The sequence below is a fragment of the Metabacillus sp. cB07 genome, from assembly GCF_016839225.1.
Taxonomy (GTDB): Bacteria; Bacillota; Bacilli; order Bacillales; family Bacillaceae; genus Bacillus_P; species Bacillus_P indicus.
In genome coordinates, this window is record NZ_CP069296.1 from 57,672 (window position 1) to 115,342 (window position 57,671).

General features: G+C 46.8%; 46 protein-coding genes, 11 tRNA genes and 6 rRNA genes (2 of these 63 cut by a window edge). All 63 read left to right on the forward strand.

Translation table 11 applies throughout. The features are described from left to right. Window positions 1–100, forward strand: partial view of a 16S rRNA (adenine(1518)-N(6)/adenine(1519)-N(6))-dimethyltransferase RsmA gene (rsmA, locus tag JOJ89_RS00295; protein ID WP_203289317.1) — the final stretch only. 782 nt of this gene lie to the left of the window's left edge; 100 of the gene's 882 nt are visible here — the last part of the coding sequence; its start codon lies beyond the left edge, outside the window; the stop codon is at window positions 98–100. Window positions 101–330: 230 nt separating this feature from the next. Then, complete coding sequence (yabG, locus tag JOJ89_RS00300; RefSeq protein WP_029286045.1) at window positions 331–1,221, forward strand: sporulation peptidase YabG; 891 nt, start codon at window positions 331–333, stop codon at window positions 1,219–1,221. A 230-nt stretch (window positions 1,222–1,451) separates the two neighbouring features. Then, window positions 1,452–1,721 carry a biofilm formation stimulator Veg gene (gene veg, locus JOJ89_RS00305; RefSeq protein WP_029286047.1) on the forward strand — a complete coding sequence of 90 codons (270 nt, stop codon included), beginning with the start codon at window positions 1,452–1,454 and terminating at the stop codon, window positions 1,719–1,721. Window positions 1,722–1,904: 183 nt separating this feature from the next. Continuing rightward, complete coding sequence (locus tag JOJ89_RS00310) at window positions 1,905–2,090, forward strand: small, acid-soluble spore protein, alpha/beta type (RefSeq protein WP_029286049.1); 186 nt, start codon at window positions 1,905–1,907, stop codon at window positions 2,088–2,090. A gap of 169 nt (window positions 2,091–2,259) precedes the next feature. Continuing rightward, window positions 2,260–3,129 (forward strand): 4-(cytidine 5'-diphospho)-2-C-methyl-D-erythritol kinase, encoded by an 870-nt coding sequence (gene ispE, locus JOJ89_RS00315; protein WP_029566235.1) that lies wholly within the window; start codon window positions 2,260–2,262, stop codon window positions 3,127–3,129. Window positions 3,130–3,184: 55 nt separating this feature from the next. Next, window positions 3,185–4,009, forward strand: coding sequence for a pur operon repressor (gene purR, locus JOJ89_RS00320; protein ID WP_203289318.1), 825 nt, complete (start codon window positions 3,185–3,187; stop codon window positions 4,007–4,009). Between the two features lie 240 nt (window positions 4,010–4,249). Further along, window positions 4,250–4,624, forward strand: a complete 375-nt coding sequence (locus JOJ89_RS00325) for a RidA family protein (protein WP_203289319.1) — start codon at window positions 4,250–4,252, stop codon at window positions 4,622–4,624. Between the two features lie 191 nt (window positions 4,625–4,815). Next, window positions 4,816–5,106 carry a septation regulator SpoVG gene (gene spoVG / locus JOJ89_RS00330; protein WP_029286057.1) on the forward strand — a complete coding sequence of 97 codons (291 nt, stop codon included), beginning with the start codon at window positions 4,816–4,818 and terminating at the stop codon, window positions 5,104–5,106. A 217-nt stretch (window positions 5,107–5,323) separates the two neighbouring features. Next, window positions 5,324–6,679, forward strand: coding sequence for a bifunctional UDP-N-acetylglucosamine diphosphorylase/glucosamine-1-phosphate N-acetyltransferase GlmU (glmU, locus tag JOJ89_RS00335; protein ID WP_029286059.1), 1,356 nt, complete (start codon window positions 5,324–5,326; stop codon window positions 6,677–6,679). Between the two features lie 91 nt (window positions 6,680–6,770). Continuing rightward, entirely contained in the window at window positions 6,771–7,724 is a 954-nt protein-coding gene (locus JOJ89_RS00340) for a ribose-phosphate diphosphokinase (protein WP_029286061.1), read from the forward strand. 936 nt (window positions 7,725–8,660) lie between these two features. Then, window positions 8,661–9,311 (forward strand): 50S ribosomal protein L25/general stress protein Ctc, encoded by a 651-nt coding sequence (locus JOJ89_RS00345; protein WP_203289320.1) that lies wholly within the window; start codon window positions 8,661–8,663, stop codon window positions 9,309–9,311. 192 nt (window positions 9,312–9,503) lie between these two features. Further along, the gene (gene pth / locus JOJ89_RS00350) at window positions 9,504–10,061 is read left to right on the forward strand and encodes an aminoacyl-tRNA hydrolase (RefSeq protein ID WP_029286065.1); all 558 of its coding nucleotides are present in this window, start codon (window positions 9,504–9,506) and stop codon (window positions 10,059–10,061) included. A gap of 63 nt (window positions 10,062–10,124) precedes the next feature. Further along, complete coding sequence (gene fin / locus JOJ89_RS00355; RefSeq protein WP_029286067.1) at window positions 10,125–10,355, forward strand: anti-sigma-F factor Fin; 231 nt, start codon at window positions 10,125–10,127, stop codon at window positions 10,353–10,355. A gap of 138 nt (window positions 10,356–10,493) precedes the next feature. After that, the gene (gene mfd, locus JOJ89_RS00360; RefSeq protein ID WP_029286069.1) at window positions 10,494–14,030 is read left to right on the forward strand and encodes a transcription-repair coupling factor; all 3,537 of its coding nucleotides are present in this window, start codon (window positions 10,494–10,496) and stop codon (window positions 14,028–14,030) included. A gap of 188 nt (window positions 14,031–14,218) precedes the next feature. Then, window positions 14,219–14,755 (forward strand): stage V sporulation protein T, encoded by a 537-nt coding sequence (gene spoVT, locus JOJ89_RS00365; protein WP_029286071.1) that lies wholly within the window; start codon window positions 14,219–14,221, stop codon window positions 14,753–14,755. Window positions 14,756–14,915: 160 nt separating this feature from the next. Next, entirely contained in the window at window positions 14,916–16,508 is a 1,593-nt protein-coding gene (locus tag JOJ89_RS00370) for a putative polysaccharide biosynthesis protein (protein WP_203289321.1), read from the forward strand. A 20-nt stretch (window positions 16,509–16,528) separates the two neighbouring features. Next, entirely contained in the window at window positions 16,529–17,992 is a 1,464-nt protein-coding gene (yabN, locus tag JOJ89_RS00375; protein WP_203289322.1) for a bifunctional methyltransferase/pyrophosphohydrolase YabN, read from the forward strand. Between the two features lie 18 nt (window positions 17,993–18,010). Further along, window positions 18,011–18,274 carry an RNA-binding S4 domain-containing protein gene (locus tag JOJ89_RS00380; RefSeq protein WP_029286077.1) on the forward strand — a complete coding sequence of 88 codons (264 nt, stop codon included), beginning with the start codon at window positions 18,011–18,013 and terminating at the stop codon, window positions 18,272–18,274. A gap of 82 nt (window positions 18,275–18,356) precedes the next feature. Next, window positions 18,357–18,662 (forward strand): sporulation protein YabP, encoded by a 306-nt coding sequence (gene yabP, locus JOJ89_RS00385; RefSeq protein WP_029286079.1) that lies wholly within the window; start codon window positions 18,357–18,359, stop codon window positions 18,660–18,662. Beyond that, on the forward strand, window positions 18,659–19,288 hold the full coding sequence (gene yabQ, locus JOJ89_RS00390) for a spore cortex biosynthesis protein YabQ (RefSeq protein WP_029286081.1): 630 nt from the start codon (window positions 18,659–18,661) through the stop codon (window positions 19,286–19,288). The genes yabP and yabQ overlap by 4 nt, the downstream gene beginning before the upstream one ends. 12 nt (window positions 19,289–19,300) lie before the next feature. After that, window positions 19,301–19,681, forward strand: a complete 381-nt coding sequence (locus JOJ89_RS00395) for a septum formation initiator family protein (RefSeq protein WP_029286083.1) — start codon at window positions 19,301–19,303, stop codon at window positions 19,679–19,681. A gap of 81 nt (window positions 19,682–19,762) precedes the next feature. Beyond that, window positions 19,763–20,215, forward strand: a complete 453-nt coding sequence (locus JOJ89_RS00400) for a S1 domain-containing RNA-binding protein (protein WP_029286085.1) — start codon at window positions 19,763–19,765, stop codon at window positions 20,213–20,215. A gap of 170 nt (window positions 20,216–20,385) precedes the next feature. After that, window positions 20,386–20,462, forward strand: a tRNA-Met gene (locus JOJ89_RS00405). Between the two features lie 9 nt (window positions 20,463–20,471). Then, window positions 20,472–20,543 (forward strand) — tRNA-Glu (locus JOJ89_RS00410). A gap of 266 nt (window positions 20,544–20,809) precedes the next feature. Further along, window positions 20,810–23,290 carry a stage II sporulation protein E gene (spoIIE, locus tag JOJ89_RS00415; RefSeq protein WP_029286087.1) on the forward strand — a complete coding sequence of 827 codons (2,481 nt, stop codon included), beginning with the start codon at window positions 20,810–20,812 and terminating at the stop codon, window positions 23,288–23,290. 103 nt (window positions 23,291–23,393) lie between these two features. Next, a complete protein-coding gene (locus JOJ89_RS00420; RefSeq protein WP_203289323.1) occupies window positions 23,394–24,131 on the forward strand; it encodes a VWA domain-containing protein in 738 nt (245 codons plus the stop codon). Then, entirely contained in the window at window positions 24,097–25,179 is a 1,083-nt protein-coding gene (locus tag JOJ89_RS00425) for a protein kinase domain-containing protein (protein WP_203289324.1), read from the forward strand. The genes JOJ89_RS00420 and JOJ89_RS00425 overlap by 35 nt, the downstream gene beginning before the upstream one ends. A 108-nt stretch (window positions 25,180–25,287) precedes the next feature. Next, the gene (gene tilS / locus JOJ89_RS00430) at window positions 25,288–26,676 is read left to right on the forward strand and encodes a tRNA lysidine(34) synthetase TilS (protein WP_203289325.1); all 1,389 of its coding nucleotides are present in this window, start codon (window positions 25,288–25,290) and stop codon (window positions 26,674–26,676) included. Between the two features lie 21 nt (window positions 26,677–26,697). Further along, window positions 26,698–27,240 (forward strand): hypoxanthine phosphoribosyltransferase, encoded by a 543-nt coding sequence (hpt, locus tag JOJ89_RS00435; RefSeq protein ID WP_029286095.1) that lies wholly within the window; start codon window positions 26,698–26,700, stop codon window positions 27,238–27,240. Between the two features lie 103 nt (window positions 27,241–27,343). Next, complete coding sequence (ftsH, locus tag JOJ89_RS00440; protein WP_203289326.1) at window positions 27,344–29,275, forward strand: ATP-dependent zinc metalloprotease FtsH; 1,932 nt, start codon at window positions 27,344–27,346, stop codon at window positions 29,273–29,275. Window positions 29,276–29,489: 214 nt separating this feature from the next. Continuing rightward, window positions 29,490–30,257 (forward strand): type III pantothenate kinase, encoded by a 768-nt coding sequence (locus JOJ89_RS00445; RefSeq protein WP_029286099.1) that lies wholly within the window; start codon window positions 29,490–29,492, stop codon window positions 30,255–30,257. Window positions 30,258–30,275: 18 nt separating this feature from the next. After that, a complete protein-coding gene (gene hslO / locus JOJ89_RS00450) occupies window positions 30,276–31,151 on the forward strand; it encodes an Hsp33 family molecular chaperone HslO (protein WP_203289327.1) in 876 nt (291 codons plus the stop codon). A gap of 23 nt (window positions 31,152–31,174) precedes the next feature. Beyond that, window positions 31,175–32,083, forward strand: a complete 909-nt coding sequence (locus tag JOJ89_RS00455) for a peptidyl-prolyl cis-trans isomerase (RefSeq protein WP_203289328.1) — start codon at window positions 31,175–31,177, stop codon at window positions 32,081–32,083. Between the two features lie 119 nt (window positions 32,084–32,202). Further along, window positions 32,203–33,126 (forward strand): cysteine synthase A, encoded by a 924-nt coding sequence (gene cysK / locus JOJ89_RS00460; RefSeq protein WP_029286105.1) that lies wholly within the window; start codon window positions 32,203–32,205, stop codon window positions 33,124–33,126. A 112-nt stretch (window positions 33,127–33,238) separates the two neighbouring features. Then, window positions 33,239–34,657, forward strand: a complete 1,419-nt coding sequence (gene trpE, locus JOJ89_RS00465) for an anthranilate synthase component I (RefSeq protein WP_203289329.1) — start codon at window positions 33,239–33,241, stop codon at window positions 34,655–34,657. Window positions 34,658–34,668: 11 nt separating this feature from the next. After that, window positions 34,669–35,253, forward strand: coding sequence for an aminodeoxychorismate/anthranilate synthase component II (gene pabA / locus JOJ89_RS00470; protein ID WP_029286109.1), 585 nt, complete (start codon window positions 34,669–34,671; stop codon window positions 35,251–35,253). Beyond that, the gene (gene pabC, locus JOJ89_RS00475; RefSeq protein ID WP_203289330.1) at window positions 35,253–36,113 is read left to right on the forward strand and encodes an aminodeoxychorismate lyase; all 861 of its coding nucleotides are present in this window, start codon (window positions 35,253–35,255) and stop codon (window positions 36,111–36,113) included. The genes pabA and pabC overlap by 1 nt, the downstream gene beginning before the upstream one ends. A gap of 14 nt (window positions 36,114–36,127) precedes the next feature. Further along, window positions 36,128–36,985 carry a dihydropteroate synthase gene (gene folP, locus JOJ89_RS00480; RefSeq protein ID WP_029566251.1) on the forward strand — a complete coding sequence of 286 codons (858 nt, stop codon included), beginning with the start codon at window positions 36,128–36,130 and terminating at the stop codon, window positions 36,983–36,985. After that, window positions 36,978–37,340 (forward strand): dihydroneopterin aldolase, encoded by a 363-nt coding sequence (gene folB / locus JOJ89_RS00485; RefSeq protein ID WP_029566252.1) that lies wholly within the window; start codon window positions 36,978–36,980, stop codon window positions 37,338–37,340. The genes folP and folB overlap by 8 nt, the downstream gene beginning before the upstream one ends. Then, complete coding sequence (folK, locus tag JOJ89_RS00490) at window positions 37,337–37,864, forward strand: 2-amino-4-hydroxy-6-hydroxymethyldihydropteridine diphosphokinase (protein ID WP_029286116.1); 528 nt, start codon at window positions 37,337–37,339, stop codon at window positions 37,862–37,864. The genes folB and folK overlap by 4 nt, the downstream gene beginning before the upstream one ends. Beyond that, window positions 37,813–38,022, forward strand: a complete 210-nt coding sequence (locus JOJ89_RS00495; protein WP_029286118.1) for a helix-turn-helix domain-containing protein — start codon at window positions 37,813–37,815, stop codon at window positions 38,020–38,022. The genes folK and JOJ89_RS00495 overlap by 52 nt, the downstream gene beginning before the upstream one ends. Before the next feature lie 22 nt (window positions 38,023–38,044). Next, a complete protein-coding gene (gene dusB, locus JOJ89_RS00500) occupies window positions 38,045–39,046 on the forward strand; it encodes a tRNA dihydrouridine synthase DusB (RefSeq protein WP_029286120.1) in 1,002 nt (333 codons plus the stop codon). A gap of 109 nt (window positions 39,047–39,155) precedes the next feature. Then, on the forward strand, window positions 39,156–40,655 hold the full coding sequence (lysS, locus tag JOJ89_RS00505) for a lysine--tRNA ligase (protein WP_029286122.1): 1,500 nt from the start codon (window positions 39,156–39,158) through the stop codon (window positions 40,653–40,655). 288 nt (window positions 40,656–40,943) lie between these two features. Beyond that, a 16S ribosomal RNA gene (locus JOJ89_RS00510) occupies window positions 40,944–42,481 on the forward strand. Window positions 42,482–42,683: 202 nt separating this feature from the next. Next, a 23S ribosomal RNA gene (locus JOJ89_RS00515) occupies window positions 42,684–45,615 on the forward strand. Between the two features lie 90 nt (window positions 45,616–45,705). Beyond that, a 5S ribosomal RNA gene (gene rrf / locus JOJ89_RS00520) occupies window positions 45,706–45,821 on the forward strand. A 32-nt stretch (window positions 45,822–45,853) separates the two neighbouring features. Then, window positions 45,854–45,929, forward strand: a tRNA-Val gene (locus tag JOJ89_RS00525). A 29-nt stretch (window positions 45,930–45,958) separates the two neighbouring features. Next, window positions 45,959–46,034: transfer RNA gene (locus JOJ89_RS00530), tRNA-Thr, on the forward strand. A 17-nt stretch (window positions 46,035–46,051) separates the two neighbouring features. Further along, a tRNA-Lys gene (locus tag JOJ89_RS00535) sits at window positions 46,052–46,127 on the forward strand. Between the two features lie 14 nt (window positions 46,128–46,141). Beyond that, a tRNA-Leu gene (locus JOJ89_RS00540) sits at window positions 46,142–46,222 on the forward strand. A 7-nt stretch (window positions 46,223–46,229) separates the two neighbouring features. Continuing rightward, window positions 46,230–46,301: transfer RNA gene (locus JOJ89_RS00545), tRNA-Gly, on the forward strand. Between the two features lie 10 nt (window positions 46,302–46,311). Next, window positions 46,312–46,400, forward strand: a tRNA-Leu gene (locus JOJ89_RS00550). 15 nt (window positions 46,401–46,415) lie between these two features. Beyond that, window positions 46,416–46,492: transfer RNA gene (locus JOJ89_RS00555), tRNA-Arg, on the forward strand. 5 nt (window positions 46,493–46,497) lie between these two features. Further along, window positions 46,498–46,574: transfer RNA gene (locus tag JOJ89_RS00560), tRNA-Pro, on the forward strand. Window positions 46,575–46,589: 15 nt separating this feature from the next. Continuing rightward, window positions 46,590–46,665 (forward strand) — tRNA-Ala (locus tag JOJ89_RS00565). A 159-nt stretch (window positions 46,666–46,824) separates the two neighbouring features. Next, window positions 46,825–48,358, forward strand: a 16S ribosomal RNA gene (locus tag JOJ89_RS00570). A gap of 203 nt (window positions 48,359–48,561) precedes the next feature. Continuing rightward, window positions 48,562–51,489: ribosomal RNA gene (locus JOJ89_RS00575) — 23S ribosomal RNA — on the forward strand. A gap of 90 nt (window positions 51,490–51,579) precedes the next feature. Then, a 5S ribosomal RNA gene (rrf, locus tag JOJ89_RS00580) occupies window positions 51,580–51,695 on the forward strand. Together the 16S, 23S and 5S rRNA genes with 9 tRNA genes alongside form the textbook arrangement of a ribosomal RNA operon. Window positions 51,696–52,481: 786 nt before the next feature. Further along, window positions 52,482–52,946 carry a CtsR family transcriptional regulator gene (locus JOJ89_RS00585; RefSeq protein ID WP_203289331.1) on the forward strand — a complete coding sequence of 155 codons (465 nt, stop codon included), beginning with the start codon at window positions 52,482–52,484 and terminating at the stop codon, window positions 52,944–52,946. A gap of 15 nt (window positions 52,947–52,961) precedes the next feature. Further along, window positions 52,962–53,507, forward strand: a complete 546-nt coding sequence (gene mcsA / locus JOJ89_RS00590) for a protein-arginine kinase activator protein McsA (RefSeq protein ID WP_029282892.1) — start codon at window positions 52,962–52,964, stop codon at window positions 53,505–53,507. A 1-nt stretch (window position 53,508) separates the two neighbouring features. Next, a complete protein-coding gene (mcsB, locus tag JOJ89_RS00595; RefSeq protein ID WP_029282890.1) occupies window positions 53,509–54,600 on the forward strand; it encodes a protein-arginine kinase McsB in 1,092 nt (363 codons plus the stop codon). Further along, a complete protein-coding gene (clpC, locus tag JOJ89_RS00600) occupies window positions 54,597–57,047 on the forward strand; it encodes an ATP-dependent protease ATP-binding subunit ClpC (protein ID WP_029566224.1) in 2,451 nt (816 codons plus the stop codon). The genes mcsB and clpC overlap by 4 nt, the downstream gene beginning before the upstream one ends. A gap of 131 nt (window positions 57,048–57,178) precedes the next feature. Beyond that, window positions 57,179–57,671, forward strand: partial view of a DNA repair protein RadA gene (gene radA, locus JOJ89_RS00605; RefSeq protein ID WP_029282886.1) — the 5' portion only. 890 nt of this gene lie beyond the right edge of the window; only the first 493 of its 1,383 coding nucleotides appear in the window; the start codon lies at window positions 57,179–57,181; its stop codon lies off the right edge, out of view.

Below are 57,671 nucleotides of genomic sequence, written 5' to 3' on the forward strand. Positions count from 1 at the left end.
TGAGAAGGCCGGCATCGACGGCAGAAGACGGGGAGAAACACTCTCTATCGAAGAATTTGCTTTGCTCAGTGATCAGCTCATTGAGGATTTTAAGGAATAACGGCAAGGTGAACCCTGCAGTCCATGAGGCTGCAGGGTTTTTCTATGTGCATGCAGCGGACTAGGGCAGGAAGCTTCCAAATTATCACACTTTTGCTGAAATGTCATAGGCTAGAAAAGGAGTTCTAAGCACACTGATGTTTACGGATCGGGCACAGCAAGTCCTCTCTTGGTCTGTGCAGTGTCCTGTATGGGAATGTTTCAGCGAATCGGTCATTTGGAGTGAAGAACATGCAAGTTAAAATAGGTGATATTGTAGCCCGCAAATCGTATCAGTGCGATGTCCTGTTCAGGGTCATAGATCTGAAGCAGACAGAAGACGGCAATTGGGCTGCTATTTTATACGGAGAAGAAGTACGTCTGATCGCTGATGCTCTCTGCGATGATTTAGCGGTGATCGATGACCGCGAGCGCATGGAGAGGAAAGTGCACGAAAAAGAAAAGCTTGAGCAGTCTCTCTATCTGCTGAAACAGGATTACCGGCTGCTGCAGGAAAAAAGGGAGTACCAGGCAACGGCAAACTACAGCCATAATGAGGAGTTTTTTCATCTTCCAGGAAAGGTTCTTCACCTGGACGGAGATCCGACTTACTTGCAGAAGTGCCTGTCGCTTTACGAACGGGTGGGCGTTCCTGTTTTTGGCGTTCACGTGAAAGAAACGGAAATGGAAAATGTTGTGGCGGAGCTGATTGAAGAATACCGGCCGAACATTCTGGTCATAACGGGCCATGATGCTTATTCAAAGCATAAAGGGCCGATCAATGACCTGAATGCGTACCGCCATTCAAAGCACTTTGTTCAGACCGTCAGAAATGCGCGGAAAGCGGTGCCGCATCTAGATCAGCTGGTCATTTTTGCCGGTGCGTGCCAGTCGCATTTTGAGTCGATTATAAGAGCGGGAGCCAATTTTGCCAGTTCACCGTCAAGAGTGAATATTCATGCGCTTGACCCTGTTTATATTGTAGCCAAAATCAGTTTTACGCCATTTTCAGAACGAATCAACGTCTGGGATGTGCTGCGCAATACCCTGACAAGGGAAAAGGGGCTTGGCGGCATTGAAACAAAAGGAGTACTGAGAACAGGAATGCCTTATCGCAGGCACGAAGACAACAGTTCTTCGTGAGACCGCTTCTCGTGAGACAGCGGTCTTTTCCCCCTTAAATCTCTTTATGGAAACAATTTTTCCTTTCTTTACATAAAACAAGAGAATTAGGTAAATCCTACATTGTAGAGATAGAGGGAATTTTGTTGAAAATATTTTGTTGACAGTGATCTTTCATCACTGATATAATTTAAATTTTATTTGACTTAATTTGGGCGGTAGTGTATACTGAATGTAGTGAGGTGGTTGCAATGGCAAAAACGTTAGGCGATATCAAAAACTCCCTGGAGTCCAATCTTGGCAAGCGGCTTACGCTGAAAGCAAACGGCGGCCGAAGAAAAACGATTGAACGTTCAGGTGTTCTTACAGAGACGTACCCAGCTGTTTTCGTTGTACAACTAGATCAGGATGAAAATGCATTTGAACGCGTATCATACAGTTATGCAGATGTCTTAACTGAAACCGTGCAATTAACTTTCTTTGAAGATACATCAGGTTCAGTAGCAGTTGCTGGGCAGTAGACACTCGTTTGCTGCTTTTTTTGTTGCCTTAAAAGGCTCGCAGGCAATTGAAGGATATACATACATGAAGCGGCACATACTAATGGTGCTGCTTTTTTTATTTTAAATAAAAGCAGACTGCCGTCCGGCCGGGCTTCGGTCTTTCCGGCTGCAGCAAAAGCCAGAGGATAGGAGTGTTCTGTGATGGGAAGACGTCGTCAAGGAATTATGTCCGAAGAGTTTAAATACGAGCTGGCAAAGGATTTAGGGTTTTACGATACGGTCAAACAGGATGGCTGGGGGGCAATCAGATCCCGTGATGCAGGAAATATGGTAAAGCGGGCAATTGAATTTGCGGAACAGCATATGGCCGGTCAGGTGAAAAAGTAACGAACTTATAAAGCCGGGGCGCATTCCGCTCCGGCTTTTTCTGCAAGAAAATCTTTTGAAATGCCGAAATATCGCGCCTTACAGCGGTTTTGCCGGAAAAACCCGTTATATTCGCCTTTTTTGTGGTACAATGTGGATAATTTCAGTTCGTTAAAAGTAGGTGAAAATGTTGCGTATTTTGGAAAAAGCGCCGGCTAAAATCAACCTTTCGCTTGATGTGCTCCATAAAAGACCAGATGGATTTCATGAAGTGAAGATGATCATGACAACGATAGATTTAGCTGACCGCGTTGAACTTGTGGAACTGCCTGAAGATACGATTCAAATTATCTCCCACAACCGCTTTGTTCCGGATGATCAGCGGAACCTTGCGTATCAGGCCGCCCTGCTTCTTAAAACGAGGTACGGGGTGAAAAAGGGCGTTTCCATCGCCATTACGAAAGTTATTCCGGTCGCTGCGGGACTTGCAGGAGGAAGCAGCGATGCAGCTGCCGCTCTCAGAGGTCTGAACCGGCTGTGGAAGCTTGGTTTAAGTCTGGACGAGCTTGCAGAGCTTGGAGCGGAAATCGGTTCCGACGTATCATTCTGTGTATATGGGGGAACGGCTCTTGCTACCGGCCGCGGGGAGAAGATTCAGCATATTGATACTCCTCCGCACTGCTGGGTTGTGCTTGCCAAGCCGACAATCGGCGTATCAACGGCAGATGTATACCGGAACCTGAAGCTTGATTCTGTTAAACATCCTGATGTAGACGGAATGATAGAGGGAATTAAGGAACAGGATTTTGACAAAATCTGCAGCCTTCTCGGCAATGTGCTGGAAGATGTCACGCTGAATATGTACCCTGAGGTTGCGAATATTAAAGATCAGATGAAACGCTTTGGTGCGGATGCCGTTCTGATGAGTGGAAGCGGGCCCACTGTTTTCGGGCTGGTTCGCTATGAGTCAAGGCTGCACCGGGTGTATAACGGATTAAGAGGTTTCTGTGATCAGGTTTTTGCTGTAAGGTTGATTGGAGAACGGAATAGCCTTGATTAAATCCGTATATTAAGTTATATTTACTTTAAAATATTCGGATTTTGGAGGTTATTCCATGAAATTTCGTCGCAGTGGACGGCTTGTTGATATGACTTATTACTTGCTACAACATCCACATGCACTTGTTCCTTTAACTTTTTTCTCTGATCAGTACCAATCTGCCAAATCGTCCATCAGTGAGGATTTGACTATTATAAAGCAAACATTTGAACAAAGAGGCATTGGTTCTCTTTTAACGGTGCCGGGAGCAGCTGGCGGGGTGAAGTTTATCCCGAGAATCGGAGCTTCAGAAGCCAGAGAGATCATTGACGAGCTGTGCAGTCTCATGGCTAAACCGGAAAGACTGCTGCCTGGAGGGTATTTATACTTAACAGATATTCTTGGCAACCCTTCCATTGTGAACCAGATTGGAAGACTTTTCGCGTCTGTTTTCGCGGACCGGAAAATTGACCTTGTCATGACGGTCGCTACGAAGGGGATTCCTGTTGCCTATGCTGTGGCTAATCAGCTTGATGTGCCCGTTGTCATTGTCAGACGGGACAGCAAGGTAACAGAAGGTCCTACTGTCAGCATTAATTACGTCTCAGGCTCTTCAAAACGGATTCAAACGATGGTTCTCTCTAAGAGAAGCCTCAAAACAGGGTCAAATGTCCTGATCATTGATGACTTTATGAAAGCCGGCGGAACAATTAACGGAATGGTCAGCATGCTCGAGGAATTCAATGCAAACCTTGCAGGCATCGGCGTACTGGTAGAATCAGAAGGCGTTGAAGAGCGTCTTGTTGATGAGTACATATCTGTAGTCAAACTGACAGACGTTGACGTAAAGGAAAAACAGATAGAAGTTTCGGACGGGAATTATTTCCGGTTTTTAAAATAGGGTTTTTGTAAGTTTTGCTGCTTCAGCATGAAACTAATTACTCCAGTGGATTGAAGCGGAAGGCACTTGACTCCTGCGGGATATAGAGCGAACGGGAGATCCCGCAAGCGCAGCGAGGAAGCTCCCGGCGCTCCCCGGGGTAATCTTGTGACTGGAGCGGAAAGAAACGGGTACAGCTTTATAAACAACATTTATGCAAAGCAGCATCATAATATACGAACTGACAGGGGAGAGGGTAAGATGAGAACAATCGATACGAAAAAGGCGCCGGCTGCCATTGGTCCATACTGCCAGGGGATCGTCATTAACGGATTATTTTACAGCTCCGGCCAGATTCCGCTTACTCCAGAAGGAGACATGGTTACAGGCAATGTTGAAGAGCAGACTCATCAGGTTTTCTCAAACCTGAAGGCTGTACTTGAAGAAGCTGGCGCTTCACTTGAAAGTGTCATTAAAGCCACCGTTTTCTTGAAAGATATGAATTCATTCGCCGCTTTCAATGATGTCTATGCCCAGTACTTCAGCGGTCACAAGCCTGCACGTTCATGCGTGGAGGTTGCCAGACTTCCGAAAGATGCGCTTGTGGAGATAGAAGTTATTGCTGCTGTAAGCTGATTTACGCGCTGCTGATCGGTCTGTAAACCTTTTGTACCATACAAACCTGCTGAAGAAATATGAAATGGTATACAAGACTCCATAAAATCACCTGATTTTTCAAAATATTTTTCTGTTCTTGCAGGAAATAGAAAGATTCCGTTGAATAACTTAACTAAAGTTTTTCATACAGGGAAAAGGTGGTGAACAGAATGGAAGTTACTGACGTAAGATTACGCCGCGTAAACACCGAAGGCCGCATGAGAGCGATTGCATCCATCACACTTGATCATGAATTTGTTGTTCATGACATCCGCGTTATTGATGGCAACAACGGGCTGTTTGTTGCAATGCCCAGCAAAAGAACTCCTGATGGTGAGTTCCGTGATATCGCGCATCCGATCAATTCTGGAACTCGAGGGAAAATTCAGGAAGCTGTATTAACCGAGTATCATCGTTTAGGTGAACTTGAAGTTGAATTTGAAGAAGCAGGTGCTTCTTGATTATATGAAGCTTAAAAAAGCCGGTCAGGACAAGATCCTGACCGGCTTTTTACGTAGTGCAAAGAAGATTTTTTAAAATAGGGAATGCTAAAAATATCGCTTGACAGATCATGACAATTTTATGAAATATTATGTACTTTCTCATGTTTTCTTGAAATAAAGGGTTATTTGAGATATATTTTTCTATGGATAAAAAGGGATACTGGAGGCCTCGATAATGGATAACCGATACGCAGTTATTTTAGCTGCAGGACAAGGCACAAGGATGAAATCAAAGCTTTATAAAGTGCTTCATCCAGTTGGCGGCAAGCCAATGGTTCAGCACGTAGCAGATGAAGTTTCAAAACTTGACTTAAGCAAAATCGTTGCTGTAGTTGGTCACGGTGCGGAGAAAGTAAAAGATCAGCTTGGCGATACAGCAGAATATGCCCTTCAAAGTGAACAGCTTGGAACGGCTCATGCTGTTATGCAGGCTGCATCCCAGCTGGAAGGAAAAGAAGGGACAACCATTGTTATTTGCGGCGATACACCGTTAATTACGGCAGATACAATGGCATCCCTGCTTGCTCATCACGCAGAGACACATGCAAAAGCTACGATTCTTACAGCTAAAGCAGACGATCCTGCAGGCTATGGACGTGTTGTCAGAAACGCTGAAGGACATGTTGAGAAGATTGTTGAACACAAAGATTCAAACGAAGAGGAACTTCTTATTACAGAAATCAACACTGGAACATACTGCTTCGACAATAAGGCTCTTTTTGACACATTGAAGAAAGTGTCCAATGAAAATTCCCAAGGTGAATACTACCTTCCGGATGTTATTGAAATTTTAAAATCGGAAAATGAAATCATTTCGGCTTTTCAGACGGCATCTTTTGAAGAGACTCTAGGTGTTAATGACAGAGTGGCTCTTGCCCAGGCAGAGAAGTTCATGAAAAAGCGCGTTAATGCGTTCCATATGAAGAATGGTGTTTCTATCATTGATCCTGACAACACGTATATCTCAAGCGATGCAGTCATCGGAAGAGATACGGTTATCTATCCAGGTTCCGTCATTTCGGGGAAAACCGAAATCGGTGAAGATTCGGTTATCGGACCTCACACGGAAATTAAAAACTGCAAAATCGGAGACCGGACAACAATCCGCCAGTCCGCTGCACACGACAGCGAAATTGGCCATGATGTAAACATCGGACCGTTTGCACATATCAGACCGGATTCTTCAATCGGTGACGAAGTTAAGATCGGAAACTTTGTTGAAATCAAGAAATCATCCATGGGCAAAGCGAGCAAAGCTTCACATCTGAGCTATATTGGAGATGCTGAAGTGGGTGCAGACGTAAACCTGGGATGCGGATCGATTACAGTCAATTATGACGGCAAAAATAAATTCCTCACTAAGATTGAAGACGGAGCTTTCATCGGCTGCAATTCGAATTTAATCGCACCTGTAACAGTGGGCCAGGGAGCCTATGTTGCTGCAGGTTCTACGATTACAGATGATGTGCCAGGCAAAGCCCTTTCCATCGCACGTGCAAGACAAGTCAATAAAGATGATTATTTAAAATAAAAAGGTTAAAGAGCAGCGGCAGGCATTCTGCTGCTGTTCACCCGGCTTATACAGATTAACCAATAAAACCCAGTGGAGGTCTCCTTTAAAAATGTCAAATCGTTATGCAGATTCAAATTTAAAGATTTTTACATTAAACTCAAACACTGCCTTGGCTCAGGAAATTGCAGATGAAGTCGGTGTTGATTTAGGTAAATGTTCGGTAACACGCTTCAGTGACGGCGAAGTTCAGATCAACATTGAAGAAAGTATCCGCGGCTGTGATGTTTTTGTCATTCAGTCTACGAGTGCTCCGGTAAATGAGCACCTGATGGAAGTTCTGATCATGATTGATGCGTTAAAGCGTGCTTCTGCAAAAACAATCAACATTGTTATGCCTTATTACGGATATGCTCGCCAGGACCGCAAAGCCCGTGCACGCGAACCGATTACAGCTAAGCTTGTTGCAAACCTCCTTGAGACAGCAGGAGCGGACCGAGTAATTACTCTTGACCTGCACGCTCCTCAAATTCAAGGTTTCTTTGACATTTTAATTGACCATTTAATGGGTGTTCCAATTCTTGCTGAGTACTTCCAGGAGAAAGACCTTAAGGATATCGTCATTGTTTCTCCTGACCACGGCGGAGTAACCCGCGCCCGCAAACTTGCTGACCGTCTGAAAGCGCCGATTGCCATTATTGATAAACGCCGCCCAAGACCGAATGTTGCGGAAGTCATGAACATTGTCGGTAACATCGAAGGCAAAACAGCCATTTTGATCGACGACATCATCGACACAGCCGGAACAATCACTCTTGCTGCAAATGCACTAGTAGAAAACGGCGCGACAGATGTATACGCGTGCTGTACGCACCCTGTACTTTCAGGACCGGCCATCGAACGCATTCAAAACTCAAATATTAAAGAACTTGTAGTAACAAACTCTATTGCTCTCGGCGAAGAGAAAAAGATCGACAAGCTTAAGCAGCTTTCTGTTGCACCGCTTATCGGTGAAGCCATCATTCGTGTACACGAAGAGCAATCTGTTTCTACTTTGTTTGATTGATTATTACAGCCCCTTCTGCTTAGAGCAGTAGGGGTTTTTTATATATTTTTGTTTTATCGCAGTGTAAAGCTGAATACTCCAGTGGACTGGAGCGGAGGGGAGCGGGTACGTTTTTACAAAAGAGGAGTATCTGAGCTTGGTCTTATAAAGGGATAATAGATGGCACTTATCCGGAAGAATAGAACCCTCAAGCCGAGGAATCAGAAAGTTGATGACACTTATCGGCGAGAACAGAACCTCCAAGCCGAGGAATCAGAAAGTTGATGGCACTTATCGGGAAGAATAGGACCCTCAAGCCGAGGAATCAAAAAGTTGATGGCACTTATCCGGAAGAATAGAACCCCCAAGCTGAGGAATCAGAGAGTTGATGGCACTTATCGGCGAGAACAGAATCCCCAAGCGGAGGAAACAGAGAGTTGATGGCACTTATCGAGAAGAAAAGAACCCTCAAGCAGAGGAATCAGAAAGTTGATAGCACTTATCGGAGAGAATAGCACCCTCAAGCAGAGGAATCAAAGAGTTGATGGCACTTATCGACGAGAACAGAACCCTCAAGCAGAGAAATCAGAAAGTTGATGGCACTTATCCGAGAGAATAGCACCCTCAAGCAGAGGAATCAGAAAGTTGATAGCACTTATCGGAGAGAATAGCACCCTCAAGAAGAGGAATCATAGAGTTGATGGGACTTATAGGCGAGAACAGAACCCTTAAAATGAGAGAGCCGGATGTTGAAAGCACTGATCCGGAAGTGATACAATTTTATTAGATCGGCGAAGATCTTCTTATGCGGCACCGCAAAATAAATGCTGTTTTAAGTAAAAAAAGCACGGTCCCGAGCCAAACAAATCCCCCTTTAAATAAGAAAAAATGTTTAGACCCATTCAATAATGGGAATTAAATAAGACATAACTTATCGTTAGGAAGGTGTTTTGGACTATGACAACTCTAAAAGTAAAAGAACGTACAGTATTTACGAACTCGGCGAGAAGAAAGGTCCGCGAAGAAGGACAAGTTCCCGCTGTGATTTACGGTAAAACAACAGAACCTAAATCTATTTCATTAGATAGCATAGAATTAATTAAGACGCTGCGCGACGAAGGCCGCAACGCGATCATTAAACTGGATCTTGACGGAAAGTCCCATTCTGTCATGCTGTATGAAATGCAGACGGATCCGCTTAAAAACGAAATCACTCATGCAGATTTCTACGTTGTTAACATGAAAGAGGATGTAGAAGTCGATGTTCCAATCACTCTTACTGGAGATGCACAGGGAGTCAAGGACGGCGGCGTGCTGCAGCAGCCTCTGTACCAGGCTTCCATTACAGCTAAACCGGGTGAAATCCCTCAGACAATTGAGGTTGATATTTCAGAGCTTGGCGTAAACGACACGCTGACAATCGGCGATGTGAAGATCTCGGGCAAATACTCATTCAACCATGAAAAGGACGAGGTCGTTGCTTCTATTCTTCCTCCTCAGCAGGAAGAGGAAATCGACAGCGGTGAAGAGCAGGAGCCTGGAGAGCCTGAGAATGCTGAAGGCAGAGAAAGCGAAGAGGACGCTGCTGAAGGCGAAAAACAAGAGTAAATTACAAACGCAGCCGTTTAATGGCTGCGTTTTTTATGGTATTGTTGAACTGAAGACACATTGAAAATGATGGCGACCTGATCTTAGAAGCTCGGGGCTTCATTGGCGCCTGATTTTTAACATAAGGTCCTTCCGGATGGATGGGCATACTGACAAAGAGCCGTTTGGCTTAAAGAATGGGCAGGTACAATCATGAAACTTTTCATTGGACTCGGAAATCCGGGAAAACAATATGAAAACACACGTCATAACGTAGGCTTTATCGCGATTGACGAGCTTTCCAGACGGTTCGGCATCCCTCTTGACCGCACGAAATTTAACGGGATCTACGGAATGGGGCATGTTTCGGGAGAGAAAGTCATATTATTAAAACCACTTACCTACATGAATCTCTCCGGTGAATGCATCAGGCCGTTAATGGACTATTATGAGATAGATGACCAGGATCTCGCCGTCATCTATGATGACCTAGATCTGCCGGCAGGGAAGGTCAGACTGAGAACAAAAGGGAGTGCCGGTGGACATAACGGAATCAAGTCGATGATCCAGCATTTGAATACACAGGAATTCAACCGCGTGAGAATCGGGATCGACCGTCCCTCAGGAGGGATGAGTGTATCCAATTACGTGCTTGGCTCTTTTGGAAAAGAAGAGTGGCCGAGCATTCAGGATGCAGTCGCTCTTTCTGCAGATGCATGCGAGAGTTTTATTAAAGAGCCTTTCCTTCAAGTGATGAACAAATACAATTGATTTAGTATAAGCGCCCCCCTGAAGGTTCATACTGTAACTAAAACCTTTCCAGGAGGGGCTAAAATGGCGCTACACTATACATGCCGCCATTGCGGCGTTAAGGTCGGAACAATTGAGAGCGTTTCAGTATACAGCGAGCAATTGGGTTTTCAGCACCTGTCGCAGGAAGAGAGACGAGAGATGATCTCCTATGAACAAAATGGCGATATTCAAGTAAAAACCATCTGCGAGGATTGTCAGGAAGCGCTCGAACGCAATCCGGACTATCACCAGCTGCAGCGATTTATTCAATAAGCGACGCTTTGGCTTTGTTATGAAGTCAAGGCATTTTTCTGTTAGTTGGCAGGCAGGGAGAAAGACGGCAGAATCCCTGTCCTGCTTCATTCGGATAGATAAACGGCTGAAACACTGCCGAACGGGGAGGTTCCACTTTTGCAAAGTTTGCAGCATTACTTTTATGAAAATGATGATTTTCAAACCATCTTACAGGGGATACAGGGAGGGTTAAAGGAGCAGCTTGTTGCAGGGCTCTCGGGGTCTGCACGCTCTTTGTTCACTTCTTCGCTCTTTAAGCATGCAGACAAACCGCTCCTTGTGATCACCCATAACCTTTTTCAGGCTCAGAAAATTTATGAGGACCTGACGAACCTTGCCGGCGATCAGGTGCTTCTCTACCCAGTTAACGAACTCATTGCATCTGAGCTTGCGATAGCAAGCCCTGAGCTTAAAGCGCAGCGTATGGATGTTTTAAACCAGCTTTCAGAAGATAAAAAGAGAGTGGTTGTTGCACCGATTGCGGCACTGAGACGATTTTTGCCGCCAAAAGAAGAATGGAAAAGAAATCAGTTTCACCTAAAGCTCGGTCAGGATCTTGACCTGGATGAAATTCTCGCCTCTTTGGTGACAATGGGTTACGCGAGGGCCGGTATGGTTTCTTCGCCGGGTGAGTTCAGTCTGCGCGGAGGGATTATCGACATATATCCGCTGACAGAAGAGTATCCTGTCCGCATCGAGCTGTTTGATACAGAAATCGATTCAATCCGCACTTTTAACAGCGAAGATCAGCGTTCGATTGAAAAATTGAAAGAGATCCATATAGGACCAGCAGAAGAGCTTGTTGTTAACGGGGAGCGAATCAAGAAATGCATTGAAAAGCTGGAACAGGCGCTTGCATACAGCCTGAAACGCCTTAAAGACGATAAGCAAAAAGAAATACTTGCTGAAAATATCGGATATGAGCTTGAACAGCTCAGAAACGGTCAGTTTAATCAGGAAATGGTGAAATATCTCACCTTCTTCTATGAGCAGCCTGCTAGTTTACTAGATTATTTTCCGGAGCAGACCATTGTTGTAATGGATGAGATCAGCCGGATACAGGAAATGTATGAGAGTCTTGAAAAAGAAGAGGCAGACTGGTATACAAGCCTGCTTGAGCACGGGAAGATCGTGAACAATATCAAGCTTTCGCACGACTATTCAGATGTGCTGACAAAGACGAAGCATCCGCTGGTCTATCTCTCTCTGTTTGTGCGCCACGTCCCGCATACCAGCCCTCAGAACATTCTTAATGTCTCGTGCAAGCAGATGCAGAATTTCCACGGGCAGATGAATGTGCTGAGAAGTGAAATTGAACGCTGGAAGAAAGCGAATTTTTCCGTCGTTTTCCTTGGCGCAACAGAAGAGCGGGTCAAAAAGCTTGAAGCTGTTTTAGGTGACTACGAAATTAATGCTGCCTTTTTAAAGAAAAATGAGACACCCAAGCTTGGCAATCTGTACATGATGGAGGGCGACCTTCAGACAGGCTTTGAACTCCCGATGCAAAAACTTGCAGTCGTAACGGAGGAGGAGCTGTTTAAGAAGAGGGTCAAAAAGCAGCCGAGAAGCCAGAAAATCTCGAATGCTGAACGAATTAAAAGCTATTCAGAGCTTCAGGTCGGCGACCATGTCGTGCATGTCAATCACGGGATCGGGAAGTACCTCGGAATTGAAACGCTTGTCATCAACGGCGTTCACAAGGATTATCTTCACATCCGCTATCAGGGAAGCGACAAGCTGTATGTTCCTGTTGAGCAAATTGACCTTATCCAGAAATATGTTGGATCAGAAGGCAAAGAGCCTAAGATTTATAAACTTGGCGGCAGTGACTGGAAGCGTGTAAAACGGAAGGTTGAATCGTCTGTACAGGATATCGCAGATGATTTGATCAAGCTTTATGCTGAGCGTGAAGCAAGCGTTGGGTACGGATTTTCACCTGACAGCGAAATGCAGCGCGAGTTTGAAGCCGCTTTCCCTTATCAGGAAACCGATGATCAGCTTCGCTCCATTCATGAAATTAAACATGATATGGAACGGGAACGCCCGATGGACCGGCTGTTGTGCGGAGACGTGGGCTATGGAAAGACGGAGGTTGCCATCAGGGCTGCCTTTAAAGCGGTTGCTGACGGCAAACAGGTCGCACTGCTTGTACCTACGACCATTCTTGCCCAGCAGCACTATGAAACAGTCCGTGAGCGTTTTCAGGACTATCCCATTAATATCGGTCTGTTAAGCAGATTCAAAACGAGAAAAGAGATGAATGAAACCGTAAAAGGTCTTAAAAACGGAACGGTGGATATGGTGATAGGTACCCACCGCCTTCTTTCAAAAGACGTGCTGTATAAAGAGCTTGGGCTCCTCATCATTGACGAGGAACAGCGTTTTGGCGTGACGCATAAAGAAAAAATCAAGCAGATGAAAGCCAACATTGACGTACTTACGCTTACGGCTACACCAATTCCGCGGACGCTTCACATGTCCATGCTCGGAGTGCGTGATTTGTCTGTAATTGAAACGCCGCCTGAAAACAGGTTTCCGGTTCAGACGTATGTCGTTGAATACAACGGCGGTTTTGTCCGCGAAGCCATCGAGCGGGAACTTGCACGCGGCGGACAGGTCTATTTCCTCTATAACAGAGTGGATGATATTGACCGTAAAGCAGATGAGATTTCCATGCTTGTTCCTGACGCAAGGGTGACCTATGCACACGGGAAAATGACGGAAAATGAACTTGAGTCAACCATGCTTAATTTCCTTGACGGACAATTTGATGTGCTTGTCAGTACGACGATTATTGAAACCGGCGTTGATATTCCAAATGTAAATACGCTGATTGTCCATGATGCAGACAAGATGGGCCTCTCTCAGCTCTATCAGCTTAGAGGCCGGGTCGGACGTTCAAGCAGAATTGCCTATGCATATTTCACTTACCGGAAAGATAAAGTTCTGACAGAGGTGGCAGAGAAACGTCTGCAGGCGATCAAAGAATTTACGGAGCTTGGTTCAGGCTTTAAAATTGCCATGCGGGACCTCTCCATCCGCGGAGCTGGAAATCTGCTTGGTGCCCAGCAGCATGGATTTATTGATTCTGTCGGATTTGACCTGTACTCTCAAATGCTGAAAGAAGCCATTGAAGAGCGACGTGTGGAAGGGCCGAAAGAAAAGCCGTTCCAGGTTGAAATCGATCTTGAAGTCGATGCGTACCTTCCTGAAACATACATTTCAGACGGCAGACAGAAAATCGACATCTACAAGCGCTTTAGAGCAATCTCTTCTCTTGCCGATCTAGAAGAGCTGCAGGAGGAAATCATTGACCGCTTCGGGGACTATCCTCAGGAAGTAAATGACCTTATGCAGATTGCCAAGCTTAAAGTGTTCGCCGTTCAGGAAAAAGTGGAGATGATCAAGCAGGATAAGGACACGGTGTCCATCTATGTAAGCGAAGAGACAAGCGCGCAGGTAGACGGCCAGAAGCTGTTTGATCTGAGCAATCAATATGGACGCGCGGTCGGTCTTGGCATGGACGGGAAACGCCTGAAGATGACGATTCAGATTAAGGGAGTTAAGCCTGATAAATGGCTCAAGATCGCTGAAGGACTGCTGAACGGTCTTGGATCAGCAAAAAAAGAAGAGATTTCTGCAAAAGGGGTTTAGATCTGCCTCTGACTGTCAAAGCTGTAGAAGAAAATACTGCCTAATCAAGAAAATTTCACTGATGTTGTGTATATTGCGTGCAGGGCTGAAGGATACTATCCGTAAGAAATGGTGGTTGTTGCAAAGAGTTCCTGCGAGCAAGCAATCATCAACTACTCAATCATCAAGTGAAAGTGAGGCAGCATTAGATGAAAGCAACTGGTATAGTACGACGTATTGATGATTTAGGCCGCGTGGTGATTCCAAAGGAAATCCGCAGAACTCTGCGCATCCGTGAGGGAGATCCGCTTGAAATCTTTGTAGACCGCGACGGTGAAGTTATCTTAAAGAAATATTCCCCGATCAGTGAACTGAGTGACTTTGCAAAGGAATATGCAGACGCTCTGTATGACAGCCTTGGACATCCAGTCCTCATTTGTGACCGTGATACCTACATAGCAGTATCAGGCGGTTCAAAGAAGGAATACATGAACAAAAACATCAGCGAGCAGGTTGAAAAAGCAATGGAGGACCGCAGCTCTTTGCTGAATACCGAGGGCGGCAGCATCGAGCTTATCGACGGCAATGCAGAGGAACTTAAATCGTTCACAGTCGGACCGATCGTTGCAAATGGAGATCCAATCGGGGCGGTTGTCATTTTCTCGAAGGATCAGTCTGTTGGGGAAGTAGAACATAAAGCAGTAGAAACAGCTGCAGGCTTTTTAGCCCGTCAGATGGAACAATAGTCTTTATTTATACCGTTTTAATCAGGCAGCAGCTTTTGCTGCCTTTTCTTATGCCTGAAAGAGGGAAAAATAGACAAAAAGGGCCGCTGATTAAGATTTGAAGGGAGTTTCTTGTGATATAATAGGCTCGGTTAGCTTACTATGGAAGGAGAATTGGACGATGGACGTCCGTTCCGGGCCATCAAAACATCTTTTTTTGCAGGGGACAGCGGTATTAACCATTGCAGCTCTGCTTATTAAAATCATGAGTGCGGCATACCGTGTGCCTTATCAAAATATAGTCGGAGACATCGGCTTTTATATTTACCAGCAGGTCTATCCATTTTACGGAATAGCCATCATGCTCGCTACGACGGGATTCCCGGTCATCATTTCTAAGATGATGATTGAATTCGGAGAAAAAGGAAATGCTTCTTCAAACTCGAAAATTTTAAGGGTGTCCTTTCTGTTTTTATTTGCAGCGGGACTTATCTTTTATCTGATCTTATACATAGGCTCCGATCAGCTGGCTTCGTTCATGGGGGACCTTGAGCTTGCGCCGCTGATCAGAGTAATCTCTTTTTCTTTTTTGCTTGTTCCGTTTGTATCCATTTTAAGAGGCTATTTTCAGGGAGAGGAAAACATGCTGCCGACTGCCGTATCCCAGGTGGCGGAGCAGGGAATCAGAGTTTTGACGATTCTCCTCTTTTCCTACTTGCTCATCAATAACGGGTACTCATTGTATGAAGCAGGACAAGGAGCCCTTTTCGGTTCTCTTACAGGAGGATTTGCCGCTTTCATTCTGCTGGCCGTTTTTTTGTCAAAAGACAAAAGGGGCGTCTCCTTTTTCGGGAAAAATGACTCTTCAATAAGGACGTCACACATCCTTTCTTATTTGGTTAAGCACTCCCTAACCATTTCGATTACCAGCCTGATGATTATTTTTATTCAGTTGATTGATGCCATGCAGCTGTATTCAGAGCTTTTGAAAAACGGCTTTGAGATGTCTGATGCCAAAAGAATGAAAGGGATCTACGATCGGGGCCAGCCTTTGATTCAGCTTGGAACCGTTGTTGCTACTTCTTTTTCACTCTCGCTCGTCCCCTTGATTGCTTATGCTAAACGGAGCGGAAATCATGCGGTTATTTCTGAAAGGATCACAGCTTCATTAAAGATTTGTACCGTAGTCGGAGCAGGTGCATCAGCCGGTCTGATTATGATTATGGAACCGCTGAATATTATGCTCTTCAAAAATGAATCAGGGACAGAGGTTCTTGCTGTTCTGAGCCTGTCTGTCATCTTTACTTCCTATTCTCTGACGCTCACCGCCATACTCCAGGGTTTGAATTATACGGTCTTCCCTGCATTTGCTGTCCTGATTGGAACCGCTGCGAAACTAGCTTTGAATGAACTGCTCGTTCCGGAGTTTGGTACGGCAGGCGCAGCGTTTGCCACTGTTGCGGCTTATGGTGTGATTGCGGGACTGAATGCCGGCTACCTGAAGTCGAAAGGGTATAGGCTCGCCGGCAGGGTGAATACAGGAAAGATTGCGGCTGCAGCGCTTATTATGATGGGAGCTCTCTTTGCCTATTCGGCTCTTTTTTCAGAAAGCTGGATGGCAGGAAACCGTTTGGCCGCATCAGCAGGGGCTCTCTGCGGAGCTTTATTCGGTGGTACAATCTACTTGATTTCCATCCTGAAATTATCTATTTTTACACAAAAAGAACTTGAAGCTTTTCCGGGCGGAAAGAAGCTCGGAGCGTTTTTAAAATAAAGGAAACGGGGTATGAATATATGGCCAGGAAGATTACGGTTGTCGGACTTGGCGGCTCTGACGCAAGCCATATGCCGCTTGGGGTATACCGCAGACTCACTTCAGCATCTGCGCTGTACTTAAGAACAAAGGAGCATCCTGTTGTTGCAGAGCTTGGGGCAGAGCTACCAGGCTTTGTGTCCTTTGATTCTGTCTATGAAGAAAACAGCCAGTTCGGTGATGTATATAAAATAATTGAAGAAGAGCTATATAAAGAAGCGAATGACAGGGACATTGTTTATGCTGTTCCCGGACATCCCCTTGTTGCAGAGCAAACCGTTCAATATCTTCTGCAAAACGGAAGAAAAAGAGGGTATGAGGTTGAGATTGCAGGAGGACAAAGCTTCCTGGATCCTACATTTACAGCACTTGGAATCGATCCGATTGACGGCTTTCAGATGGTGGACGGCCTCTCGATGAAAAGAGAGCAGCTGAACTACAGGCAGCACCTGATTATCTGCCAGGTCTATGATCAGATGGTTGCTTCTGAAGTAAAGCTGACGCTGATGGAAGATCTGCCTGATGAGTATGAAGTGATGATCGTCACGGCAGCCGGAGGACGGGACGAAAAGATTGTTAAAGTCCCTTTGTATGAACTGGACAGAGCCGCGGCAGTGGATAATTTAACAAGTGTCTATGTTCCTCCGATAAAAGAAGAAGAGCAGCTGAATCATCAATTTCAGACTTTGCGTTCAGTCATTGCCGAGCTTCGGGGGCCAAACGGCTGTCCATGGGACAAAAAGCAGACACACAGCTCTCTTAAGCGGTACTTAATTGAAGAATGCTATGAGCTGATCGAAGCGATTGACGAAGAGGACGACGACCACATGGTTGAAGAGCTCGGGGATGTCCTGCTGCAGGTTATGCTGCATGCCCAAATCGGATCTGATGAAGGCATGTTTTCCATAGATGATGTGATTCGGACGCTGACGGATAAAATGATCCGGAGACACCCTCACGTCTTTGGGACGGCAGAGGCCCGTGATGAAGGAGAAGTCCTTGCTAACTGGCAGGAGATTAAGCGCGCCGAAAAAGGCTCACAGCAGAAGGAGCCGTTCCTAAAATCTGTAGCAGCTTCACTGCCTGCCCTGTCAAAGGCATTTCATCTTCAGAAAAAAGCGGCCAAGGCAGGTTTTGACTGGGATGATGTGAACCCTGCATGGGACAAGGTGCAGGAGGAAATACAGGAATTCAAACACGAGGCAAAAGGAGCGGATTCCAAAAAAGTGCTTGAAGAATTCGGGGACATCCTTTTTGCACTCGTGAATATCGGCAGATTTTATGACGTAGAGCCAGAAACAGCGCTGACGTCTACTAACCATAAATTCACAAGACGATTCGAATATATTGAAAAGCGGGCTGAAGAGCTGAACAAACCGCTTGAGGACATGTCTTTAGAAGAAATGGACTCTTACTGGAATGAAGCGAAACAAAAGGGCCTGTAAAAGGGGAGTGCTTAAATCATGAGACTGGATAAATTTTTAAAAGTATCAAGATTAATTAAACGCCGGACGCTTGCAAAGGAAGTATCCGACCAGGGCAGGATTACTGTGAACGGAACGGTTGCAAAAGCCAGTTCAACTGTTAAAGAAGGGGACGAACTTGCAATCCGCTTCGGACAAAAACGCATTACGGCCAAGGTCGAAAAACTCCAGGATTCTTCTAAGAAAGAAGATGCAGCCGGCATGTTCACAATCATAAAGGAAGAAAAGCTAAGCGAAGAATAGTCAGCAGGGGCTTGTTCTATTTTGCCTCCCTTTCTCATAGAAATAGATAAGAATATTTCTAAGAAGAATGCGGGGGCTGGCTATGAATCAATATTATGACAATGGATCACAGTCTAAAGGAACCATCCAGGAGCATGACGTGATTATGAGAGGCCGCAAGCTGCTGGACATCACAGGCGTAACCCATGTAGAAAGTTTTGACAACGAAGAGTTTCTTCTTGAGACGGTCATGGGCGCACTTGCCATTCGCGGGGAAAATCTGCAAATGAAAAACCTGGATGTCGACAAAGGCATTGTCTCCATCAAAGGGAGAGTTTTTGACCTTGTCTACCTTGATGACCAACAGACGGAGAAAGCTAAAGGGCTCTTTAGCAAGTTGTTTAAATGACGCTGTCCGTTCAATTCCTTACCATGCTCAGCATGGTCGGATCCGGCTGTTTTATCGGAGTTTCCCTTGATACATACAGCCGTTTCCTCATGCGGTCAAAAAGAGCAAAATGGATTGTGTTTATAAATGACGTCTTTTTCTGGCTGTTTCAGGGCCTTCTTTTATTTTACGTTCTTCTCCAGGTTAATGAAGGCGAGTTCAGGGTATACATTCTCCTTGCGCTGCTGTGCGGATATGCTGCCTACCAGAGTCTTTTGAAAAAAATGTACCTGGCTGTTTTGGAATGGATGATAAGGTTTGCTGTCGGTCTGTACAGAACAGCTTTAAGAATCGGGGATTTCATGTTGGTCAAGCCTGTCACAGGGCTGACAAAATTGCTCATTGCCATTGTCACCGGACTTGTCATCTTTTTGTGGAAGTTGGTAAAATGGCTTTGCAGGCTGATATTCGGAACGCTTAAAGTGCTGATGGCTCCTGTCATTTGGATACTGAAAGGATTGCTTAAACTTGTTCCTGTTCGCATACGGAAATTCTTTCACAATTATTTCAAAAAAGCGGCAGGATTTTGTTTGAAAATCTTGAATATGTGTGGTAACTTATGGATTTTACGGAAAAAGAAGAAGTAAGGAGGCTAATGGATGAGTCTCGCTAAAGAACGGAAAATTACCCAGCTTCAGTCACAGTACGTGCAGCAGCAGGAGCGAAAAGACCAGATCATGAAACGGCGGAAACGCGGCCTTATCAGACGGCTGACGTTATTTGGATTAATTGCAGCTGTAACTTCTGTTATTGTGCTTTCGACCCTGATTTCCCAATCAAGCGCCATTGAAGAAAAGGCAGAAGAAAAGAAAAAGCTTGAGAGTCAGCTTGCTGAACTTGAGAAAGAAGAAAAGGTGCTCGAAGAAGAAATTGTGAAGCTGAACGACGATGATTATATTGCAAAAATCGCCCGCCGCGACTATTTTTTATCGGATGAGAACGAAATTATCTTCTCTTTGCCAAAAAAAGGTAAAGAGTAGTGTTGTTGACACTTGATTTTTACATTATGTATAATTAACTATAATGAGTTTTTATGTTTATTAAGGAGGAGCATTTTTTTTATGTCGATAGAAGTTGGCAGCAAGCTGCAAGGTAAGGTAACGGGCATTACAAATTTCGGAGCGTTCGTAGAGCTTTCTGGCGGCACTACAGGACTAGTCCATATCAGTGAAGTCGCTGATAATTACGTGAAGGATATTAACGATCACTTAAAAGTAGGTGACGAAGTTACTGTAAAAGTCATCAACGTAGAGAAAGACGGAAAAATCGGTTTATCCATCAAGAAAGCTATTGATCGTCCTGAGCGCCCAGAACGTCCAGACCGCCCGAACCGCTCAGACCGTCCAAACCGCCCAGATCGTCCAAGAGGAAGATCAAATACAAATGAGTTCCGTCCTAAAGAGAATTTCGAGCAAAAAATGAGCAGATTCCTTAAAGACAGCGAGGATCGCTTATCATCTCTAAAACGCAACACGGAATCAAAACGCGGCGGTCGCGGAGCAAGAAGAGGTTAACTTGCTGCTATCTGATATAAATGCTTAATCGTCAGGAGAGCACATGAGCGTGTGCTTTCTTTTTTTATGGAAAAAAGGGCTCCTGAAAACTTTTTTAAACTTTTTGTTGACGAAAGGGACAATCCTTTGTATTATATATCTTGTGCCTAACACAAATGGCTTATAAAAATGGCGGTGTAGCTCAGCTGGCTAGAGCGTACGGTTCATACCCGTGAGGTCGTGGGTTCGACTCCCTCCGCCGCTACCATTTTTAACTGGCCCGTTGGTCAAGCGGTTAAGACACCGCCCTTTCACGGCGGTAACACGGGTTCGAATCCCGTACGGGTCATCTTGTAAACCCCGGTTCTCATATCGAGAGCCGGGGTTTTTTATATGGATTTTTCCTTTCAGTTTCCTGCCATTTCCCCCGGTTGCGACTCATTTCTCAGACTGCTTACCCCCTTTTCCTGTAAAATGACCCTGTTTTTCGTGCATTTTGTCGCTATTCAAAAAAACAGTCGAACGTTTCTTGGTATACCGGCCCCTCGTTTGACAAATTCTTTTTTGAGCCTTTTATATAATAGCCGTAATATCAAAAAACGGGGGAATGAAAATATGGAAAAGGTAGAAAGAAGGGTAATCGAGCCGATGACCGAAGTCAGCCTTGAAAGAACGCATCAGTGGTTCAATCGTTCTTTGAACCGTTTTGGGACAAGAATGCAGCTTCTTTTTTTACATAGAGGCCTGCTGTTTGTGCTGATTGGCTTTCTTCTTGGACGGGCTTTAATTCTGACAGAGGTGCTTCCGTTTGCATTGCCGTTTTTCGGAGCCGTTCTGCTGATGAAAAAAGATAAAGCACTTTTTGCTTCGCTTGCTCTGATCGGAGGAGCAGCCACCATCTCCTGGCAAACCTCTCTCTTTGTCACCGCCTCAATCTTCGTCTTCCTGGTGATGAAAAAGCTGACATCTATTCTTTACAAAGACAAGATGAAGGCACTGCCATTTGTTGTCTTTGCTTCTATGATGCTTACACGGATCGGGTACTTTTATCTTCAGGGCCCGCTTACTCTTTACGATTATATGATGGCAGGAGTCGAGTCCGGTCTTGCCTTTATTCTGTCGCTCATCTTCCTTCAGAGTCTGCCTCTTCTTACTGCAAAGAAGCACAAGCAGTCACTTAAAATAGAAGAAATTATCTGCATCATGATTCTTCTGGCTTCTGTCCTGACAGGGTTTGTCGGCGTCACTTATCAGGAGCTTCAGGCTGAGCACATCTTTTCTCGCTATATCGTCCTGCTGTTTGCCTTTATCGGGGGCTCAAGCATCGGCTGTACGGTCGGTGTAGTAACGGGATTGATTTTGAGCCTGGCAAACGTAGGGAATTTATATCAGATGAGCCTCCTTGCTTTTTCGGGGCTTCTTGGAGGCCTGCTGAAAGAAGGGCAGAAGTTTGGGGCGGCGATCGGCCTCCTGATTGGATCGCTGCTTATCACCCTTTACGGAGAGGGTTCAACAGATCTGATGAAAAACCTGACAGAGTCCGTTATTGCCATCGGCCTGTTTTTGCTGACCCCGAAGGCGATCACCAATAAGCTTGCCAAGCACATTCCGGGTACGAACGAACACACCCAGGAGCAGCAGCAGTATGTGCGGAAAATCAGGGACGTGACCGCGCACAGAGTCGATCAGTTCTCCCAGGTTTTTTATGCTCTTTCTGAAAGCTTTGCCACCTTCTATGAAAAAAGCGAAGAATCAGAAGACCAGCGGGGAACAGATTTGTTCTTGAGCACGATTACCGAAAAAACGTGCCAGACCTGCTTTAAAAAAGAAAGGTGCTGGGTACAGAATTTCGATACAACCTATGAGTTTATGAAGGCCATTATGGATGAAAGCAAAGAAAATACGTATCACAGCAACCGCAAGCTGAAAAAAGAGTTTGAAAAGTACTGCTCAAAACCGAAAAAGGTGGAAGAGGCTATTGAGCAGGAAATCAACTATTATGATGCAAACGAAAAACTGAAGCAGCAAGTGCAGGAAAGCAGGCGGCTTGTAGCTGAACAGCTGCTTGGGGTGTCTCAGGTCATGGAGGATTTTTCAAAAGAAATCAAGCGTGAGCGGGAGAATCATTTTGTGCAGGAGGAGCAGATTCTTGAAGCGCTTCAGAGCTTTGGCATCGAAATAGGGCACGTTGATATATACAGTCTCGAACAGGGAAATGTCGATATTGAAATGAGCATCCCGTTTTGCAACGGCCACGGGGAGTGCGAAAAAATCATAGCTCCGATGCTTTCTGATATTCTGGAGGAATCCGTCATTGTGAAACATGAGGAATGCTCAAGCTATCCGAATGGCTACTGTCATGTATCGTTCGGGTCTTCGAGAACGTATCGGGTTGATTCGGGTGTCGCCCATGCGGCAAAAGGGGGAGGGCTTGTTTCGGGAGACAGCTACTCAACTATTGAGCTTGGTTTCGGCAAATATGCGATTGCCATCAGCGACGGTATGGGAAACGGAGTAAGAGCCCATTTTGAGAGCAATGAAACCATCAAGCTGCTTCAGAAAATCCTTCAGTCCGGGATTGAAGAAAAGGTAGCGATTAAAACGATCAATTCCATCCTGTCCCTGAGAACGACAGATGAAATCTTTTCCACGCTTGACCTTGCGATTGTCGATTTGCAGGATGCTACGTGCAAGTTTCTGAAAATCGGTTCTACGCCAAGCTTTATTAAACGCGGAGACCAGATCATGAAGATACAGGCAAGCAATCTTCCGATGGGCATCATTGATGAGTTTGATGTGGAAGTTGTGGGAGAACAGCTGAAAGCGGGAGATTTGCTGATTATGATGAGCGACGGCATCTTTGAGGGGCCGAAGCATGTAGAGAATCACGATCTTTGGATGAAACGGAAGATCAAAGAGCTTGAGACAATGGATCCTCAGGAGGTCGCAGATTTAATTATGGAGGAGGTTATCCGGACACGGGGCGGGAAAATCGAGGACGATATGACCGTTGTCGTTGCCAAAGTCGACCATAATACACCGAAATGGGCATCCATTCCGACTGCAAAACATATTAAAAAGCAAGGGGCGGTTTAACGCTTTAAAGCCTTCTTTCAGAGTATAAAACTCTTTATTACTGGCGAGGATGATACTACATTATTTCCTTGGTGATAAGAGGATACCTGGAGGGGCTGAACCAATGAATAAAGGGAAACTGAAACAAATACTGCTGATAACAGACGGGTGTTCCAATCATGGCGAAGATCCGGTCGCGATGGCTGCTCTTGCAAAAGAACAGGGGATTACCGTTAATGTCATTGGAATACTGGAAGAAAACATTGTTGACCAGGATGCGATAAATGAAATCGAAGGAATTGCAATGTCCGGGGGCGGAGTGAGCCAGGTGGTGTATGCTGAACAGCTGTCACAGACGGTTCAAATGGTCACCAGACAGGCGATGACTCAAACTCTGCAGGGTGTTGTGAACTCTGAACTGCAGCAGATTCTGGGCAAAAAAGTGACAATGGAGGAGCTCTCCCCCGAAAAACGGGGCGAGGTCATGGAAGTAGTCGATTTGCTTGGAGAAACAATCGGCATGGAGATCCTGATTCTTGTTGATACAAGCGGAAGCATGAAACCCAAGCTTCCGACCGTTAAAGAGTCGCTGCTTGATTTATCAATCAGCCTGAATTCGAGAATAGGAGAAAATCAATTTTCCGTGTCTGTATTTCCTGGGAAAAAGGAAGAAGTCGAAACGGTCCTTGAGTGGACGCCGAAACTTGAATCTCTCTCTTCTATTTTCCCGAAGCTGACAACAGGAGGCATTACGCCTACGGGACCCGCCATTCGCGATGGCATCCATTCGTTTAAGAAAAAGCGTTCGTTAAGGAGCCTGCTTTCAGATGATGAACAATACTTCAATGAATCAAACATGTAATCTTCTGCCCGGCACTGTCGTTGAAGGAAAGTGGCATCATAACAAGTACCGCATTGTAAAGCCGCTTGGACAGGGTGCTACAGGGATCGTTTACTTGGCAGAAGGGAAAAGTGGACTTGCCGCTTTGAAGGTAAGCGGGAACAGCATGTCCATTACGTCTGAAGTGAATGTTCTTAAGCACTTTTCAAAGGTCCAGGGGAGTTCCCTTGGGCCTGCTTTAGTTGATGTAGATGACTGGATCCATCCAAGAACGGGGGAGCGGGTTCCGTTCTATGTGATGGAATATATAAGCGGAAAGCAGTATCTGGATTTCATCAGCAATCAGGGAATGGAATGGATAGGAGTCCTGACGGTTCAGCTGCTGTCGAATTTAGAGGAGCTGCACAGGGCCGGATGGGTATTCGGCGACTTGAAGCCTGAAAATCTGATGGTGGCAGAACGGCCGGTAAAGCTGCGGTTTATTGACGTCGGGGGCACAACTCTGAATGGAAGGTCGATCAAGGAGTTTACCGACTTTTTTGACAGAGGGTACTGGGGTCTCGGCACCCGCAGGGCTGAGCCGTCCTACGATTTGTTTGCGGCTGCCATGATCGTTATTAACTCTGTCCATCCCAAACGGTTTAAAAAGCAGGATGAGGGCGGCAGACAGCTCCTGGAAGTCATTCAGGACCACCCCTATTTAAGAAAGCATTCAGCTGTTTTGAAAAAAGCGTTATTGGGAAAATACCAATATGCCGCTGATATGAAAAAAGACTTTCTGACGTCGCTCTATGAGCAGGGTTCAGCAGTGCAAAAACAGCAGAAGAGCCGCGTGCAGACAGGACAGGCTCAAGCGGCAAAACCGTCTCAGGTGCATGGACGGCAAAGCAGAACGTCCAAACAGGCGAAAGCGGGGAGGCCCGGGCCGTCAGGCAATGCCGCAAGTCAGGGGCCGGTCCGTGTAAAAGCAAAAAAGAGAAGCAGGGCAGGAGGATGGGTAGAAACCATCATGATCCTTGCCGCACTGTGCATTATCTACTCGTTTTACGTCTATCACTATCTGATGTAGCGTGAATTTATGGTAAATATGTGAACGGGGGACTTCTTTTTTGCAGGGCTGAAAGCTGTCATGATAGTATGAAGGTACGCAAAGACTATGCTATAAAAGAGGAATGCCATGCTAGAACGTTTCAGACGTTTTCTTACACACTATGGAGTGAAAGACACAGCAGTCGTGATAGGTGTATCAGGAGGTCCTGATTCACTCGCCCTGCTTCATTTATTTATCCGGCTTAGGTCCGAATTCGGCCTGAGTCTTGCTGTCGCTCATGTTGATCACATGTTCCGGGGAGCTGAATCCGCTCTTGAAATGGGATTTGTAAAGGACTTTTGCAGGAACCATGATGTTCTGTGCGAAGCTGTGCAGATCGATGTACCGAAGTATGCGGAGGAAAACCCTGAAATGAGCCTTCAGAGCGCGGCAAGAGAATGCCGCTATTCCTTCTTCGAAAGTGTCATGAAGAAGCATCATGCCCCGTTCATAGCTTTAGGCCATCATGGCGATGATCAGATTGAGACGATTCTGATGAGAATGACAAGGGGCAGCGCGGGAACAGCGCTTGCCGGGATACCGGAACAAAGGGAGTTTGCAGGTGGAAGCATTATCCGGCCCCTGCTTTCAGCTGATAAAAGGGAAATCCTCGAATACTGCAGCCTGAACCATCTGGCTCCAAGGTTTGACCCAAGCAACGAAAAGCTTGATTACACCCGAAACCGCTTCCGTAAACAGGTTCTTCCATTCCTGAAGGAAGAGAACCCGAAAGTGCACGGGAGATTTCAGTATTTCAGCAGGACTTTCAAAGAAGATGAAGAGTTCTTACAGGAATTATCGAAAGAAAAGTTGAATACAGTATTGAAAAGGAAAGAAAAGCACGAAGCCGAACTCGATATCGATTTGTTCAACACCCTGCCTATGCCTTTACAAAGAAGATGTATTCAACTAATATTAAACTATCTTTATGAAGACCAACCATCTTCCCTTTCTTCTATACATATTGAGAGTCTACAATCCTTACTCTCGCATACACATCCTTCCGGTTCACTAGATTATCCAGACGGCCTTAAAGTAATCAAATCCTACCAAACGTGTTTGTTTACTTTTGAACAAATAAAGGACCAGTCATTTTCAAGGACAGTGCAGATCCCGTCAAGCACAGTACTTCCAAACGGGCATCTCCTCACTTGTGAGATCATCAGCGGAAAGCCTGATGAATGGATAGCTGGAAACGATGTGTTCGTCATGCCGGCCAAGTCTTTGACCAAGCCTCTGCTTATCCGTACCAGAAGGCAGGGCGATAAAATCAAACTCAAGGGCATGAACGGTACGAAAAAAGTAAAAGATATATTTATTGATGCAAAAGTACCGGTCCATAGAAGGAACAGCTGGCCTGTTTTAGAAGATGGCAGCGGCAAGATCCTTTGGCTTCCCGGCCTTAAAAAGTCTTCATTTGAAGATGCCGGGTGCGGCGCAGGTGACTACGTTGTTTTGCAATATAAAGAGCAATGATTTTGTAGGGGGCAACTTGTAATGAAGCAGGATATCGAAAAAGTATTAATAACAGAAGAAGAAATCAGCCGCAAGGTAAAGGAACTTGGAGCGCAGCTTACTGAAGAGTACAATGACCGCTTCCCTCTTGCTATCGGAGTGCTGAAAGGCGCTATGCCGTTTATGGCAGATCTGCTGAAGAACATTGATACATACTTGGAAATGGACTTTATGGATGTTTCGAGTTATGGTACTTCTACAGTATCTTCCGGTGAAGTGAAAATCCTGAAAGACCTTGACACTTCAGTAGAAGGCAGAGACATCCTGATTATTGAAGATATCATCGACAGCGGGCTTACACTGAGCTACCTTGTAGAGCTTTTCCGCTACCGCAAGGCAAAAACGATCAGCATTGTGACGCTTCTTGATAAGCCAACAGGACGCAAAGCGGATATTCAGGCTGATTATGTGGGCTTTGAAGTGCCGGATGCATTTGTTGTAGGGTATGGACTTGACTACATCGAACGCTACCGCAACCTTCCTTATATAGGAGTTCTGAAGCCTGAAATTTACGAAAATAAGTAATTGCTGCATTTGTCAAGTACCAAAACGGCCAATCAGTTGTATTGGAATGATTTTCTATGATACTATTTAAAATAGTTGTGTTTACTGTGGGAGGAGGTAAGGAATGAATCGGATCTTCCGTAATACCATATTTTATTTGCTAATCTTTTTAGTGGTTATTGGAGTCGTCAGTTTTTTCCAGGGAAACAACACAAAAACTGAGCCATTAACTTACAGTACGTTCATTTCCAAACTTGAAGCTGGTGACGTGAAAGAAATTACGATACAGCCGCTTCGCGGAGTATATGAAGTAAAGGGCCAGCTGGATGATTATAAAAAAGATGAGCTGTTTGTAACACATGTACTGAGCGACAAAGCTCTGGACCGTGTGGATGCTGCAGCGCAGGGCAAAACAAGTGTTAAATTTGTTCCTGCAGAAGAAACGAGCGGATGGGTAACATTCTTTACATCCATCATACCGTTTGTCATTATCTTTATTCTTTTCTTCTTCCTGCTCAACCAGGCTCAGGGCGGCGGAAGCCGTGTCATGAATTTCGGCAAGAGCAAAGCGAAGCTCTACAGCGAAGAAAAGAAAAAAGTGCGCTTCAAGGATGTTGCCGGTGCTGATGAGGAAAAACAAGAGCTTGTCGAAGTTGTTGAATTCCTTAAAGACCCTCGCAAATTTGCCGAGCTTGGCGCACGTATTCCAAAAGGCGTTCTGCTTGTAGGACCTCCGGGTACAGGTAAAACTCTGCTTGCACGTGCTGCAGCAGGTGAAGCCGGCGTTCCGTTCTTCTCTATAAGCGGATCTGACTTTGTTGAAATGTTCGTAGGGGTGGGAGCTTCCCGTGTCCGCGACCTGTTCGAAAATGCAAAGAAAAATGCACCTTGTATCATCTTTATCGATGAAATCGATGCTGTTGGACGCCAGCGCGGCGCCGGTCTTGGCGGCGGCCATGACGAGCGCGAGCAGACGCTGAACCAATTGCTTGTTGAAATGGATGGATTCGGCGGAAATGAAGGCATCATCATGATTGCTGCAACGAACCGTCCGGATATTCTTGACCCGGCATTGCTTCGTCCGGGACGTTTTGACCGTCAAATCACAGTTGACCGTCCGGATCTTAAAGGCCGTGAAGCGGTGCTTGAAGTTCATGCCCGCAATAAGCCTCTGGATGACACGGTTAACCTGAAATCCATCGCAGCCCGTACACCTGGTTTTTCTGGTGCAGACCTTGAGAACCTGCTGAACGAAGCAGCGCTTGTTGCCGCACGCCGCAACAAGAAGAAAGTGGATATGACGGATATAGACGAGGCGACAGACCGCGTAATTGCAGGTCCAGCCAAGAAAAGCCGCGTTATTTCCAAAAAAGAACGCAATATTGTTGCCTATCATGAAGGCGGACATACGATTATCGGTGTAGTTCTTGATGAAGCCGATATGGTTCATAAAGTAACAATCGTGCCTCGCGGGCAGGCTGGCGGCTATGCCGTTATGCTTCCAAAAGAGGACCGTTATTTCATGACGAAGCCTGAACTTCTTGATAAAATTACAGGACTTCTCGGCGGCCGTGTGGCTGAGGATATCGTCTTCGGCGAAGTGAGCACAGGTGCGACGAACGACTTCCAGCGTGCCACTGGCATTGCAAGACGCATGGTAACTGAGTTCGGTATGAGTGACAAGCTTGGACCGCTTCAGTTCGGACAGTCCCAGGGACAGGTATTCTTAGGCCGCGACTTTAACAGCGAGCAGAATTACAGTGATGCGATTGCCCATGAAATCGACATGGAAGTACAGCGCATTATCAAAGAATGCTACGAGCGCGCTAAGAAAATCCTTACTGAAAACCGTGATAAGCTTGAACTGATTGCTCAAACCCTGCTTGAAATCGAAACTCTCGATGCAGAGCAGATCAAGCATTTAGTGGATCACGGCACACTGCCTGACCGTCCGGTTTCAGAACATGAAAAGAAAGAAGATGTAAAAGTGAACATCCTTCCAAAAAAGGATGAAGAGCAGACATCTGAGATTCACGAAGACCGAAAAGAAGACTGATCATACATCAAAACCGCATGTTCACATTGAACATGCGGTTTTTTAACGCCGTTTCAGGTTCTTCCTTTTGCATTCCGCTGTCTAAAAAGACTAAAATGAGTGAGGGAAGACAGGGCTGCACACATAAATTTTGCATAAATTTAAGTTGGCTTCATGATATGATGAAAGAGTATTGAATACAGAGAAAAAGAATTTGGATAAAGTGGTGATACATATGTTTTTAGTGCTGGATGTAGGGAATACAAATACCGTTTTAGGCGTTTTTGAAGGAGATGCTCTCAAGCATCACTGGCGCATTGAGACGACGCGCAACAAAACAGAAGATGAATTTGGCATGCTCATCAAATCCCTCTTTGAACATGAAGGCATTCATCTGACCGATATTAAAGGGATCATTATCTCCTCTGTTGTTCCGCCGATTATGTTCTCGCTTGAGCGGATGTGCACGAAATATTTCAAACAAAAGCCCCTCGTTGTCGGACCTGGCATCAAGACAGGCTTGAACATTAAATATGAGAATCCCCGTGAAGTAGGTGCAGACCGGATTGTAAATGCGGTGGCAGGCATCCATTTATACGGCGGTCCTCTGATTATTGTTGATTTTGGCACAGCGACGACCTACTGCTATATCAACGAGGAAAAACAATATATGGGCGGCGCCATTGCTCCGGGCATCAATATCTCAACCGAGGCTCTCTATTCGAGGGCAGCCAAGCTTCCAAGAATCGAAATTGCACGACCTGATGATATTATCGGCAAAAATACGGTCAGCGCTATGCAGGCGGGCATTCTTTATGGGTATGTCGGACAGGTTGAAGGTATTGTCGGGAGAATGAAACAGCAGTCTAAAGCAGAGCCTAAGGTTATTGCAACAGGAGGACTTTCAACGCTGATCGCTTCTGAGTCGAAGGTGATTGACATCGTTGATCCGTTCCTCACACTAAAAGGGCTTCAGCTGATTTTTGAACGAAACAGCATTTAATTGGAAAGGTGATAAAACATGGATTATCTTGTAAAGGCACTTGCGTTTGACGGACAAGTGCGTGCATACGCAGCCAAAACAACAGACACAGTTGGAGAGGCGCAAAGAAGGCATCAGACATGGCCAACTGCATCTGCAGCCCTCGGCCGTTCAATGACGGCTGGTGTCCTGATGGGCTCAATGCTTAAAGGCGAAAGCAAAATGACGATTAAAGTGGAGGGAGGCGGGCCTATAGGCGTGATTGTCGTTGACAGCAATGCAAAAGGCGAGGTTCGCGGCTATGTGACAAACCCTCAAACACACTTTGACCTGAATGCAAAAGGCAAGCTTGATGTAGCAAGAGCGGTTGGAACATCCGGAACGCTTTCTGTTGTAAAGGATCTTGGCATGAAAGAACATTTCACAGGTTCAGTTGAACTTGTGTCAGGTGAACTTGGCGAAGACTTTACCTATTATCTTGTCAGCTCTGAGCAGGTTCCATCATCCGTTGGGGTAGGCGTACTCGTTAACCCTGACAACACAATCCTCGCGGCAGGCGGCTTCATCATTCAGCTCATGCCAGGCACGGACGAATCAACGATTGCGGAAATTGAAAAACGGCTTGGAAGTGTAGAGCCAATCTCGAAACTGATCCAAAAAGGGCTTACGCCGGAAGAAATTCTGTTTGAGGTTCTCGGCAAAGACCACGTGAAGATTCTTGATCAGCACCCGGTTGCTTTTCACTGCCCTTGCTCACGCGAGAGAATTTCAAATGCCATTATCAGTCTTGGAGCGGATGAAATCCAAAGCATGATTGAAGAGGACGGCAAAGCAGAAGCAGAGTGCCACTTCTGTAATGAACGCTATCATTTTTCAAAAGAAGAACTGACAGAGCTGAAAGAAGAAGCGCGCTGAACATGCGGTCGGGAGATGGAGAGATGAACAGAAAAGCGGTCTGGCTGATAATCTTCGGACTCGTGATCATCAACTGTTTTACTCTGGCATATTTTCTAACAAAGGATGACAGCATCGCTGCAATCGGACCTGCTTCAAACGGAAGCTCAGAATCCATTGCATCTGTCGGAGATAAGGAAATAACAAGAGAGCAGTGGATGGCAGAGCTTGAAGATCGTTTCGGCAGGGAAACACTTGAAGAAATGATTAATTTTACGGTTGTTGAGGAGCTTGCTGAAAAGCATGACATCCGCATCCCTGATGAGGAGCTTGAACGTGAGCTTACGATGTATAAGTCCATGTACAATTCACTCGACAACGAGCACCTTTCAGAAGACGGAGAACTGCGCGAACAGATCAGGTACAGTATGCTTCTTGAAGAGCTTCTGACAAAAGATGTTGAAATACCGGAGAAGGAATTGAAGGCTTATTACGAGTCCAATCAAGATCTCTATTCCATTAAAGATACGTATCACCTTTTTCACATCGTGACAAAGACAGAAGCGGAAGCGAAAAAGGTAATCGAAGAGCTTGAGGGCGGTTCGAGCTTTGAAGCGCTCGCTGCGGAAAAATCAATCGATGAGTTTTCTGCAAACGAGGGCGGAGACCTTGGTTATGTTTCATCAGAAAACGATTATCTGCCTGCTCAATATATCGAAGAAGCTGAAATGCTGAAAAAAGATAAGTGGAGCAAGCCGATCAAAAGTGAAAGCGGCTATTCTGTCATCCTTCTGAAAGAGAAGGTTAATGGCGTGCAGTACTCATTTGAAGAAGCCAAGAACCAGATCAGACGGCAAATTGCCCTTGAGCAGATGGAATCAGCCGTTTCTGTAAAACCTTTATGGGAAGAAGCGGGAGTAACGTGGTTTTACGGCAGCGGCACATCTGAATAAGAAACAGAATTGAGTATTTTGCCCTATCCGAGAAGTAAGAAAAGATTGACAATTCAGACTGAGGTTTGGTACATTCTTTTTAAAGCCAATAAAAATACTCGGAAATAGAGGTGGTCAGATTGACGCGTGTAGCAAATTCTATACACGAACTGGTTGGGGAAACACCTATTGTCAAATTAAACCGCATTGTAGATGAAAACAGTGCAGATGTATATTTAAAGCTTGAGTTCATGAACCCTGGAAGCAGTGTAAAAGACCGCATAGCACTTGCGATGATTGAAGCTGCCGAAGAAAAAGGTCTTCTTAAAGAAGGCGATACAATCATTGAACCGACAAGCGGAAATACAGGCATCGGGCTTGCAATGGTTGCAGCTGCAAAAGGGATTAAGGCAATTCTTGTTATGCCTGAAACAATGAGCATGGAGCGCCGCAACCTTCTTCGGGCGTATGGTGCCGAGCTTGTTCTTACTCCTGGTCCTGAGGGCATGGGCGGAGCTATCAGAAAAGCGGAAGAACTTTCAAAAGAGCATGGCTATTTCATGCCTCAGCAGTTCAAAAATGAAGCAAATCCTGAAGTTCACCGCCGTACGACAGGTCCTGAGATTGTCAGTCAGATGGGCGGCCAGCTTGATGCATTCATAGCAGGAATCGGAACGGGCGGAACCATTACGGGTGCCGGCGAGGTCCTTAAAGAAGCTTATCCTGATATAAAAATCTATGCGGTGGAGCCTGCTGACTCACCTGTCCTTTCTGGAGGAAAACCGGGTCCTCATAAAATCCAGGGCATCGGAGCAGGATTTGTTCCGGATATCTTAAAAACGGATATTTACGACGGTGTCATTCAAGTGAAAAATGAAGAAGCTTTTGAAGTGGCGCGGAAAGCGGCAAGAGAAGAGGGTCTTCTTGGAGGCATTTCTTCCGGTGCAGCGATTAAAGCAGCCCTTCAAGTAGCGAAAGAGCTTGGTAAAGGCAAAAAGGTTCTTGCCATTATCCCAAGTAACGGGGAAAGATACTTAAGCACGCCGCTTTACCAATTTGATTAATCAAGAAACAGCCCTTGGGCTGTTTTTTTGTTTTTGGGAGAAATTTTCAACATGTATTCTTCCGCCCTTTTATGTAAAATGAACTTATGAGTTTTTAAGGAGAGGGTTAAGCATGCACCTTGAGAGAAAACCGCTTGCAAAGAAAGCGGCTTACAATCTTGATTTCTTCAGACAATATCAGCATCTATCCAGAAACGAGGAGCGTCACGCGATCCTTGAAAGCGGCAGGGGCGGCCGGTACAGCATCGCGGGCCTTCACCCGGCAGCGGTCATTAAAGGGAAAGATTCGGTCCTTTCAATCCAGACAAAGAGCGGAACTGAACAGCGGACAGGAAATATTCTTGATGAGTTCAGGAGCTGGTTCAGTCAGTTTAACACCGTAAAGAATGATGAGCTTCCGGATTTCCAGGGAGGGGCGATCGGTTTTTTCAGCTATGATTGTGTAAGAGTGTTTGAGAAGCTTGAAAGCCGTTCGATTGACGATCTTGAAACACCGGATCTATATTTTCTCCTTTTTGATGATCTGGCCGTTTATGATCATCAGACAAAGGAAATCTGGTTCATTACCCATTATTCATCTGAAGCTGACCTAAAAGAGGCGCAAAACAGAATAGCTGAAATGGAAAAGAGCTGGTTTGAAAAACAGACAGCTGCATTTCTTCATAAGCCAGCAGGCGGAACCGGAAATCCTGCATCCCCGCACCGGTTTACAAAAGAGTCGTTTATGGATGCTGTTGAAACAATTAAGGAATACATCGCAAACGGAGATGTTTTTCAGGTGAACCTGTCTGTCAGGCAGACTGAACCTCTGAAGGTGCATCCGCTTAAAGTGTATGAAACCCTGAGGGAAGTAAATCCATCGCCGTATATGGCTTACCTGGATCTGCTGGATTTCCAGATTGTCAGCGGCTCGCCTGAGCTATTGGTAAAAATAGACGGCGAACACGCAAGCACAAGGCCGATTGCGGGAACAAGGTCAAGAGGGGAAAGTGAAGAAGAAGATCAAAAGCTTGCCTCGGAACTGATTGAAAATGAGAAAGAACGTGCCGAGCACGTTATGCTTGTCGATCTTGAACGGAATGACCTTGGAAGAGTATGCAAATACGGTACGGTCGAAGTAAACGAGTTTATGGTCATCGAAAAATATTCACATGTGATGCATATCGTTTCAAATGTCCGCGGCCTGCTTGCAGAAGGAAAAGATTATATGGACGTCCTTAAAGGTGTTTTTCCGGGAGGGACGATTACGGGAGCTCCCAAAATCAGAACGATGGAAATTATTGAGGAGCTTGAGCCGACAAGAAGAGGCATTTATACAGGATCGATCGGCTGGATTGGGTATAATGGAGATATGGAAATGAACATTGTCATCCGCACGCTGCTTGCGAAGGACGGACATGCCTATATCCAGTCTGGAGCCGGAATTGTCATCGATTCCAATCCTAAACACGAATATAAAGAATCGCTTAAGAAGGCGCAGGCCTTGCTTAGGGCGAAAGAGCTGAGCGAAGAAGAGACTATGACAGTATGAGGTGAGAGAGAATGATTTTAATGATTGATAACTATGATTCGTTTACGTTTAACCTGGTGCAGTATTTAGGGGAGCTTGGGGAGGAGCTTACCGTTCGCAGGAACGATGAGATCACGCTCGATGAAATTGAAGAGATGGCTCCGGATTTCCTCATGATATCTCCTGGCCCGTGCAGTCCGAATGAAGCTGGAATCAGCATGGCTGCCATTGAGCGCTTTGCGGGAAAAATTCCGATTTTCGGAGTTTGTCTTGGACATCAATCCATCGCGCAGGTTTTCGGGGGAGATGTTGTCCGCGCAGAACGCCTGATGCACGGAAAAACATCCGAAATGCACCACGACGGCAAAACGATCTTTCAAGATATTGAAAATCCATTTACAGCTACCCGCTATCATTCACTTATTGTGAAAAAAGAAACACTGCCTGACTGCTTTGATATCACAGCCTGGACCGAAGAAGGCGAAATCATGGCAATCCGCCATAAAACACTGCCGGTTGAAGGCGTGCAGTTCCACCCGGAGTCAATCATGACATCCTTTGGGAAAAATCTGCTCGGCAACTTCATTAAAACGCACCGGCCTGCTGAAAAAATCTGATGTATATTTACCTGAACTCCGAATTCATTCAGGCAGAGGATGCCAGGATCTCTCCCTTTGACCACGGGTATCTTTATGGTCTTGGGGTGTTTGAAACGTTCAGAGTCTATAAGGGGCATCCATTTTTGCTGAATGATCACATGAGCAGGCTGCAAAAAGCCATGGGAGAGCTGAATATTCAGTTGGATGATTCCGGCCTGAATATAGAAGAGGTCATTCAGCATCTGCTTCTGCTTAACGATCTGCAGGATGAGGATGTATCGGTGCGCCTTAACGTATCAGCGGGGGACGGCGGACTGATGTTCGGTGCACTGGAATATCGTGAGCCCACTGTCATGATGTTTATGAGGAAACTGCCGGAGCTGCCGGCTGACCTTGAAAAACGAGGGGTGCTTCTGTCTGTTCCGAGAAATACGCCTGAAGGAAAAGAACGAATCAAGTCCCATCATTATCTGAACAATGTTCTGGCGAAGCGTGAAGCAGGAAATGATCCTTCGGTTGAAGGGATTTTTCTTACGAAAGACGGGTTTGTGGCAGAAGGGATTGTCTCAAATCTCTTCTGGGTAAAAGATGAGTGTGTGTATACACCTTCTCTGGATACAGGGATCTTGAACGGCATCACCCGGCAGTTCGTCATCCGCTGTCTGGAAAAAGAGGAAATGAGATGGGTGGAAGGCAGTTTTACAGCAGATGAGCTGCTTCAGGCTGATGAAGTATTTGCCGTGAACTCTGTTCAGGAAATCATTCCGCTGAAAGAAATTGGCTCTAGCGTTTTTTCAGGAAAGAATGGCGCTGTAACGCAAACACTAAAAAGGATTTATAAGCAAAGCAGAATGCTGAAAAGCAGAGAAGAGCTGTAAAGGATTGATGAAAAATGGACACCATTTTAGCTGATGATAAAAAGGATCTGATCTGCGGACCGTACCGATTAAATCCTTATGAAAAGACATTGATTATGGGGATTTTGAATCTGACGCCTGACTCCTTTTCGGATGGAGGCAGGTTTAACCGCATAGAGACGGCGCTTGCCCACGCGAAGGAAATGATTGCAGACGGAGCGGATATCATTGATGTCGGGGGAGAGTCGACACGCCCAGGCGCGGATTTTGTCCCTGCTGAAGAAGAAATCCGGAGAGTTGTTCCAATTATTAAAGAGCTTTCTAAAGAAATCAGTGTTCCAATCTCCATTGATACTTACAAAGCAGAAGTGGCAGAGCAGGCTGTTCTTGCCGGAGCAACGATTCTAAACGATGTATGGGGGGCAAAAGCAGATCCTGAGATGGCTGCTGTTGCTGCAAAGTACGATGTGCCGATTATCCTCATGCATAACCGGCCGGAACGGAATTACAACGCGCTGATTCCGGACATGATCTCGGATTTGAATGAAAGTGTCTCGATCGCCAAAATAGCAGGTGTCAAGGACAGCAAAATTATTCTTGACCCGGGCATCGGGTTTGCGAAGACGATGGAGGATAATCTTGAGGTCATGAGAAATCTGGAGACTTTCACTCAATTGGGGTATCCGGTCCTGCTCGGAACATCAAGAAAATCCTTCATCGGCCGCATACTTGATCTCCCGCCTTCTGATAGAATGGAGGGTACAGGGGCTACAGTGTGCCTCGGAATCGAAAAAGGATGCAGCATTGTGAGGGTGCATGATGTGAAAGGAATTGCAAGAATGGCAAAAATGATGGATGCCATGATTGGAAAAGGAGCGGCTGAGCTTGGATAAAATTTTTGTGAACGGGATGGAGTTTTACGGGTATCATGGTGTTTTTCCTGAAGAGACGAAGCTCGGCCAGCGTTTTCGGGCTGACCTGACCATTGAGCTTGATTTAAAGCAGGCAGGGCAGACAGATGATCTGCAGCATACGGTCAATTATGCTTCGCTTTATAAAATTTGCAGGGGTGTTGCTGAAGGAAAGCCGTTCAAGCTTGTAGAAGCTGTCGCCGAGAAAATCGCGGCGGATGTTCTTGAAGAATTTCAGCAGGTAAGCTTCTGCACAGTAAAACTTTACAAGCCGGACCCGCCTATTCCCGGCCATTACGACTATGTTGCCGTGGAGATCAGGAGAGGACGCTCATGAACAGAGCCTTTCTTGCTCTTGGCAGCAACATCGGAGACAGAGAGCGCTATTTAAAAGATGCGATCCTGAGCTTGAATGAACATTCTTCTATTAAGGTGGAGGAAATTTCCTCTATTTATGAGACAGATCCGGTGGGTTATGAGAATCAGGATGCATTTTTAAATATGGTGCTCTCCGTCCGCACAGATCTGACAGCGTTTGAGCTGCTGTCTGTCATGCAGGGAATTGAACAGAGTCTCGGAAGAAAAAGGGACATCAGGTGGGGTCCCCGGACTTTGGACCTTGACATTTTACTCTATAATCATGAAAATATTGAAACAGAGCAACTAATTATTCCACACCCTAGGATGTTAGAGCGTTCGTTCGTATTAATCCCGTTATATGAGATAGACCAGAATATTCATATACAAGCAAGCAATCAGCCGCTTTCAGTCATAATCGATCAACTACCGGACAAAGAAGGGGTACGAATATGGAAGCAGCAGAAAAATGGGGAAGACGTATTCGCGCTTTTCGAAAATTAAAAGGATTTACCCAGGAAGGGTTTGCAAAAGACCTTGGCATATCCGTGTCTGTTTTAGGGGAGGTTGAACGCGGGAACAGGCTTCCGAATGATCAGCTTATTGAAGAAGTAGCGGCCGCGCTGAACGTCACGGTAGAAGAGCTTTCACCGAGAGAGTAAGGCCCTGAAAGGAGGTAACCCGATGTTTAATATCGGCGATATCCAATTGAAAAACCGCGTTGTCCTTGCGCCTATGGCCGGAGTCTGCAACTCGGCATTCCGCCTTACGGTGAAGGAATTCGGAGCGGGACTTGTCTGCGCTGAAATGGTCAGTGATAAAGCCATCCTTCTTAACAACGCAAGAACGATGGACATGCTCTACATTGATGAGCGTGAAAAGCCGCTCAGCCTCCAGATCTTCGGAGGAGAAAAAGAAACACTTGTAGAAGCTGCCAAGTTCGTTGATAAAAACACTACGGCCGATATCATTGATATCAATATGGGCTGTCCTGTTCCGAAAATCACAAAATGTGATGCAGGGGCTAGGTGGCTGCTTGATCCGGATAAAATCTATGACATGGTTTCTGCCGTTACAGATGCAGTAGATAAACCGGTTACCGTGAAAATGCGCATTGGATGGGACGACCAGCATATCTTTGCTGTCAAGAATGCGCAGGCTGTAGAAAAAGCCGGAGGCAAGGCAGTAGCTGTTCACGGGCGTACAAGAGTTCAAATGTATGAAGGAACGGCAGATTGGGCTATCATTAAAGAAGTAAAAGAATCTGTCGGCATTCCGGTTATTGGGAACGGGGATGTAGAAACACCTCAGGATGCCCAGAGAATGCTTGATGAAACAGGTGTTGACGGCGTGATGATCGGCCGTGCCGCACTGGGGAACCCCTGGATGATTTACCGTACGGTTCACTATCTTGAAACGGGTGAACTGATCAGCGAACCTTCAGTACGCGAAAAAATGGATGTATGCAAACTGCATCTCGACCGTCTGGTTGCCCTTAAAGGCGAAAAAACAGCTGTCAGAGAAATGAGGAAGCATGCTGCATGGTACTTGAAAGGAATCAGAGGGCATGCCATTGTAAGAAATGCCGTAAATACGACAGAAACAAGAGACGAGATTGTGAACCTGCTTGATGAATTTACATTGCAGGCAGAATCGAAAGAACAAAGCAGCATACAGGCAGGCTGAACTGCCTTTCCCCGCAGCGATTGCACACTGCCAGTTTGAACTGGCAGTTTTTCTGCATTCGCCGCTATAATTGACTAACAAGCCTTATAGAGGACAGGAGCTGATTTTTTTGAGTAATGAAGAATTAACCCATGAAGAATTAAATGACCAGCTGAAAGTAAGACGGGAAAAGCTGAGTGTACTGCGTGAGAAGGGTCTCGATCCGTTTGGAAAACGTTTTGAGCGTACTGGATACACAGCACAGCTCGTTCGCGAATACGGCGAAATTTCTAAAGAAGACCTTGAGGAAAGATCTATTTCTGTCACGCTGGCAGGAAGAATCATGACAAAACGCGGCAAAGGAAAAGCTGGATTTGCCCACGTTAAGGACATTGAAGGTCAGATTCAGATTTATGTGCGCAAGGATGCAGTCGGTGATGAGCAGTATGAATTGTTCAACACAGCTGACCTTGGAGACATTGTCGGTGTTACAGGCGTTATGTTTAAAACGAAAGTCGGCGAGCTTTCCATTAAGGCTACAAGCTTTGAGCTTTTAACTAAGTCTCTTCGTCCGCTTCCTGATAAATTCCATGGCTTAAAAGACATTGAACAGCGCTACCGCCAGCGTTATCTCGACCTCATCATGAATGATGAAAGCAAAAGCACGTTCATTGCACGCAGTAAAATTATTCAATCTATGCGCCGCTACCTTGACCAAAACGGCTACCTTGAAGTTGAGACGCCAACGATGCACACCATTGCAGGCGGAGCTTCAGCACGTCCGTTCGTGACACATCACAATGCTCTTGATATGCAGCTTTACATGCGGATTGCAATTGAGCTTCACCTTAAGAGACTAATAGTGGGCGGCCTTGAAAAGGTATATGAGATTGGCCGTGTTTACAGAAACGAAGGAATCTCTACCCGTCATAATCCTGAGTTCACAATGATTGAACTTTATGAGGCTTATGCAGACTACAAAGATATCATGTCTTTGACAGAAAACCTGATTGCCCATATTGCCAAAGAAGTAACAGGCTCTACAAAAATCACATACGGTGAACATGAAATCGATCTTCAGCCGGAGTGGAAGAGACTTCACATGGTTGATGCGATCAAAGAGCGCACCGGTGTAGATTTCTGGGCTGAAATGTCAGTGGAAGATGCAAGAGCGCATGCGGCTGAGCATGACGTGGAAATCAACAAAAACATGACGGTCGGCCATATCATCAATGAATTCTTTGAGCAAAAAGTGGAAGAGCATCTGATTGAGCCTACTTTTATCTATGGCCACCCGGTTGAAATTTCGCCTCTTGCCAAGAAGAACGATGAAGACCCTCGTTTTACAGACAGATTTGAATTGTTCATCGTTGCCCGTGAGCATGCAAATGCATTTACTGAGCTGAATGATCCTATTGATCAAAAAGAACGCTTTGAAGCGCAGCTGCAGGAAAGAGAACAAGGAAATGACGAAGCGCACATGATGGATGAAGACTTTATTGAAGCACTGGAGTATGGAATGCCTCCAACAGGCGGTCTTGGGATTGGAATTGACCGTGTAGTCATGCTTCTGACAAACTCCGCTTCTATTAGGGACGTCCTTCTGTTCCCTCATATGAGACACCGTTAAATACACATGAAAACCTCCGCTGTTTCGGCGGAGGTTTTTTATTTTTATTTTTTATAAAAAAAGCCTTGCTTAATAGTGTCTGCGGTGATATATTATTAAACGTTGCCGCAAAAAACGGCGACGGCGAGAAATAAAAAAAGTGAAAAGAGTGCTTGACTTAATAACTGAGATTTGATATTATTATAAAGCTGCTCTTGAAGCAAATGATCTTTGAAAACTAAACAAAACCAAAAGCGTACCAAACGTTTTAATTTTTTTAAGTCAGCAACATTTATGAGTCACAAATTTTCTTCGGAGAGTTTGATCCTGGCTCAGGACGAACGCTGGCGGCGTGCCTAATACATGCAAGTCGAGCGGACCTCTTCGGAGGTCAGCGGCGGACGGGTGAGTAACACGTGGGCAACCTGCCTGTAAGACTGGGATAACTCCGGGAAACCGGAGCTAATACCGGATACTATGTCAAACCGCATGGTTTGACATTCAAAGACGGTTTCGGCTGTCACTTACAGATGGGCCCGCGGCGCATTAGCTAGTTGGTGAGGTAATGGCTCACCAAGGCGACGATGCGTAGCCGACCTGAGAGGGTGATCGGCCACACTGGGACTGAGACACGGCCCAGACTCCTACGGGAGGCAGCAGTAGGGAATCTTCCGCAATGGACGAAAGTCTGACGGAGCAACGCCGCGTGAGTGATGAAGGTTTTCGGATCGTAAAACTCTGTTGTCAGGGAAGAACAAGTGCCGGAGTAACTGCCGGCACCTTGACGGTACCTGACCAGAAAGCCACGGCTAACTACGTGCCAGCAGCCGCGGTAATACGTAGGTGGCAAGCGTTGTCCGGAATTATTGGGCGTAAAGCGCGCGCAGGCGGTTTCTTAAGTCTGATGTGAAAGCCCCCGGCTCAACCGGGGAGGGTCATTGGAAACTGGGAAACTTGAGTGCAGAAGAGGAGAGTGGAATTCCACGTGTAGCGGTGAAATGCGTAGAGATGTGGAGGAACACCAGTGGCGAAGGCGACTCTCTGGTCTGTAACTGACGCTGAGGCGCGAAAGCGTGGGGAGCGAACAGGATTAGATACCCTGGTAGTCCACGCCGTAAACGATGAGTGCTAAGTGTTAGAGGGTTTCCGCCCTTTAGTGCTGCAGCTAACGCATTAAGCACTCCGCCTGGGGAGTACGGTCGCAAGACTGAAACTCAAAGGAATTGACGGGGGCCCGCACAAGCGGTGGAGCATGTGGTTTAATTCGAAGCAACGCGAAGAACCTTACCAGGTCTTGACATCCTTTGCCACTTCTAGAGATAGAAGGTTCCCCTTCGGGGGACAAAGTGACAGGTGGTGCATGGTTGTCGTCAGCTCGTGTCGTGAGATGTTGGGTTAAGTCCCGCAACGAGCGCAACCCTTGATCTTAGTTGCCAGCATTCAGTTGGGCACTCTAAGGTGACTGCCGGTGACAAACCGGAGGAAGGTGGGGATGACGTCAAATCATCATGCCCCTTATGACCTGGGCTACACACGTGCTACAATGGATGGTACAAAGGGCTGCGAGACCGCGAGGTTTAGCCAATCCCATAAAACCATTCTCAGTTCGGATTGCAGGCTGCAACTCGCCTGCATGAAGCTGGAATCGCTAGTAATCGCGGATCAGCATGCCGCGGTGAATACGTTCCCGGGCCTTGTACACACCGCCCGTCACACCACGAGAGTTTGCAACACCCGAAGTCGGTGGGGTAACCGCAAGGAGCCAGCCGCCTAAGGTGGGGTAGATGATTGGGGTGAAGTCGTAACAAGGTAGCCGTATCGGAAGGTGCGGCTGGATCACCTCCTTTCTAAGGATATGAGGTCGCTTTTGGTTTTTGTTTAGTTTTGAGAGATCATTCTCTCTATATGAAAGAAGGCGGTCATTCCTGATCTGCCGGTTGTTCTTTGAAAACTGGATAACGTAATTGATAACAAGTAATTCACTGAGATTACGCTTACCATAGTGATTTTCTTAGACTTTACAGTCTAAACAAACGATTGACCAATTTTGGTTAAGTTATGAAGGGCGCACGGTGGATGCCTTGGCACTAGGAGCCGATGAAGGACGGGACTAACACCGATATGCTTTGGGGAGCTGTAAGTAAGCTTTGATCCAGAGATTTCCGAATGGGGAAACCCACTGTTCGTAATGGAACAGTATCTTTACCTGAATACATAGGGTACTGAAGGCAGACCCGGGGAACTGAAACATCTAAGTACCCGGAGGAAGAGAAAGCAAATGCGATTTCCCAAGTAGCGGCGAGCGAAACGGAATCAGCCCAAACCAAGAGGCTTGCCTCTTGGGGTTGTAGGACACTCTATACGGAGTTACAAAGGAACGGGGTAGATGAAGCGGCCTGGAAAGGCCTGTCATAGAAGGTAAAAACCCTGTAGTCGAAACTTCGTTCCCTCCAGAGTGGATCCTGAGTACGGCGGGACACGTGAAATCCCGTCGGAATCCGGGAGGACCATCTCCCAAGGCTAAATACTACCTAGTGACCGATAGTGAACCAGTACCGTGAGGGAAAGGTGAAAAGCACCCCGGAAGGGGAGTGAAAAGATCCTGAAACCGTGTGCTTACAAGTAGTCAGAGCCCGTTAACGGGTGATGGCGTGCCTTTTGTAGAATGAACCGGCGAGTTACGATCCCGTGCAAGGTTAAGTTGATGAGACGGAGCCGCAGCGAAAGCGAGTCTGAATAGGGCGAATTAGTACGTGGTCGTAGACCCGAAACCAGGTGATCTACCCATGTCCAGGGTGAAGTTCAGGTAACACTGAATGGAGGCCCGAACCCACGCACGTTGAAAAGTGCGGGGATGAGGTGTGGGTAGCGGAGAAATTCCAATCGAACTTGGAGATAGCTGGTTCTCTCCGAAATAGCTTTAGGGCTAGCCTCGAGTATGAGAGTCTTGGAGGTAGAGCACTGATTGGACTAGGGGCCCTCATCGGGTTACCGAATTCAGTCAAACTCCGAATGCCAAAGACTTGCTCCTCGGGAGTCAGACTGCGAGTGATAAGATCCGTAGTCAAGAGGGAAACAGCCCAGACCGCCAGCTAAGGTCCCAAAGTATACGTTAAGTGGAAAAGGATGTGGAGTTGCTTAGACAACCAGGATGTTGGCTTAGAAGCAGCCACCATTTAAAGAGTGCGTAATAGCTCACTGGTCGAGTGACTCTGCGCCGAAAATGTACCGGGGCTAAACGTATCACCGAAGCTGCGGACTGTTCTTTCAGAACAGTGGTAGGAGAGCGTTCTAAGGGCGTCGAAGCCAGACCGGAAGGACTGGTGGAGCGCTTAGAAGTGAGAATGCCGGTATGAGTAGCGAAAGAGGGGTGAGAATCCCCTCCACCGAATGCCTAAGGTTTCCTGAGGAAGGCTCGTCCGCTCAGGGTTAGTCGGGACCTAAGCCGAGGCCGAAAGGCGTAGGCGATGGACAACAGGTTGATATTCCTGTACCACCTCCTCACCATTTGAGCAATGGGGGGACGCAGGAGGATAGGGCAAGCGCGCTGTTGGATATGCGCGTCCAAGCAGTTAGGCCGGGAAGTAGGCAAATCCGCTTCCCATATAAGGCTGAGCTGTGATGGCGAGGGAAATTTAGTACCGAAGTTCCTGATTCCACACTGCCAAGAAAAGCCTCTAGCGAGGTGAGAGGTGCCCGTACCGCAAACCGACACAGGTAGGCGAGGAGAGAATCCTAAGGTGAGCGAGAGAACTCTCGTTAAGGAACTCGGCAAAATGACCCCGTAACTTCGGGAGAAGGGGTGCTTTTTAGGGTGAATAGCCCTGAAAAGCCGCAGTGAATAGGCCCAGGCGACTGTTTAGCAAAAACACAGGTCTCTGCGAAGCCGCAAGGCGAAGTATAGGGGCTGACGCCTGCCCGGTGCTGGAAGGTTAAGGGGAGAGGTTAGCGCAAGCGAAGCTTTGAACCGAAGCCCCAGTAAACGGCGGCCGTAACTATAACGGTCCTAAGGTAGCGAAATTCCTTGTCGGGTAAGTTCCGACCCGCACGAAAGGCGTAACGATCTGGGCACTGTCTCAACGAGAGACTCGGTGAAATTATAGTACCTGTGAAGATGCAGGTTACCCGCGACAGGACGGAAAGACCCCGTGGAGCTTTACTGCAGCCTGATATTGAATTTTGGTACAGCTTGTACAGGATAGGTAGGAGCCTTGGAAGCCGGAGCGCAAGCTTCGGTGGAGGCATTGGTGGGATACTACCCTTGCTGTATTGAAATTCTAACCCGCAGCCCTTACCGGGCTGGGAGACAGTGTCAGGCGGGCAGTTTGACTGGGGCGGTCGCCTCCTAAAATGTAACGGAGGCGCCCAAAGGTTCCCTCAGAATGGTTGGAAATCATTCGCAGAGTGTAAAGGCACAAGGGAGCTTGACTGCGAGACCTACAAGTCGAGCAGGGACGAAAGTCGGGCTTAGTGATCCGGTGGTTCCGCATGGAAGGGCCATCGCTCAACGGATAAAAGCTACCCCGGGGATAACAGGCTTATCTCCCCCAAGAGTCCACATCGACGGGGAGGTTTGGCACCTCGATGTCGGCTCATCGCATCCTGGGGCTGTAGTCGGTCCCAAGGGTTGGGCTGTTCGCCCATTAAAGCGGTACGCGAGCTGGGTTCAGAACGTCGTGAGACAGTTCGGTCCCTATCCGTCGTGGGCGCAGGAAATTTGAGAGGAGCTGTCCTTAGTACGAGAGGACCGGGATGGACGCACCGCTGGTGTACCAGTTGTCTTGCCAAAGGCATCGCTGGGTAGCTATGTGCGGAAGGGATAAGTGCTGAAAGCATCTAAGCATGAAGCCCCCCTCAAGATGAGATTTCCCATCACATTTGTGAGTAAGAACCCTGAAAGATGATCAGGTTGATAGGTCTGAGGTGGAAGCGCGGTGACGTGTGGAGCTGACAGATACTAATCGTTCGAGGACTTAACCACAGTCTAACTAAGCGTAAATTGCACGTGAATCTTGTTATCAAACGTTACTCAGTTTTGAAAGAATAACTCTTTCAACAAAAATGCATATTGTCTGGTGATGATGGCAAAGAGGTCACACCCGTTCCCATGCCGAACACGGAAGTTAAGCTCTTTAGCGCCGATGGTAGTTGGGGGTTTCCCCCTGTGAGAGTAGGACGTTGCCAGGCTGTATGTTTATAAGAGCACGCAAGTGCTGTATGGAGGATTAGCTCAGCTGGGAGAGCATCTGCCTTACAAGCAGAGGGTCGGCGGTTCGAGCCCGTCATCCTCCACCATATGATTTTATGACATGCTTTTTATAAATGCCGGTGTAGCTCAATTGGTAGAGCAACTGACTTGTAATCAGTAGGTTGGGGGTTCAAGTCCTCTCGCCGGCACCACTAGGTTTGTTATATATGTGCCATTAGCTCAGTCGGTAGAGCATCTGACTTTTAATCAGAGGGTCGAAGGTTCGAGTCCTTCATGGCACACCATTTTTCCTTAATATGCGGGTGTGGCGGAATTGGCAGACGCGCTAGACTTAGGATCTAGTGTCTTTGACGTGGGGGTTCGAGTCCCTTCACCCGCATGATATTGCGGAAGTAGTTCAGTGGTAGAACACCACCTTGCCAAGGTGGGGGTCGCGGGTTCGAATCCCGTCTTCCGCTCTTTGAATACGCCGGGGTGGCGGAACTGGCAGACGCACAGGACTTAAAATCCTGCGGTAGGTGACTACCGTACCGGTTCGATTCCGGTCCTCGGCACCACACACATTTTTATATGCGCCCGTAGCTCAATTGGATAGAGCGTTTGACTACGGATCAAAAGGTTATGGGTTCGACTCCTATCGGGCGCGCCATATTACGGGAAGTAGCTCAGCTTGGTAGAGCACTTGGTTTGGGACCAAGGGGTCGCAGGTTCGAATCCTGTCTTCCCGACCATTTCCATTTTTATTCGGGGCCTTAGCTCAGCTGGGAGAGCGCCTGCCTTGCACGCAGGAGGTCAGCGGTTCGATCCCGCTAGGCTCCACCAATTAATTTTAAAAAAGTTGTTGACTTAACCAGTCGGCAATGGTATGATTTAAAAGTTGCTCAACTGGGCAGCAAATGATCTTTGAAAACTAAACAAAACCAAAAGCGTACCAAACGTTTTGAATTTTTTAAGTCAGCAACATTTATGAGTCACAAATTTTCTTCGGAGAGTTTGATCCTGGCTCAGGACGAACGCTGGCGGCGTGCCTAATACATGCAAGTCGAGCGGACCTCTTCGGAGGTCAGCGGCGGACGGGTGAGTAACACGTGGGCAACCTGCCTGTAAGACTGGGATAACTCCGGGAAACCGGAGCTAATACCGGATACTATGTCAAACCGCATGGTTTGACATTCAAAGACGGTTTCGGCTGTCACTTACAGATGGGCCCGCGGCGCATTAGCTAGTTGGTGAGGTAATGGCTCACCAAGGCGACGATGCGTAGCCGACCTGAGAGGGTGATCGGCCACACTGGGACTGAGACACGGCCCAGACTCCTACGGGAGGCAGCAGTAGGGAATCTTCCGCAATGGACGAAAGTCTGACGGAGCAACGCCGCGTGAGTGATGAAGGTTTTCGGATCGTAAAACTCTGTTGTCAGGGAAGAACAAGTGCCGGAGTAACTGCCGGCACCTTGACGGTACCTGACCAGAAAGCCACGGCTAACTACGTGCCAGCAGCCGCGGTAATACGTAGGTGGCAAGCGTTGTCCGGAATTATTGGGCGTAAAGCGCGCGCAGGCGGTTTCTTAAGTCTGATGTGAAAGCCCCCGGCTCAACCGGGGAGGGTCATTGGAAACTGGGAAACTTGAGTGCAGAAGAGGAGAGTGGAATTCCACGTGTAGCGGTGAAATGCGTAGAGATGTGGAGGAACACCAGTGGCGAAGGCGACTCTCTGGTCTGTAACTGACGCTGAGGCGCGAAAGCGTGGGGAGCGAACAGGATTAGATACCCTGGTAGTCCACGCCGTAAACGATGAGTGCTAAGTGTTAGAGGGTTTCCGCCCTTTAGTGCTGCAGCTAACGCATTAAGCACCCGCCGGGGAGTACGGTCGCAAGACTGAAACTCAAAGGAATTGACGGGGGCCCGCACAAGCGGTGGAGCATGTGGTTTAATTCGAAGCAACGCGAAGAACCTTACCAGGTCTTGACATCCTTTGCCACTTCTAGAGATAGAAGGTTCCCTTCGGGGGACAAAGTGACAGGTGGTGCATGGTTGTCGTCAGCTCGTGTCGTGAGATGTTGGGTTAAGTCCCGCAACGAGCGCAACCCTTGATCTTAGTTGCCAGCATTCAGTTGGGCACTCTAAGGTGACTGCCGGTGACAAACCGGAGGAAGGTGGGGATGACGTCAAATCATCATGCCCCTTATGACCTGGGCTACACACGTGCTACAATGGATGGTACAAAGGGCTGCGAGACCGCGAGGTTTAGCCAATCCCATAAAACCATTCTCAGTTCGGATTGCAGGCTGCAACTCGCCTGCATGAAGCTGGAATCGCTAGTAATCGCGGATCAGCATGCCGCGGTGAATACGTTCCCGGGCCTTGTACACACCGCCCGTCACACCACGAGAGTTTGCAACACCCGAAGTCGGTGGGGTAACCGCAAGGAGCCAGCCGCCTAAGGTGGGGTAGATGATGGGGTGAAGTCGTAACAAGGTAGCCGTATCGGAAGGTGCGGCTGGATCACCTCCTTTCTAAGGATATGAGGTCGCTTTTGGTTTTTGTTTAGTTTTGAGAGATCATTCTCTCATATGAAAGAAGGCGGTCATTCCTGATCTGCCGGTTGTTCTTTGAAAACTGGATAACGTAATTGATAACAAGTAATTCACTGAGATTTACGCTTACCATAGTGATTTTCTTAGACTTTACAGTCTAAACAAAACGATTGACCAATTTTGGTTAAGTTATGAAGGGCGCACGGTGGATGCCTTGGCACTAGGAGCCGATGAAGGACGGGACTAACACCGATATGCTTTGGGGAGCTGTAAGTAAGCTTTGATCCAGAGATTTCCGAATGGGGAAACCCACTGTTCGTAATGGAACAGTATCTTTACCTGAATACATAGGGTACTGAAGGCAGACCCGGGGAACTGAAACATCTAAGTACCCGGAGGAAGAGAAAGCAAATGCGATTTCCCAAGTAGCGGCGAGCGAAACGGAATCAGCCCAAACCAAGAGGCTTGCCTCTTGGGGTTGTAGGACACTCTATACGGAGTTACAAAGGAACGGGGTAGATGAAGCGGCCTGGAAAGGCCTGTCATAGAAGGTAAAAACCCTGTAGTCGAAACTTCGTTCCCTCCAGAGTGGATCCTGAGTACGGCGGGACACGTGAAATCCCGTCGGAATCCGGGAGGACCATCTCCCAAGGCTAAATACTACCTAGTGACCGATAGTGAACCAGTACCGTGAGGGAAAGGTGAAAAGCACCCCGGAAGGGGAGTGAAAAGATCCTGAAACCGTGTGCTTACAAGTAGTAGCCCGTTAACGGGTGATGGCGTGCCTTTTGTAGAATGAACCGGCGAGTTACGATCCCGTGCAAGGTTAAGTTGATGAGACGGAGCCGCAGCGAAAGCGAGTCTGAATAGGGCGAATTAGTACGTGGTCGTAGACCCGAAACCAGGTGATCTACCCATGTCCAGGGTGAAGTTCAGGTAACACTGAATGGAGGCCCGAACCCACGCACGTTGAAAAGTGCGGGGATGAGGTGTGGGTAGCGGAGAAATTCCAATCGAACTTGGAGATAGCTGGTTCTCTCCGAAATAGCTTTAGGGCTAGCCTCGAGTATGAGAGTCTTGGAGGTAGAGCACTGATTGGACTAGGGGCCCTCATCGGGTTACCGAATTCAGTCAAACTCCGAATGCCAAAGACTTGCTCCTCGGGAGTCAGACTGCGAGTGATAAGATCCGTAGTCAAGAGGGAAACAGCCCAGACCGCCAGCTAAGGTCCAAAGTATACGTTAAGTGGAAAAGGATGTGGAGTTGCTTAGACAACCAGGATGTTGGCTTAGAAGCAGCCACCATTTAAAGAGTGCGTAATAGCTCACTGGTCGAGTGACTCTGCGCCGAAAATGTACCGGGGCTAAACGTATCACCGAAGCTGCGGACTGTTCTTTCAGAACAGTGGTAGGAGAGCGTTCTAAGGGCGTCGAAGCCAGACCGGAAGGACTGGTGGAGCGCTTAGAAGTGAGAATGCCGGTATGAGTAGCGAAAGAGGGGTGGAGAATCCCCTCCACCGAATGCCTAAGGTTTCCTGAGGAAGGCTCGTCCGCTCAGGGTTAGTCGGGACCTAAGCCGAGGCCGAAAGGCGTAGGCGATGGACAACAGGTTGATATTCCTGTACCACCTCCTCACCATTTGAGCAATGGGGGGACGCAGGAGGATAGGGCAAGCGCGCTGTTGGATATGCGCGTCCAAGCAGTTAGGCGCGGAAGTAGGCAAATCCGCTTCCCATATAAGGCTGAGCTGTGATGGCGAGGGAAATTTAGTACCGAAGTTCCTGATTCCACACTGCCAAGAAAAGCCTCTAGCGAGGTGAGAGGTGCCCGTACCGCAAACGACACAGGTAGGCGAGGAGAGAATCCTAAGGTGAGCGAGAGAACTCTCGTTAAGGAACTCGGCAAAATGACCCCGTAAACTTCGGGAGAAGGGGTGCTTTTTAGGGTGAATAGCCCTGAAAAGCCGCAGTGAATAGGCCAGGCGACTGTTTAGCAAAAAACACAGGTCTCTGCGAAGCCGCAAGGCGAAGTATAGGGCTGACGCCTGCCCGGTGCTGGAAGGTTAAGGGGAGAGGTTAGCGCAAGCGAAGCTTTGAACCGAAGCCCCAGTAAACGGCGGCCGTAACTATAACGGTCCTAAGGTAGCGAAATTCCTTGTCGGGTAAGTTCCGACCCGCACGAAAGGCGTAACGATCTGGGCACTGTCTCAACGAGAGACTCGGTGAAATTATAGTACCTGTGAAGATGCAGGTTACCCGCGACAGGACGGAAAGACCCCGTGGAGCTTTACTGCAGCCTGATATTGAATTTTGGTACAGCTTGTACAGGATAGGTAGGAGCCTTGGAAGCCGGAGCGCAAGCTTCGGTGGAGGCATTGGTGGGATACTACCCTTGCTGTATTGAAATTCTAACCCGCAGCCCTTACCGGGCTGGGAGACAGTGTCAGGCGGGCAGTTTGACTGGGGCGGTCGCCTCCTAAAATGTAACGGAGGCGCCCAAAGGTTCCCTCAGAATGGTTGGAAATCATTCGCAGAGTGTAAAGGCACAAGGGAGCTTGACTGCGAGACCTACAAGTCGAGCAGGGACGAAAGTCGGGCTTAGTGATCCGGTGGTTCCGCATGGAAGGGCCATCGCTCAACGGATAAAAGCTACCCCGGGGATAACAGGCTTATCTCCCCCAAGAGTCCACATCGACGGGGAGGTTTGGCACCTCGATGTCGGCTCATCGCATCCTGGGGCTGTAGTCGGTCCCAAGGGTTGGGCTGTTCGCCCATTAAAGCGGTACGCGAGCTGGGTTCAGAACGTCGTGAGACAGTTCGGTCCCTATCCGTCGTGGGCGCAGGAAATTTGAGAGGAGCTGTCCTTAGTACGAGAGGACCGGGATGGACGCACCGCTGGTGTACCAGTTGTCTTGCCAAAGGCATCGCTGGGTAGCTATGTGCGGAAGGGATAAGTGCTGAAAGCATCTAAGCATGAAGCCCCCCTCAAGATGAGATTTCCCATCACATTTGTGAGTAAGAACCCTGAAAGATGATCAGGTTGATAGGTCTGAGGTGGAAGCGCGGTGACGTGTGGAGCTGACAGATACTAATCGTTCGAGGACTTAACCACAGTCTAACTAAGCGTAAATTGCACGTGAATCTTGTTATCAAACGTTACTCAGTTTTGAAAGAATAACTCTTTCAACAAAAATGCATATTGTCTGGTGATGATGGCAAAGAGGTCACACCCGTTCCCATGCCGAACACGGAAGTTAAGCTCTTTAGCGCCGATGGTAGTTGGGGGTTTCCCCCTGTGAGAGTAGGACGTTGCCAGGCACGCAGAAAAAAGGACAGCAGAGATGCTGTCCTTTTTTTGTTGTTCAAAATGAGGATAATAGATAGCTGAATCGTACCCTCCAAAACTGTAAAACGATATCCGAGGGTAAGCAAACGTCCGAATCGTACCCTTCAAAACCGTAAAACGATACCGGAGGGTAAGCAAAAGCCTGAATCCTACCCAGCAAAGCCGAAAAAATGATATCAGAGGGTAAACAAAAAGCCTGAATCCTACCCACCAAAACCGATAAAATGAAATCAGAGGGTAAGCAAAGTCCCAAATCCTACCCAGCAAAGCCGGAAAATCGATATCGGAGGGTAAACAAAAGCCTGAATCCTACCCACCAAAACCGATAAAATGACATCAGAGGGTAAGCAAAGTCCCAAATCCTACCCAGCAAAGCCGAAAAATCGTTATCAGAGGGTAAGCAAATGCACCAATCATACCCTTCCAAACCGCAAAACAATCTCACAAGCTAACGACTCGTCCCCATGCCGCATACACAATTATTCTTGCACAGAAAAGCTGCGTTTAATGGATCCAGGTCAGAAAAACAGCTCATCATTACCGATTCCTGACGTATACATAAAGTATTATCCTTCCTCCACCTTCCCTTAATTACTCTTCCCAATTAAAATAATGCGGCAAATTCTGTTTAAAAACGTTTCACTGCCGTTAATAATGGAAATAGATAGATGAGCAGTTATGAGTTGAAAAAAAGGTTCGTTCGTTTTATATTAGTGTTAAAGTCAAATATAGTCAAAGTCAAGTTAGGGGGAGGCGGAGTGCGTAACATCTCGGATGTCATTGAACAGTATTATTTGAAGCAGGTGCTTACGACTAGCGGCAAGGAGATCGTCGAAATCAAAAGAAGCGAAATTGCGGATAAGTTTCAGTGTGTGCCTTCACAGATCAATTATGTCATCAATACCCGTTTTACGATTGAAAGAGGATATATCGTAGAGAGCAAAAGGGGAGGCGGCGGCTACATTCGGATCATTAAGGTGAAATCGAATGATGCTGCGCATTTAATTGATCAGATCATGGGCATTATTGACAGGCGGATCTCGCAGTCATCTGCTGAAGATCTCATTTTAAGGCTTGTAAGTGAAGATGTCATTTCAGAACGGGAAGCAAAGATCATGCTGAGTGTGATTGACAGATCCGTTTTATATATTGAACTGCCGCACAGGGATGAATTGCGGGCAAGAATGATAAAGGCCATGCTGACTTCCTTGAAATATCGATGAGAGCAGGTGACAGACTTGATATGCCAGGAATGCAATGAGAGACCGGCAACATTTCATTTTACGAAGGTTGTAAACGGGGAAAAAACTGAGGTTCATATTTGTGATAAGTGTGCGCAGAACAACAGTTCCATGTTCATTGACACCAGCACGGGATTTTCTATTAATAACTTGCTGGCAGGCCTTTTGAACATGAATACATCCGTTTCCGAGTCAAAGCAGGATGTTTTTAAAAAAAATGAAGTTCTGCAGTGTCCCGGCTGCGAGATGACGTTCCAGCAGTTTACAAAAGTGGGGCGGTTCGGATGTTCCGAGTGCTACCGGACGTTTAAAGATCAAATTAACCCGATTTTAAGAAGAGTTCACAGCGGCAATACGGTGCATGCGGGAAAGATTCCAGAGCGAATTGGCGGTAGCATTCACATCCGCAAACGAATAGAGTTATTAAAACAGAATCTAAAAGAACAAATTCAGCAGGAAGAGTTTGAAAAGGCTGCTGAAATTCGGGATGAGATCCGTTCGCTTGAACTTTCGTTAAAAAGTTCCAGAGGGGGTGAATCCTGATATGTCACTTCAGCAGTTTATTAACCAGGCGATGAGTGCCTGGATGAGCAAGGATGGGCCAGATTCAGACATTGTTCTCAGCAGCCGTGTCAGACTGGCAAGAAACATTGAGAAGTACAGGTTTCCGACTTTTGCTTCGAATGAAGAGCTGCAGGGAATTCTCTCTCTTTTTGAAGAGACGTTTGCCGATAGAAGCGTAGATGAGATCGGCAAGCTTGAAATGCTCCGCATGGATGATTTGCAGCCTATTCAAAAAAGGGTGCTCGTCGAAAAGCATTTAATCAGTCCGAATTTAGCAGAGGATTCTTCGTTCGGCGCGTGTTTGCTGTCTGAGAATGAAGAGGTCAGCATCATGCTGAATGAAGAGGATCATATTCGCATTCAGTGTCTGTATCCAGGTCTGCAGCTGAAAGAAGCTTTAAAAGCAGCGAGCAGGCTTGATGACTGGATGGAAGGTTCGGTTGATTATGCGTTTGATGAACAAAGAGGATACTTAACAAGCTGCCCGACAAATGTGGGAACAGGGCTGAGGGCGTCGGTGATGATGCACTTGCCGGCTCTTGTGCTCACACAGCAGATGAACAGAATTATTCCGGCTATTAATCAATTAGGTCTGGTTGTTAGAGGAATTTACGGGGAAGGCAGCGAAGCATTAGGTAACATCTTTCAGATTTCCAATCAGATTACTCTCGGCAAGTCTGAGGATGATATTGCAGAAGATCTGCTGAGTGTGGTGCACCAGCTGATTGAAAAAGAGCGCTCTGCACGGGAGGCTTTATATAAAACGTCGCAGGTGCCGCTTGAGGACCGTGTGTTCAGATCCCTGGGCACGCTGACATACAGCAGGATCATTGAATCCAAAGAAGCAGCAAAATGTTTATCAGATGTGAGACTGGGAATTGATTTAAATATCATCAAAGATATTTCCAGAAATATTTTAAATGAGCTGATGATCCTGACTCAGCCGGGATTTCTCCAGCAGTACTCCGGAGGGGCATTGCGCCCGGATGAACGGGACATTAGAAGGGCTTCATTAATCAGAGAAAGACTAAACCTTGAAATGGTCAGAAGGATGGAGGATGATGAAGAATGATGTTTGGAAGATTTACTGAACGCGCTCAGAAGGTTCTTGCATTAGCACAAGAGGAAGCCGTCCGTCTTGGACATAACAATATCGGCACAGAGCATATTCTTCTCGGTCTTGTTAGAGAAGGTGAGGGCATCGCTGCAAAAGCGCTGACAGCTCTTGGCCTTGGATCAGATAAAATTCAAAAAGAAGTGGAGAGCCTCATCGGCAGAGGACAGGAAATTTCACAGACGATACACTATACTCCCCGAGCTAAAAAGGTGATTGAGCTTTCCATGGATGAAGCGAGAAAGCTTGGACATTCATACGTAGGAACAGAGCACATTCTTTTAGGTCTTATCCGCGAAGGTGAAGGTGTGGCTGCGCGGGTGCTTAATAACCTCGGTGTAAGCTTAAATAAAGCACGCCAGCAAGTGCTGCAGCTTCTTGGCAGCAATGAGTCGGGCTCAGGCCACCAGAGCGGATCGATGAACAATGCCAATACGCCGACTCTGGACAGTCTTGCACGCGATCTGACGGCCATTGCTCGCGAAGGCAGTCTTGACCCTGTCATTGGGCGAAGCAAAGAAATCCAAAGGGTCATTGAAGTTCTAAGCCGCAGAACGAAAAACAATCCTGTTTTAATCGGGGAGCCTGGTGTCGGTAAAACGGCGATCGCAGAAGGCCTTGCCCAGCAGATCGTGAACAATGAGGTACCTGAGATTCTCCGCGACAAGCGTGTTATGACACTTGATATGGGTACTGTTGTTGCCGGTACGAAATACCGCGGCGAATTTGAAGACCGTCTGAAAAAAGTGATGGATGAAATTCGCCAGGCAGGAAATATCATCCTGTTTATCGACGAACTTCATACACTGATCGGTGCAGGAGGCGCTGAGGGGGCAATTGATGCTTCCAACATTCTTAAGCCTTCGCTTGCAAGGGGAGAGCTTCAGTGCATCGGGGCCACTACACTTGATGAGTACCGCAAATATATTGAAAAGGATGCAGCGCTCGAACGCCGCTTCCAGCCGATTCAGGTTGATGAGCCGACAGCTGATGAAAGCATCCAGATTTTAAAAGGGCTTCGCGACCGTTATGAAGCTCATCACAGAGTATCCATCACGGATGAGGCAATTGATGCAGCGGTTAAGCTTTCAGACCGCTATATCTCAGACCGTTTCCTTCCGGATAAAGCAATCGATTTAATTGATGAAGCCGGTTCGAAAGTTCGCCTCCGTTCGTTTACAACTCCTCCGAACTTAAAAGAGCTTGAAATGAAGCTTGAGGAAGTGCGCAAGGAAAAAGATGCATCTGTTCAAAGCCAGGAATTTGAAAAAGCGGCTTCTCTCCGTGATACAGAGCAGCGTCTGCGCGAGCAGCTCGAGGAAACGAAGAAAACATGGAAAGAAAAACAGGGTCAGGAAAATTCTGAAGTGACAGTGGATGATATCGCAATGGTTGTAGCGAGCTGGACTGGAATTCCTGTATCGCGTCTGGCCCAGACAGAAACAGATAAGCTGCTGAACATGGAGCAGATTCTTCATAACCGCGTGATTGGCCAGGATGAAGCTGTTGTAGCTGTTGCAAAGGCTGTGCGCCGTGCAAGAGCAGGGCTTAAAGATCCGAAGCGCCCGATTGGATCATTTGTTTTCCTCGGCCCTACAGGCGTAGGTAAAACAGAGCTTGCAAGAGCACTTGCAGAATCCATCTTCGGCGATGAGGATGCCATGATCCGGATTGATATGTCCGAGTATATGGAGAAGCACTCAACATCAAGACTCGTTGGTTCTCCTCCGGGATATGTCGGGTATGAAGAAGGCGGGCAGCTGACTGAAAAAGTACGCAGAAAGCCGTATTCAGTTGTTCTTCTCGATGAAATTGAAAAAGCTCACCCTGATGTTTTCAATATTCTTCTTCAAGTGCTTGAAGACGGACGATTAACAGATTCTAAAGGAAGAACGGTCGATTTCAGAAATACTATCTTAATCATGACGTCGAATGTCGGCGCAAGTGAACTGAAGCGCAACAAATACGTCGGCTTCAACGTTCAGGATGAGGCGCAGGATTACAAGGATATGAAGGGCAAGGTTATGAATGAGCTGAAAAAAGCATTCAGACCTGAGTTCCTGAACCGTATCGATGAAATTATCGTGTTCCACTCTCTTGAGAAGAAACACATTAAAGAGATTGTTACTCTTATGGCGGATCAGCTGATGAAGCGTCTTGCCGAACAGGATCTTGTGCTTGAACTGACAGATGCTGCACAGGAGAAAATTGCCGATGAAGGCTTTGATCCTGAGTACGGTGCCCGTCCGCTGAGAAGGGCGATCCAGAAGCATGTTGAAGACCGCCTGTCTGAAGAGCTGCTTAGAGGCACGATTGAAAAAGGCCAGAAAGTTGTGCTCGATGTGACAGAGGGAGAATTTACTGTAAAAAGTTCTTCAGAAGCTGAAACGGAGAAAATCAAATAATCATCAGAAGCGAAACAATCATGAGGCATACATTTTTCACGTATGCCTCGATTTCATTTCTTTAGAGCAAACACACTGATTCTACCGATTCTCTTTTTAAAAAGGTAATCTAGTAAGGAAGGACAGAAAGTATGGCTAAAACAAAATCGAAATTCATGTGCCTTGAGTGCGGATATGAGTCTCCAAAATGGATGGGGAAATGCCCGGGCTGCGGAGCATGGAATACGATGACAGAGGAAGTTGTAAAAACAGGAACGGCAAACAGGAGAGTGGCCTTTGCACACTCTGCTCCGGGTCAGACCGCAAACAAACCTTCACCTATCACAAACATTGAAACGTCTCAGGAACCGCGCATTAAAACCAACCTCAAAGAATTTAACCGTGTTCTCGGCAGCGGGATCGTAAAGGGTTCCCTTGTCCTGATAGGAGGAGACCCCGGAATTGGAAAATCAACGCTTTTACTTCAGGTTTCCTCACAGCTTGCCGATAATGGAAACGATGTTCTCTACATATCGGGAGAGGAGTCGGTCAAGCAGACGAAAATGAGGGCTGACCGCCTGGGTGTTAAATCCGAGAAACTGCTTGTACTTGCTGAAACCGATATGGAATATATCTCTAAGGCAA

Bases quoted from the DNA above. Each gene is read 5' to 3' on its own strand.
- JOJ89_RS00380 (WP_029286077.1), top strand. From the start codon at position 18,011: ATGAGACTGGATAAATTTTTAAAAGTATCAAGATTAATTAAACGCCGG.
- JOJ89_RS00345 (WP_203289320.1), top strand. From the start codon at position 8,661: ATGACAACTCTAAAAGTAAAAGAACGTACAGTATTTACGAACTCGGCG.
- JOJ89_RS00400 (WP_029286085.1), top strand. From the start codon at position 19,763: ATGTCGATAGAAGTTGGCAGCAAGCTGCAAGGTAAGGTAACGGGCATT.
- tilS (WP_203289325.1), top strand. From the start codon at position 25,288: ATGCTAGAACGTTTCAGACGTTTTCTTACACACTATGGAGTGAAAGAC.
- JOJ89_RS00395 (WP_029286083.1), top strand. From the start codon at position 19,301: ATGAGTCTCGCTAAAGAACGGAAAATTACCCAGCTTCAGTCACAGTAC.
- veg (WP_029286047.1), top strand. From the start codon at position 1,452: ATGGCAAAAACGTTAGGCGATATCAAAAACTCCCTGGAGTCCAATCTT.
- JOJ89_RS00340 (WP_029286061.1), top strand. From the start codon at position 6,771: ATGTCAAATCGTTATGCAGATTCAAATTTAAAGATTTTTACATTAAAC.
- yabQ (WP_029286081.1), top strand. From the start codon at position 18,659: ATGACGCTGTCCGTTCAATTCCTTACCATGCTCAGCATGGTCGGATCC.
- JOJ89_RS00420 (WP_203289323.1), top strand. From the start codon at position 23,394: ATGAATAAAGGGAAACTGAAACAAATACTGCTGATAACAGACGGGTGT.
- folP (WP_029566251.1), top strand. From the start codon at position 36,128: ATGGACACCATTTTAGCTGATGATAAAAAGGATCTGATCTGCGGACCG.
- JOJ89_RS00325 (WP_203289319.1), top strand. From the start codon at position 4,250: ATGAGAACAATCGATACGAAAAAGGCGCCGGCTGCCATTGGTCCATAC.
- clpC (WP_029566224.1), top strand. From the start codon at position 54,597: ATGATGTTTGGAAGATTTACTGAACGCGCTCAGAAGGTTCTTGCATTA.
- pabC (WP_203289330.1), top strand. From the start codon at position 35,253: ATGTATATTTACCTGAACTCCGAATTCATTCAGGCAGAGGATGCCAGG.
- JOJ89_RS00310 (WP_029286049.1), top strand. From the start codon at position 1,905: ATGGGAAGACGTCGTCAAGGAATTATGTCCGAAGAGTTTAAATACGAG.
- spoIIE (WP_029286087.1), top strand. From the start codon at position 20,810: ATGGAAAAGGTAGAAAGAAGGGTAATCGAGCCGATGACCGAAGTCAGC.
- JOJ89_RS00425 (WP_203289324.1), top strand. From the start codon at position 24,097: ATGATGAACAATACTTCAATGAATCAAACATGTAATCTTCTGCCCGGC.
- JOJ89_RS00445 (WP_029286099.1), top strand. From the start codon at position 29,490: ATGTTTTTAGTGCTGGATGTAGGGAATACAAATACCGTTTTAGGCGTT.
- mcsB (WP_029282890.1), top strand. From the start codon at position 53,509: ATGTCACTTCAGCAGTTTATTAACCAGGCGATGAGTGCCTGGATGAGC.
- yabP (WP_029286079.1), top strand. From the start codon at position 18,357: ATGAATCAATATTATGACAATGGATCACAGTCTAAAGGAACCATCCAG.
- ftsH (WP_203289326.1), top strand. From the start codon at position 27,344: ATGAATCGGATCTTCCGTAATACCATATTTTATTTGCTAATCTTTTTA.
- spoVT (WP_029286071.1), top strand. From the start codon at position 14,219: ATGAAAGCAACTGGTATAGTACGACGTATTGATGATTTAGGCCGCGTG.
- hpt (WP_029286095.1), top strand. From the start codon at position 26,698: ATGAAGCAGGATATCGAAAAAGTATTAATAACAGAAGAAGAAATCAGC.
- trpE (WP_203289329.1), top strand. From the start codon at position 33,239: ATGCACCTTGAGAGAAAACCGCTTGCAAAGAAAGCGGCTTACAATCTT.
- yabN (WP_203289322.1), top strand. From the start codon at position 16,529: ATGGCCAGGAAGATTACGGTTGTCGGACTTGGCGGCTCTGACGCAAGC.
- spoVG (WP_029286057.1), top strand. From the start codon at position 4,816: ATGGAAGTTACTGACGTAAGATTACGCCGCGTAAACACCGAAGGCCGC.
- JOJ89_RS00495 (WP_029286118.1), top strand. From the start codon at position 37,813: ATGGAAGCAGCAGAAAAATGGGGAAGACGTATTCGCGCTTTTCGAAAA.
- JOJ89_RS00455 (WP_203289328.1), top strand. From the start codon at position 31,175: ATGAACAGAAAAGCGGTCTGGCTGATAATCTTCGGACTCGTGATCATC.
- JOJ89_RS00370 (WP_203289321.1), top strand. From the start codon at position 14,916: ATGGACGTCCGTTCCGGGCCATCAAAACATCTTTTTTTGCAGGGGACA.
- hslO (WP_203289327.1), top strand. From the start codon at position 30,276: ATGGATTATCTTGTAAAGGCACTTGCGTTTGACGGACAAGTGCGTGCA.
- purR (WP_203289318.1), top strand. From the start codon at position 3,185: ATGAAATTTCGTCGCAGTGGACGGCTTGTTGATATGACTTATTACTTG.
- pth (WP_029286065.1), top strand. From the start codon at position 9,504: ATGAAACTTTTCATTGGACTCGGAAATCCGGGAAAACAATATGAAAAC.
- yabG (WP_029286045.1), top strand. From the start codon at position 331: ATGCAAGTTAAAATAGGTGATATTGTAGCCCGCAAATCGTATCAGTGC.
- glmU (WP_029286059.1), top strand. From the start codon at position 5,324: ATGGATAACCGATACGCAGTTATTTTAGCTGCAGGACAAGGCACAAGG.
- folK (WP_029286116.1), top strand. From the start codon at position 37,337: ATGAACAGAGCCTTTCTTGCTCTTGGCAGCAACATCGGAGACAGAGAG.
- dusB (WP_029286120.1), top strand. From the start codon at position 38,045: ATGTTTAATATCGGCGATATCCAATTGAAAAACCGCGTTGTCCTTGCG.
- pabA (WP_029286109.1), top strand. From the start codon at position 34,669: ATGATTTTAATGATTGATAACTATGATTCGTTTACGTTTAACCTGGTG.
- fin (WP_029286067.1), top strand. From the start codon at position 10,125: ATGGCGCTACACTATACATGCCGCCATTGCGGCGTTAAGGTCGGAACA.